Consider the following 57,251-nt stretch of genomic DNA (forward strand, 5'->3'; position numbering starts at 1 on the left):
GCAACGCCGGTGGCCAGGGAGAAGCCCAGTTCCTCGGCGGCCGAACCGCCGGCCTCGTGGTACGGCAACGCGTCCACGGACAGCGCGCGCAGACCGGGATATCCGGCGGCGCAGACCTGCGCCCAGCGCACGGCGTCCTCGAAGTCCGGCTCCGTACCGGTACGGGCCGCGTGGCCCAGCGGGTCCCCGCCGAGGCTGCCGCGCACGGCTTCCCCAGGTACGCCGCCTTCCTCGTGGAGCCGCAGCAGCTCCCGTACGGCAGGGTCGAACTCACCGCTCGCGTCGAGGGCCACGGGCGCCAGGTCGAGCAGGACGCCGTCCAGCGCCCGGGCGAGGCCGGAGGCCGGGATTCCGGCGGGCCCGCCCACGGTCAGCCACAGGGAGGTGGCACCGTTCTCCAGATCGGCGAGCACGGCCTCGTTGAGGCGCGCGGGATCCGTCAGGGTGTGGCGCTGGCGCACGTCCCAGCCGCCCGCGGTGTTCCCTTCGGCCCTGCCGCCCCTGGTGAAGGGCGCGAAACCGGGAAGTCCGGTACCGGGCGCGGTGTCGTTCGAGGTGTAGAGGGGCCGGGTGGTGAGCCCGTCCTCCAGTGCGGTGGAGAGTGCTTGCTCGGCGGCCGTGCCCGTGACTTCCTTGCCCGACTTGCGCAGCACGCCTTCGACGAGGCGCTGCCACTGCTCGTGGGAAGGGTCAGGGAACTCGGCGGCCAGAGGAAGCCCGTCAGCAGGCAGGACCGTCATGCTCAGATGCTAGGGCAGCCGCTCACACCGCAGCGCGGGACCGGCTGTGACCTTGCCCTCTCAGGGTCGCACTTGATCCTTTACGGACCGTGGCGTATCCGGCGGCCGGGGCGTGACCCGGCCGCCGCGTTCGGCAGGGGGAATCGGGCGCACAGTGCCTATTATGTGGAAGTCTCACGAAGTGCTATCGAATGACCAGCAATGTCGGGCTCCGGAGGCGAGTTCCGGCGTTCCCTTCGTCGGAGTCCGCACTGCGAGCAACGTTGATCCTGGCCTGTGCAGTTCGTCGGGAAAGAGGCAGATGACCGTGCAGACCGCCCGGGCCGTCCCGGCCGCCACCGTTTTCAATCTGCGGGATCTGGGGGGCATCACCCTCGCGCGCGGCCGCAGGATGCGGCAGGGCATCCTTCTGCGCTCGGGACAGCTGAGCGACCTCGACACCGAACGCGACATGGCGGTGGCCGCGCTCGGTATTCGTACCGTCGTCGACCTGCGTACCGCCGACGAGAGGCAGTGGGCCCCGGATCGGCTGCCCTCGGGTGCACGGCTGTTCGTCGCCGACGTGCTCAGGGACAGGCCGGGCGTCGCCCCTGCCCGGCTCAAGGCGCTGCTGTCCGACCCGGCGGGGGCCCGCGAGGTGCTGGGTGGCGGAAAGGCTGAGGAACTCTTCGCGGAGACGTACCGGCAGATGGTGCTCTCGCCCGGAGCCGCTGCCGCCTGCCGGGCCTTCCTGGAGACGGCGGCCGATCCGAAGGCCAGGCCGGTTCTCTTCCACTGCACGGCGGGCAAGGACCGCACCGGCTGGGCCGCGGCACTGCTCCTGCTGATCGCCGGTGCGTCGCGGGAGGCCGTGCGGGCGGAGTTCCTGGCCGTCAACCCGGCCGTACGAGCCGCCTTCGCTCCGCATGTCCAGGGCTTCCTCGACGCGGGCGGCTGCCCTGACATCGCCTCCGCGGTCGTCGAGGTCCGCCCCCGGTACCTGGAAGCGGCCCTGGACGCGGTGGATGAGCGGTGGGGTGGGCTCGACGGATATCTGCGGGACGGGCTGCGGCTTCCTCGGCCGGTGGTGGAGCGGCTGCGCGGCGAACTCACCGTGTCCGCCTGATCCACAGTGGATGGATGAGCGGCACATCTGGCTTGACACAATACCCCCAGGGGGTATGTTGGTGGGTGTCGCAAGCAGACCCTTTACCTCTGGGGAGACCGCCGTGAACACCGGACTGAAGATCACCGCATACGCCGCCGCGCTCGCCGCGGCATTCGGCACCGCGTACGGCGTGGGCAAGGGCGCCGACCCCGTGTTCGACCCCGCGCCGCAGCATGCCGGGCAGCACCCCGCGCAGAAGGAGGGGGAGCGGGAGGGGGTCGGCGGCGACGGGCACGGCGGCCATCAGGAAGGAGCGGGGGCCGCGGAGAAGGGTGCGGCCGCCCAAGGGCTGGAGATCTCCGAGGGCGGCTACACCCTGGCGCTGGAAACGCCGGCCGTCACGGCCGGTGACCGCGCCGAGATCCGGTTCGCCATCAAGGACGACCACGGTGACAACGTCACCGGCTACCGCCGCGAGCACGGCAAGGAACTCCACTTCATCCTGGCCTCGCGCGACCTCACCACCTTCCGTCACCTGCATCCGGTCATGGAGGCGGACGGCACCTGGTCGGCCCGCGCCGAACTGCCCGCCGCCGGTGGCTACCGTGCCTTCGCCGACTTCACCCCGGCGGGCAAGGGGAGCACGAACCACACGCTCGGCGCCGATCTCGCCGTGGCCGGAGCCTTTCGCCCAGCCGAGATGCCGCCGGTCCGTACCGTCGCGGAGGTCGACGGCTACCGGGTCGCACTCGACGGTGCCCTTCGCGCCGGCCGGGCCGGCGAACTCGCCCTGACCGTCAGTAAGGGCGGCAGGCCCGTCACCGACCTCCAGCCCTACCTCGGTGCCTACGGGCATCTGGTGGCCCTGCGCTCCGGTGACCTGGCCTACCTGCATGTCCACCCCAACGAGGGCGGCCCCGGCCCGGAGGTCTCGTTCACCGCGACAGCGCCGAGCGCCGGCACGTACCGGCTCTTCCTCGACTTCCAGCACGAGGGCAAGGTGCGCACCGCGTCGTTCACGGTCGAGGTGGCCGCAGCGGACCATTGAGCACGGATACCACCTCCGGGTACCGTGCAGGAGCCGGACGGAGAAGCTGCGAGCAGGTGTCGTCCATCCTGAAAGAGGTCCTCGATGACCGAGCGCAAACCACCGGGCGTCAGTTTCGATTCGTGGGTGGACAGGCAGATCCAGAAAGCCGAAGAACGCTGCGACGTCTCGCAGTTGCCCGGTTTCGGCAAGCCGCTTCCCGGCCTTGAGCGGCCGTACGAGGAGGCCTGGTGGATCACGGCGAAGACGCGGCGTGAGGGCTGTTCGGTACTCCCGCCGACGTCGGCCCTCCGCAAGGAGGCGGAGGATGCCGCCGCGGTGGCGGCCCGGGCGGGGACCGAGGCCGAGGTGCGGCGGGTCCTGGCCGAGGTGAACGAGAAGATCCACAAGGCGCTCCGGATGCCACCGCAAGGTCCGCCGCTGAACCTGAGGCCCTTCGGCGTCGAGGCCGAGGTCCAGGAGTGGCGTGGGGCGCGGGAACGGGGCTGAGAGGGGCGTCCCGAGTATGCGTGATACTCGGTCCATGAGATCAGCTGTTACGGGACCCGGCAGGTCCGTGGAGGTCAGGCGCGCGACCGCCAGGGACGCCAAGCGGCTGACCTTGCTGGTCAGGACCTCACGTGCCTACGAGGGTCCCTACGCGCCCATGGTCGAGGGCTACCGGGTCGGTCCCGACTACATCGAGACCCACCGGGTGTTCGTGGCCGCCGACACCGGGACCGGTCTCGTGCTGGGCTTCTACGCGCTGATCGTCTCGCCCCCCGAACTCGACCTGATGTTCGTCGGCGACGAAGCCCAGGGGCTCGGCATCGGACGCGTACTCATCGGCCATCTGAAGGCGGAGGCGCGGCGGGCCGGCCTGACCGGCGTACGCATCGTCTCGCACCCCCCGTCCGAGGGTTTCTACCGAAGCATGGGTGCCGAACCGGTCGGCACGGTCCTGGCCAGTCCGCCCGCGGTGATGTGGGACCGGCCCGAGCTGACGCTCGGCACCGACTGACCGGCTTCCCTTGGCCCGCGTTCACCGATCCGCGAAAGGGCCCGGGCTGGGTCCAGGGCCCCGGAATCCGCGAAGGGGCCCGGCCGGGCCCTCCATCGGACTCGGCCGGGCCCCCGGTGCCCGCGTTACGACCAGCCGCCGTAGGGGACCGTCAGGATCTCCATACCGTGACCACTCGGATCGGGGAAGTACACGCCCCGTCCGCCGTCGTTGCGGTTGATCTCGCCGGGGAGCTTCTGATGGGGGTCCGCGAAGTACGGGATTCCCAGCTCCTGGATACGGGCGAAGGCCACGTCGAACTCCGCCTCCGAAATCAGGAAGGCGTAGTGCTGCGGAGTGATCGATTCCGCGGGAACGGCCGCGAAGTCCAGGGTGATGTCGTTCGAGAGGGCGAGCGGGATGAACGGACCCCACTGCTCGCCGGTTTCCAGACCCAGAATGTGCGCCAGGAAGTCTGCCGACTCCCGGTTGTCCCGGCAATGAACGATGGTGTGATTGAGCTTGACCGACACTGTGGAATGCCTCCATCGGGCATCTCACGGGCTACCTCCACGCCTCACCCGGCCGGTGACCGACGCGCGATGCCGTGCCCGGGATTGTAGGACATCGATCACCCGCCGTCGAGATCGGGCCACCTCGCCGGGTGGGTGCGAGGGCCGGTGAGTGTCACCATGGAAGGTACGGCCCCAGGGATGGAGGCACTCCGTGGCATCGACATCGAGCGGCGGGGAGGGCGGGCGCCGCGGCAACGGCCAGCGGTTGGTCAGCGGCCGCGAGGAGACCGAGGAGGAGCGGGCGGACCGGCGGTGGAACGATCTGCTCCAGGAGTTGCGGGTCGTGCAGACCGGCGTGCAGATCCTGTTCGGCTTTCTGCTCGCCGTGGTGTTCCAGCCCCGGTTCACCACTCTCTCGGACATCGACCGCGGCATCTACGTGGTGACCGTACTGCTGGGCTCCGCGACGGTGGCCGCGCTGATCGGTCCGGTGTCGTACCACCGGCTGCTGACCGGGCGGCGGGTGAAACCGCAGACCGTCACCTGGGCCTCGCGGGTGACCGTCGTGGGTCTGGTTCTGCTGTTCTTCACCATGTGCTCCGCCCTGCTCCTCATCATGAGAGTGGCGATGCACAATTCCCTGGCCCTGTGGCTGGTGGGGGCCATGGCTCTGTGGTTCCTCGCCTGCTGGTTCATCGTCCCGCTTCGGGCCCGGGCCCGAAGCTCCGACCCGGGTTCACCGGACGGCCCGGGGCCGGCCGGACGGTCCGGACCCAGCGGCTGACCCGGTCGGGTTCAGTCCTCGTAGAGGTCAGGTGTCCGGACGTCCGTGACGGTGAAGAGCCCGCCGTCCGGGTCCCGCAAGGTCGCTTCGCGCCCGTGCGGGACCGGGCGCCGCTCGACGAGACTCCCGCCGTGCTCCACCGCGGCTGCCACGGTCGTCTCCACGTCCGCGACGGGGAACTGGACCTGCCAGTGCGGGCGCACCAGCGGGTCCGGGGCGGACTCGACCGCGCCGGAACTGATCCGGGCGAGCGGCCGCCCTTCGCACCGTACGAGGACCTCGTCCTTCACATAGGCGACCTCGCAGCTCCCCGGGTCCCCGCTGGCCCAGTCGAGCACCTCGCCGTAGAAGATCGCGGCGTCGAAGGCGTTCCGGGTACGCAGCCGGAGCCAGGCGTGGGAGTGGTCGGCGGGGGTCGGGGGAGTAGTACTGGGCGCGGTCCGTTCCCAGACGCCGAACACCGCACCGTCCCGGTCGGACGCCAGCGCCGCACGTCCCTTGCCGAACGACAAAGGGCCGACCGCGACCGTCCCGCTGCGCTCGCGGATGCGGGCGGTGGTCGTGTCGGCGTCGTTGACGGCGAAGTACGGAATCCAGGCCACGGCCACCTGATAGGCCGAGGCCCCCGGCACCATCCCGGCGACCGGCACGTCGTCGCGGCGCGCGACGACGTATTCCCGGCCCATCCGGCTCGGCCGGAACGTCCAGCCCAGCACCGCGCCGTAGAAATACTGTGCGGCGTCCAGGTCGTGGGTCATCAGATTGACCCAGCAGGGCGCGGCGGGCCCGGTCAGAGGCGCCGTCGCCCAGCTCGTCCGCGGTTCGCTTCCGGTCATGGTCCCTCTGCCCTGCCTTCGTCGGTTCTGCGGCACGGCCTGCTCGGTGCCGCTGGGCCAGGACCAGCCTCATCGCACGTGCGCACTCCCGCAACACGCGATGCCGCCGCGCCCGGTTCAGCGGCCGTCGCGCGGCGGGTCGGCCTCGGGCGGGACCGCGTCGCCGCCCCGGTCGCTGAGCTCGTGAGGGGTGAGCCGGTGGCCGTCCGCGGGGAAGTCGTCCGCCCCGTGCCTCCCGGTCTCCTCGATGTGGGTGCGGTGTTCCGGCTTCAGCGGCTGCTCATCGGGGCTCGGCGGCGGCGGCTCCTGCTCCCGGCGGCGTTTGCCCAGCCAGAACGCGCCGATGAGTATGGCCACCAGGGCGATCGCTACCACGGGCAGAGCGATGGCGTAGGGGCCACCCTCGTCGGCGAGGATGGCGGAGAGGGAACTCTGCGCTCCATGCGTAATGTCCATGCCTGCCCCGTACCCCCAAGCTCTTGATCCAGTCGGATATCCATGTGAATTCACATTTTGTGGCGATTTGGAAAGAATTGCGTTTCGTCGCTCGCCCGTCCGGTTCGTGTCGCAGTCGACCGGCTGCGGGGTGAGCCTTGAGGGAAGAGCCCGCCAGGCCCGACCGGAAGGAACCACGGTGAACAGCACGGCAGAGCAGGCACCTGGCCATCAGGAAAGCCGGGACGTAGTGGTGGCGGTCACGGGATGTGCGAAGGGGGACGCGCGCACCGTGTTCGACGTGCTGCGCCGTTCCTTCCTCTCCGACCGCCGGGCGGACGACGAGCCCCAGGAGGCGTCGCAGACGCGCCCGACAGTGTGGTTCGCGACCATTGATGTGAGTGAGACCAGGGCCTCGGACGCCCCCGCGCCGCTGACCGCACCGGTGCTCATGGATGTGCAGGGCGGCTACTGGGCGGTCGACCGCTTCCGCCGGCACCTCGCAGAGTCGTTCGCCGTACGGATGGTCGGAACGGCCGCCGGGGACCAGGAGGAGGAAGTGCGGCTGAAGCTGGCCAACCGGTAGTCCGGTCGGCGTGAGGTGCCGACCGGCCCGCCCCGGTCCCGCGCAGAAGTGTGCGCATCTGGTAGGAACCACGGCAAAGGCTGGATTCGGAAAGTGCTCGCGCATGGACCCATCAGTCCGGGGGAGGGCGGTACCGGCCAGGTCCGGTCGGCAGTCACCCTCCACGTCAACGGGACCGCGCGGACCCTGACGCTCGATCACCGCGCGATCGTGCTGGACGCGTTGCGCCGGCACCTCGGTCTCACCGGCGCCAAGGCGGCCGTAATCCGGCAGCCTGCCTCCGGAGCGGTGCCGGGTATCGGGGATTTCGGCATCGTCGGTGCGGCCGCAGCCATCGGGAACGCCGTGCGCCATGCCACCGGCTCCCGGCTGCGCGCCCTGCCGCTCACCCCCGACAAGTTGCTGCCCTATCTGCCCTATCTGCCCTGAACGCCCGTTCGGCCCCGCTGACCTGCTGGAAACGCTCATCTGTTGCGGTAACGGCTCCACCGGGTCACCCTAATGAGTGACCCAGAAGTGATGACCGCTCACGCTTCGTATTCGGGGGTCGCTGGTTCAACAAGGTGAAGCATGTGGGCCTCGCGGTGAGGAGCCTCGACGATGACCGTTCCACTCGACCGGACATACCGGGTCGAACTGCATGTATCGGCAGAGCGCGTTTCCCAGCTGCGGCGCATCGTCGCCGCGCACCTTCGTCACTGGAGTCTCGATCTGCACGTCCGGCCGGTCTGCCGGGCCGCCGAGGAACTGCTGACGAACGTCCACCGGCATGTCGGCGACGACAACAAGGCCGTCGTCGAACTCCGCTGGACCGGCCGCCACCTCACGGTGTCCGTGGCCGACAACGGCAGTGCGATGCCCAGGCTGCTGAGCGGCGGTGGCGGCGGCCTCAGTCGCGTCATGGCCCTGAGCGACAGCTGGGGCACCTGCCGCACCACTGAGGGCAAGGTCGTCTGGTTCACCCGCTACGCCCAGGCGCCGCGGAGCACCGAACTGGCGCCGCGCCCGCCGCTGCCGGGCGTGCTCGAAGCGCGGGAACTGCAGGTCCCCGTCCTCGTATGACAGCGCTGTCGGTGACGACCCGGCCGGTGCGGATCGCGTGCATCCCGCACGCATGATCCGCGCCGGCCGGGTACGTGTGCCAGGGTGCCGCGTTTGCGCGGGGGAGCGCCGCGCGGCACGGTCGAAGTAACTCACGCAAGGAGGCCACTGCCATGCCCATCGCGACGGTCAACCCCGCGAACGGCGAGACCATCACGTCATTCGACCCGCTGGGACCGGAGGAGACCGAGCGACGGCTCGCCGCCGCCGACAGCGCGTTCCGCGAGTACCGCACCACCGGCTTCGACGTGCGCGCCCGGCTGCTGAACCGCGCGGCCGACCTCCTGGACGAGGACCAGGAGAAGATCGCGCGCACCATGACCACCGAGATGGGCAAGCCGGTCAAGGCCGCCCGCGCGGAGGCCGCCAAGTGTGCCAAGGCCATGCGCTGGTACGCGGCCAACGCCCAGCGGCTGCTTGCCGACGAACACCCCGAGGACGCCGAGGTGCGCGACTCCGGTGCCTCCCGGGCCTACGTCCGCTACCGCCCACTCGGCGTCGTCCTCGCCGTCATGCCCTGGAACTTCCCGCTCTGGCAGGTCGTTCGCTTCGCGGCCCCGGCCCTCATGGCGGGCAACGTCGGCCTGCTCAAGCACGCCTCGAACGTCCCGCAGACCGCCCTCTACCTGGAGGACCTGTTCCGCAGGGCCGGATTCCCCGAGGGCTGCTTCCAGACCCTGCTCGTGGGTTCCGGCGCCATCGAGGCGATCCTGCGCGACCCGCGCGTCGCCGCCGCGACACTCACCGGCAGCGAGCCCGCGGGCCGCTCCGTCGCGTCGATCGCGGGCGACGAGGTCAAGAAGACGGTCATGGAACTCGGCGGCAGTGACCCCTACGTGGTGCTGCCCTCCGCGGACATCGCGAAGGCGGCGGCCACCGCGGTCACCGCCCGGGTGCAGAACAACGGGCAGTCCTGCATCGCGGCCAAACGCTTCATCGTCCACACCGAGGTGTACGACGCGTTCGCCGGACGCTTCACCGAGGGAATGCGTGCCCTGACCGTCGGGGACCCGGCGCGGGAGAGCACCGACGTCGGACCGCTCGCCAGCGAGCAGGGCCGCACGGACCTGGAGGAGCTCGTCGACGACGCGGTACGCCGGGGAGCCACCGCGCTGTGCGGCGGTGCCCGGCCCGAGGGCCTGGGCGGCGGCCTGGACGGCGGCTGGTTCTACACCCCGACCGTCCTGTCCGGCATCACGCCCGAGATGCGCATCCACCGTGAGGAGACCTTCGGACCGGTCGCCACGCTCTATCGTGCCGCCGACCTGGACGAAGCCGTCGCCCTGGCCAACGACACACCGTTCGGCCTGAGTTCGAACGTGTGGACGCAGGACGCCGAGGAGATGGGCCGCTGTGTACGGGACCTTGAGGCCGGCGGTGTCTTCTTCAACGGGATGACGGCCTCGCACCCCGCGCTGCCCTTCGGCGGCATCAAGCGCTCCGGCTACGGGCGTGAACTCTCCGGCCACGGAATCCGCGAGTTCTGCAACGCCACGACTGTCTGGTACGGCGCCTGACGGGTGCTGAGAACCCCGCCCGCACCCCGCCGAGGAGTCTCCCCATGAGCGACGCCCCGCTGTCCGGCCACGAACTCGCGGCACTCGACGCCCACTGGCGCGCCGCCAACTACCTCGCGGTCGGCCAGATCTATCTGGTGGACAACCCACTGCTGGAGGAGCCACTGGCCCCCGAACACATCAAACAGCGCCTCCTGGGCCACTGGGGCACCTCGCCCGGGCTGAACCTCGTGTACACCCATCTCAACCGCCTCATAAAGAAGCGCCGGCAGCAGGCGCTGTGCGTCTGGGGTCCTGGTCACGGCGGACCCGCGATCCTCGCCAACTCCTGGCTGGACGGCAGCTATTCGAAGACGTACCCCGATGTCACCCGGGACGCCGCGGGCATGGGAACCCTGTTCAAGCAGTTCTCCTTCCCGGGCGGTGTGCCCAGCCATGTCGCCCCCGAGGTCCCGGGCTCCATCCACGAGGGCGGCGAACTGGGCTACGCCCTCGCCCACGCCTACGGCGCCGCCTTCGACCACCCGGAGCTGCTCGTCACCTGCGTCATCGGCGACGGGGAGGCGGAGACCGGGCCGCTCGCCGCGTCCTGGCACTCCAACAAGTTCCTCGACCCGGTGCACGACGGTGCGGTCCTGCCGGTCCTGCACCTCAACGGTTACAAGATCGCCAACCCGACGGTCCTCGCACGCATCCCCGAGAGCGAACTCGACGCGCTGCTGCGCGGATACGGCCACGACCCGCTGTACGTCAGCGGCGACGAACCGGCCACCGTCCACCGTGAGCTCGCCGCCGCGATGGACCTCGCCCTGGACCGCATCCACGCCTTCCAGCGGGCCGCGCGCACCGAGGGCGCGACCGTGCGTCCCCGCTGGCCGATGATCGTCCTGCGCACTCCCAAAGGCTGGACGGGCCCGGCGGAGGTCGACGGGCAGCCGGTGGAGGGGACCTGGCGCGCCCACCAGGTTCCGCTGCCCGGGGTCCGCGAAAGCCCGGAACACCTGCGCCAACTGGAGGCGTGGATGCGGTCCTACGGTCCCGAAGAACTCTTCGGCCGCTCCGGGCGGCCCAGCGCGCAGGTCCTCGACTGCGTGCCCGACGGGGATCTCCGGCTCGGCGCGACCCCGTACGCGAACGGCGGCCTGCTCCTGCGGACCCTTCCGGTCCCGGCCCTCGACGACTACGCCGTGCCCGTCGGGAGGCGCGGCGCCACCCTGCACGCGCCCACCAGTGTCCTGGGAGGGCTGCTCGAAGGCGTCATGGCGGCCACGGCCGAACGCCGGGACTTCCGGGTCGTGGGCCCCGACGAGACCGCGTCCAACCGAATCGACGCCCTCTACGAAGCCACCGGCAAGGCGTGGCAGGCGCAGGTCCTCCCGGTCGACGAGCACCTCGCCCGCGACGGCCGTGTCATGGAGGTGCTCTCCGAACACCTTTGCCAGGGCTGGCTGGAGGGCTATCTGCTGACCGGGCGCCACGGACTGTTCTCGTGCTACGAGGCGTTCGCCCACATCGTCGACTCGATGGTCAACCAGCACATCAAGTGGCTGCGCACCTCGCGGCGGCTCGCCTGGCGCCGGCCCATCGCCTCACTGAACTACCTGCTCACCTCACACGTATGGCGTCAGGACCACAACGGCTTCTCCCACCAGGACCCGGGATTCGTCGACCACGTCCTCAACAAGAGCCCCGAGGTCGTGCGCGTCTATCTGCCGCCGGACGCCAACACCCTGCTGTCTGTCGCCGACCACGTCCTGCGCAGCAAGGACTACGTCAACGTGATCGTGGCGGGCAAGCAGCCGGGCTTCGACTGGCTGACCCTCGACGAGGCCCGTGCCCACTGCGCACGCGGGGCCGGGACCTGGGGGTGGGCCGGCACGGAGGACGGCAGCCGGGAGCCCGACGTGGTGCTCGCGTGTGCCGGTGACGTGCCCACACTGGAGACCCTGGCCGCGGCGGGTCTGCTCCGCGCCCACCTGCCGGACCTGGCGGTGCGCGTGGTCAACGTCGTCGACATGACGAGGCTGCTGCCGCGCGAGGAGCATCCGCACGGGATGCCCGACTCCGAGTACGACGCCCTGTTCACCACCGACAAGCCCGTGATCTTCGCCTACCACGGCTATCCGTGGCTGGTCCACCGGCTGGCGTACCGCCGCACCGGCCATGCTCATCTGCATGTGCGCGGGTACAAGGAAGAGGGCGCGACCACCACACCGTTCGACATGGTCGTCCGCAACGACCTCGACCGCTTCCGGCTGGTCATGGACGTCATCGACCGGGTGCCAGGCCTCGGGGTCCGTGCCGTCGCCGTACGCCAGGCGATGGCGGACGCGCGCGCACGCCACCACACCTGGATCCGTGAGCACGGCACGGACCTGCCGGAGGTCACGGACTGGACCTGGGGCGGCTGAGGCCCGCCCGGGTCGCTGACGCCGGAACCCTGCGGCTGGTGCCCTGCTGGTCAGCGCACGGTCACCCGCACGACGGGCGAGACCGCGCCGCCCCCGACCATCCGCAGGGCGTTCTCGCCCTTGACACCGAGCAGCACACGCAGACTGTAGGTGTGGTCGAGGTTGGTGCTCATCGAAGCGGGCAGGGAGACCCATTGGCTGCCCCGCTTCTGCTGAAGGGTGACCTCGGTGCCGGCCGGGATGTTCCGGGCCGGACCGTGGACCCGGAACTCCTGCCAGGCCAGCACGCTGGTAGCCGTCGCCGTCGCGCTCAGTGCGGGAAGTGCCATGTGCTTCCCCGCGCTCGGCGAGACGGGCGGGGCGGGGACATCGGACGAGGCCGCGGCCCCGCCCGCAGCACCCGCGAGTACGGCAACCGCCGTCACGACGGCCGCCGATACGCGCCTGCAGCGATCCATGGATGACTCTCCTTCGTGTGCGAGCCCGATCGGGAGGATCGGACAGGGAGGGTCAAACATAGGCATAAATCGTATGATTTCCTGACAGTGACACGCGAGGATGTGCCGCACCTGACCGCGGCGCGCCCGTCGTTCCTCGCGTTCAGTAGCGCAGCGCCGCCGCGATCCGGCCGTGCGAGGAGAGGGCGTCGTCGGCGAGGAAGACCACATCGGCGCCGCTGTCCAGGGCGGCCTCGACGAGTTCGTCGACGATGTCCTCGCGGACCTGGCCCGTCGTGTCCCGGGCGGCCGCGGGATCCACCGGCTTCAGATGCCCGTCGCTGACCTCGACCGTCCGCTGGAAGTGCTCCTCCACCGCGACCAGTCCGGCCCTGCCCTCCCGTACCGCGGCCCACACTTCGTCGAGGCCGCCGGCGAACGTGCGGCTGCCGCGCGCGGCGTCGAGTCTGGCCTCGATCTCCTCCACGGTGCGCTCGCGGTGGCTGTCGAGTGCCGGGCGCAGCTCCTTGAGGAGCTCGGCCGGTGTGCTGTCGGCGGGTGCGCCCTTGGTGACCCGGCCGACCGCGGACCTGGACGCCTCGCCCACCTCGTCCAGCAGGGAGAGCGCGGGAGCGAGCCCGACCAGATACAGCGGGCGGGGCTCGGTGGCCAGGAGGGTGCGCAGGTGCTCGTTCACGGTGCGCAGGAAGTGCCGGGTGTCCTCGTTGCTGAAGATGCTGGGCGTATCGCCGATCCGTTCCTCGCGTTGCGGGTTCGGCGGCTCGTGCGGAGCCGTCAGCGGAAGTCCGGGCCGCTTCTCCTGGTGTACCGCCTCCGTCGTCCCGCTCCAGAGCGTGGCGTGATGGCCGGACACGGTCAGCGCCCAGAAGGGACGTGCCTGTGCCTTCGCAGCGACCAGGTTCCTGGTGAGGTAGGTGTCGCTGAGGACCACGCGCTGCGGTGCGGTGCGGGGTACCTGCCAGATCTGGTAGTCGTCGGCCGTGGCGAAGACGACGAGGGCGTCCAGGGCCCTGCGCGGGTCCACTTCGGCGACCGCGCGGTCCAACTGCTCCCTCACGGCGGTCCGGACCTCGCGCGTCACGTCCGGGTCCGCCTCCAGCCGGCTCGACGCCTCCGCCACCAGGTTGCGCAGCCGTACGGCGTCCTGCGCGTTGTCGGGCGCGCGGCGGTGGGTCGGCATCGTCAGGGACAGGGCCGGATAGGGCCTCGTCGCACGCAGGTCCTGCAGCAGGTCGGCGGTCAGGGCGTCCGTATCCATCGTTCCCTCCCGGGGGTCGTGGCAGATGCTTCAACGAGTCAATTCATATCGTTTGATCCTAATATGAGCGAATTGGCCGTTCGATGCTTCGGAGGTAGCTGCGATGTCCACGCTCACCGTGTGGAAGTTCCAGTCGGCGGACGCCGCGGAGAGTATCGAGACGACGCTGAAGTCGCTCCAGAAGGAAGGGCTCGGCAAGATCCTGGACGCCGCCGTCGTCAGCTGGCAGGCGGACCGGCCGAAGCCCAGGACGAAGCAGTTGCGCAACCTCGTCGGCGCCGGTGCGCTGAGCGGGACGTTCTGGGGCATGCTCTTCGGCCTCATCTTCCTCATGCCCCTGCTCGGCGCCGCCGTCGGTGCCGCGGCCGGCGCGCTGGGAGGCAAGCTCGCCGACATCGGCATCGACGACGACTTCATCGCCGAAGTGAAACAGCGGGTGACCCCGGGCACGTCAGCGCTGTTCCTGCTCACCAGGGACGAGGTGCCCGACCGGATCAGCGACTTGCTCCCCGGCGGCGGCGCCGAACTGCTGCACAGCAACCTGGACACCGAGCGCGAGGCCAGGCTCCGTGACATCTTCGGTGACGACACGGAATGACCGCCGCCGAACGATCCGGACCCTGCTCACTCACTCCAGCTGAAGCCCCACCCCACCTCGGGCCGCCCTCGGCCCCACCCCCGCCCGGATGAGCGCCGCCGACGCGGTGACCGACGCGCTGGGACAACTGCACAGCCGCTTCGCCGGCGTCCGCGAGGGCCTGCCCGCCGCGTACATCCCCCAGCTGGCCCGGGCCGACCCGGACGCCTTCGGGCTGGCTCTCGTCAGCATGGACGGCCATCGCTACAGCACCGGTGACGCGGACGTGCCCTTCACCCTGCAGTCCATCTCCAAACCCTTCGTCTACGCCCTCGCGCTGTCGGTCCTCGGTCTGGACGAGGTGGGCCGCTGGGTGAACGCCGAACCCAGTGGGGAGGCGTTCAACGCCATCAGCCTGGAGCCTGCGACCGGCCGGCCCGACAACGCCATGGTCAACGCGGGCGCCATCGTGACGACCGCACTGATTCCGGGTACCCCGGACGAGGCGGCCTTCGAGCGCATCCTGCGGTTCCTCGGCCGGTTCGCCGGACGGGAGCTGGACGTGGACGAGGAGGTGTACGCCTCCGAGGCGGCGACCGGCGACCGGAACCGGGCCCTCGCCTATCTGATCCGCAGCGCGGGCCTCCTCCCCTTCGACCCGGTCGCGGCGGTGGAGACGTACTTCAGGCAGTGCGCGGTACGGGCCACCGCCGTCGACCTCGCCACGATGGCGGCGACCCTCGCGCACGGCGGCGTCAACCCGGTCACCGGCGAGACCGTCGTCACGGCGGCCGTCGCGGCGCAGGTCCTCGCGGTGATGGCCACCTGCGGGATGTACAACGGTTCGGGGGACTGGCTGCTCCGCGTGGGACTCCCGGCCAAGAGCGGGGTGTCCGGCGGCCTGATCGCCGCCGGACCGGCGCGCTTCGGCCTGGCTGCGTACAGTCCGCCGCTGGACGCGACCGGCACCTCGGTGCGGGGGTACGGGGCGCTGGTCGCGCTCTCGCAGCGGTTCGGGCTCCACCTCATGAACAATCCGGCGCTGTCCGGATCGACCGTCACACTCGCCACCACCGCGGACGACCTGCCCACCGCACCTGCCGGGGGCCCCGAGCGCGCCCTGCGCGAACGGGTCGGCGTCGTCGCCGCGCAGGGCGCGCTCGACTTCACCGCCGCGGAACGGGTGCTGTTCGCCTTGGACGAGTCGGGGCCGGACCGGACCGGATCCGTGGTGCTCGATCTGCGCGAGGTGACCACCATCGACAGCGTGGCCCTCGCCATGCTGCACGCGGGTCTGGCCCGGCTGGCGCAGGACGGCCGCCGCGCGGCCGTGGTCGACCCGGCGGGCCGCCTCGGACCACTCGGTCCCACGCGGGAGCGCACCGGCCAGGAACTGCCGCGCTTCGCCTCCCGCGAGGAGGCCGTCGAAGAGTGCGCACGGGTCCTCGCGGAGGGCGACTGAGCGGCCGCGGTGAGCCTGCGGACTGCCGCTACCAGATGGCCTCGACCCACTCGGGGTGGTCTATGAACGGGTTCCGGTTGTGCTGGTACCGGTCGAAGACGACGTCGTTGCGGCGCTGCTCGAAACTGTCAGGCGGGTCTTCCTGGTTCCACTGCTTCAGCACGGAGAGCCTGCCGATGTACGGGGCCGAGCCGTTGTCCACGCTCTCGTTCGGTTCGAGGTCGGAGAAGGAGTCGTCGCCCTCGTAGCGCACCGCCATGTAGAGGATCATGCGGGCGACATCGCCCTTGACGGCGTCACGCGGCTCGAAGGAGTCGCTGTCGGTGTAGTTGCCCGGCGCCTCGCCGAGTTGGCTTCCACCGTTGTCGAAGTCCTTGTTGCCGCGCGTGGAGTTGACCGAGACGTCCTCGGGGCGCAGATGGTGGATGTCGGTGCCGGGGCCGGTCGCGGTGCCGAAGTCACCGTGCGACTTGGCCCAGACATGCTCACGGTTCCACTGGTCGGAGTCACCGCCGTTCTCGCTCTTCGCCTGCGAGCGGCCGGTGTAGAGCAGGATCACCTTCGAGGAGTCGGTGGGGTCCTCGTCGGTGTCCTTGAGCGCGTCCCACACCTGGCTGTAGCTGAGCCTGGTCTGGTCGCTGATGATGGTGTGCAGCGCGGACTCGAGCGCGGGGCCGGTCTTGCCGAGCGCGTCCTGGTAGTAGGTGTCGTCGAGGGCGGCGGAAGCCGTTGAGGGCGTCGAGGCCGCTGAGGCCGTTGAGGCCTGAGGTGCGGCGGCCGCGGTGCCGGTGAGCACCGCGACGGTGGCTATGGCGGCCAGCAGCGGACGCGCGTAGACGCGGGGGCGAACGGACATGTGGGGTGTCCTCTCCGGAAACGGGGCACCGCGGATCCGCTTCTGTGGGGTGCGGTCGCGGTGGTCGTGCGAAGGCTTTTCAGGCGGGAGCCTCCCACACGCACGGTGACCGAGGTGTGAACGCTGCGTACCTATCATGTGCAGGTCAAGTGGTCTTCGTCGTGTGGCACCTCGGCGGGCCCCGTGTAGCCTTGCGGGCTTCGTGGGTCCCGGAGGGGCGGGTTCGGTGGCTTCGGATGCGGGGACGCGCGTGCGGCGTGAGAATTGCGGCAAGGACGAGGAGGCGGCATGAGCGAAGATCCCGAATCCATCACCGTGACCGTGCCGGAGGTCCAGGGGGTGACTCCCGACCGTCTGCTGCATACCGGCGGTAGCGACGATCCGAGTGCCGAGGACCTGGTCCTCGCCTCCGGGCGGGACCTGACGCCCGAGAATCTGAAGTGGGCGCGAGGCAGGATCGCCGCGGAGGGGCGGTCGGCGATCGACAAGCGGCTTCCGTAGACGGCGTCCGGCGGGGTCCGGCAGGCGTACGCGTGCCGGACCCCGCTGGCGGAGCCGTCGCCATGGGCGGGGAGTGTGTGGGGTGCTCCCCTCTCCCTCGGTTAGCCTGAGTGCAATATGAATCGTTTGACGACGTCACAGGGCGGATTCGACCTCGCCCGCTTCCCCGAGAGCCCCCGCGACCCCTTCCGCGCGTGGGACGCCGCCGATGAGTACCTGCTGCGGCAGCTGGAGGGGATCGATGACGCCGCACCGGTCGACCTGTCCGGCACCGTCGTGGTGGTGGGCGACCGCTGGGGAGCCCTCACCACCGTGCTCGCGGAGCACGCGCCCGTGCAGATCACCGACTCCCACCTCGCGCAGCGGGCCACCCTGGCGAACCTCGACAGGAACGGAGCCGACGCGGGCTCCGTACGGCTCCTGTCGGCCCTCGACGCCCCTCCGGAGCGGATCGACGTCCTGCTGGTGCGGGTGCCCAAGAGCCTCGCGCTCCTGGAGGACCAGCTGCACCGTCTGGCGTCCGCCGTTCACGCAGGCACCGTCGTCATGGCGACCGGCATGGTCAAGGAGATCCACACCTCCACGCTGAAGCTCTTCGAGCGGATCATCGGCCCCACCCGCACCTCTCTGGCGGTGAAGAAGGCCCGGCTGATCTTCTGCACCCCGGACCCGGAACTGGCCCGTACCCCCAGCCCCTGGCCGCTCCGCTACGACCTCCCCGGCGACGTCGGCATCGCCTCGGGCCGTACCGTCACCAACCACGCCGGCATCTTCTGTGCCGAGCGGCTCGACATCGGCACCCGCTTCCTTCTGAACCACCTCCCCAAGCGGACCGGCCCCGACCGGGTCGTCGACCTGGGCTGCGGAAACGGCGTACTCGGAACCGCGGCCGCACTGGCCAACCCCGAGGCCGTGGTCACCTTCGCCGACGAGTCGTACCTGGCGGTCGCCTCCGCCGAAGCGACCTTCCGGGAGAACCTCGGCCCGGACGCCGAGGCGGCCTTCGTCGTCGGCGACGGGCTGACCGATGTCGAGCGGGGGAGTGCGGACCTGGTCCTCAACAACCCGCCGTTCCACTCCCATCAGGCGACCACGGACGCCACCGCCCGGAACATGTTCGTCGGAGCGCGCACCGCGCTGCGGCAGGGCGGCGAGCTGTGGGTCGTCGGCAACCGGCACCTCAGCTACCACGTCCTGCTGCGCCGGATCTTCGGCAACTGCACCACCATCGCGGGGGACCCGAAGTTCGTCGTCCTGCGCGCCGTCAAGCGCTGACGGCCTTCGGGGTCCATGAGCTCCACGGCCCTTCCGGATTCTTGCAACACGTTCTACTGTGTGCGCCGCCGCACACGGGCGACGCGACCGCGAGACATCTGGAGGGGCCGTGCACCTCGAATACACGCCTGATCAGCAGCGGTTGCGCACCGAGCTGCGCAGCTACTTCGCCGCGCTGGTGCCCGACGACGCGTACGCGCGGTATGCCGAGCCCGCCGCCCAGAAACGCTTCTACCGCGAGACGGTCCGGCGCCTCGGCCGCGACGGCTGGCTCGGCGTAGGCTGGCCGGAGGAGTTCGGCGGACGCGGGCTCTCCCCGGTCGAGCAGTTCATCTTCTTCGACGAGGCCGCCCAGGCCGGGGTACCCCTGCCGCTGATGGCGCTCAACACCGTCGGTCCCACGATCATGCAGTTCGGCACCGAGGAACAGAAGGCGGACTTCCTGCCGAAGATCCTCGCGGGCGAGATCGACTTCGCGATCGGCTACAGCGAACCCGACGCGGGTACCGACCTGGCGGCTCTCAAGACGCGGGCCGTGCGCGACGGCGACGAGTACGTCGTCGATGGCCAGAAGATCTGGACCACCAACGGCGACACGGCCGACTGGGTCTGGCTCGCCGCGCGCACCGACCCGCACGCCCCGCCCCACAAGGGCATCACCATGCTCCTGGTGCCGACGAGCGCCCCCGGCTACTCCTGCACGCTGATCAACACCCTGGCCTCGCACGACACCACCGCCAGCTACTACGAGAACATCCGGGTCCCCGTCTCCCACCGCGTCGGCGAGGAGAACAAGGGCTGGCGGCTCATCACCAACCAGCTCAACCACGAACGCGTGACCCTCGCCGCCCACGGCACCATGGCCGTGCGCGCACTCCACAACGTCCAGCACTGGGCCGCCGAGACGAAGCTGACGGACGGCCGCCGGGTCATCGACCTCGGCTGGGTCCGCGCCCGGCTGGCCCGCACACACACCCGCCTCGACGCCATGAAACTTCTCAACCGGCAGATGGTCTCGGCACTCCAGCACTCCACCCTCACCCCGCACGACGCGTCGGCCGTCAAGGTCTACGGCTCCGAGGCCCGCCGTGACGCCTACGCCTGGCTGATGGAGATCGTCGGCTCCGCGGGCCCGCTCAAGGAGGGCTCGGCGGGCGCGGTCCTGCACGGAGAACTCGAACGCGGCTACCGGTCGGCCGTCATCTTCACCTTCGGCGGCGGCAACAACGAGATCCAGCGGGAGATCATCTCCTGGATCGGCCTGGGGATGCCACGGGTCAGGCGCTGAGGTGCGACCGGCCACCGTTGAGGGCTGTTGTCACCCGCCGGGGGCGGCGGGCACCAGGATTCCCGGGCGTCGTCACCGGCCGGCCGCACCGTCGTCCACCGGATCCAGTGCCTCCGGCAGGGCCTGCGTCTCCGCGGCCCCAGGGGCGGAGGAGGGCTTGCGGCGTCGGCTCAGGCGGGTGGCGACGGGTTCGGTGTAGCGGGCGGTGAGCGGTCCGATGATGACGAGGACCAGTACGTAGGCGGTGGCCAGCGGGCCGAGAGCGGGCTCGATGCCCGCGGTGACGGCGAGGCCTGCGATGACGATGGAGAACTCGCCCCGCGCGACCAGGGTTTTGCCCGCCCGCCAGCGGCCCTTGGCGGAGATACCTTCGGCGACCTCTCCCGACAGGGCGATGCCGACGAGGAACGCGCCGACGGCGGCGGAGACCTGGAGCTGCTGGGCGAGACCGGCGACCAGAAGGGTCAGGCCGAGCACGACGATCAGGAGCTTCTCGGGGTCGTCGCTGGAGACGAAACGGGAGATGATCCCGGCCGAAACGGACGGCGAGGAACAGGACGAGACCCGCGACTCCGAGGGCGATGGCCGGGGTGGCGCTGCCCGCCGCAAGACTCACCGGTTCACTACGGACGGGTGTCGATGGGCCGGACGCCGTGATTCCGGCTCCCGGGTTCGCGCGAAGCGCCGTACCATGGCCGTTCCGCCGAGCGGAAGGTGCCAGCAGATGAAGGACACGGATCCGGGGCTCTTCGGTCCCGAATCGGTCACCTGGCAGATGCATGGCGACCCCATGATGTGGATCGCCGGAGTACGCGCACTCTACCTCCAGGCACTGCATCCGCGCGCCGTGCGCGGAGTCATCCAGAACTCCGACTTCCGCCATGACGCCTGGGGCCGGCTCATGCGCACGGCGAGCTTCGTCGGCACCATCACCTACGGCACCACGGAGGCCGCCGAGCAGGCCGGCGCCCGGGTCCGCAGGATTCACCGCCTGCTCAAGGCGAAGGACCCGGCGACCGGGGAGATCTACGGCGTCGACGAGCCCGGACTGCTCCTGTGGGTGCACTGCGCCGAAGTTGACTCCTACGTCCAGGTCCAGCGCCGGTCGGGCTTCCCCCTCACCGACGCCCAGGCCGACCGTTACGTCGCCGAACACCGGCAGAGCGCGCGCCTGGTCGGGCTCGACCCCGCCGACGTCCCCGCCACCACCGCGCAGCTCGCCGCCTACTTCGAACGGGTGGGGCCCGAACTCGCCGCCGGAGCCGAGGCCGCCGAAGTCGACGACTTCCTGCGCAGCCCGCCGGTCCACGCCCTGCTGGTCCCGGCGCGCGCCCTGCTCTGGCGACGCGTGGCAGCACTCGCCTACCAGTCGCTGCCTCCGTACGCCCACGCGCTGTACGGCAGACCGGCACCCTCCCCGCACACGGTCGACCGCCGTCTGCGGGCCACCGGAGCGGTGCTGCGCGGCGTTCCCGCGCGGCTGCGCTGGCAACTGCCGCCCCAGCACATTCTGAAGGCCATGGACCGGCTCGGTCCCGGCAGCCGCCCCGCCCCGCACAATCTCCGCAGACAGCCCGCCATACTGGACGGGCCGGGGAGGGCGCAGGGGTAGGCGAAGCGACGGGGGCGACAGCACACGATGGCGGAGACCAGGCTGATCCAGAGCCGGTACCGGCTGCTCGATGTCATCGGGCGCGGGGGCATGGGCGAGGTGTGGCGGGCCCGCGACGAATCGCTCGGCCGTCAGGTGGCCGTCAAATGCCTCAAACCCCTGGGCTCCCAGCACGACCAGTCGTTCACCCGGATTCTGCGGGAGCGCTTTCGCCGCGAGGCCCGGGTGGCCGCCGCGCTCCAGCACCGCGGAGTCACCGTCGTCCACGACTTCGGTGAGCACGAAGGCGTCCTCTACCTCGTCATGGAACTCCTCGACGGGCGCAACCTCAGCCAGCTCCTGGAGGACAACAAGCAGCACCCGCTGCCCGTGCCCGAGGTCGTCGACATCGCCGAGCAGGTCGCCGACGCCCTGGGTTACACCCATCAGCAGGGCATCGTGCACCGGGACCTCAAGCCCGCCAACATCATGCGCCTCGCCGACGGCACGGTGAAGATCTGCGACTTCGGCATAGCACGCCTCGGCCACGACATCGGTTTCACCTCACGTCTCACCGGCACCGGCATCGCCATGGGCACCCCGCACTACATGTCGCCGGAACAGATCAGCGGGGGCGACGTCGACCACCGCAGCGACCTGTACTCGCTGGGCTGTGTGCTGTACGAGATCGCCACCGGCGTGCCGCCGTTCGACCTGGACGATGCCTGGGCCGTCCTCGTCGGACACCGGGACACCCAGCCCCAGCCGCTGCGCAGCCACCGCGCGGAACTCCCCGGCTTCTTCGACCAGGTCGTCCTGGACCTGCTGGCCAAGGCTCCGGGTGAACGCCCCGTCGACGCGGGCGACCTGCGCCGACGCATCCTCCACGGACGTACCGGCGAACAGCCACAGGCCTACGGGCACGTCCGCCTCGCACCTCCTGTCCTCGTCGAGCACCCTGCCGGCACCCACCCGCCGAGACTCCCGTCCTGGACCCGCGACATGACCACGGGTCACAAGGCGACCGGCACGGCGGCCGCCGGCTTCCCGCTGCCCGACCACTCGGCGGGCCTGACCGGCGAGTGGACGACCGGCACCGACCTGCGTGCCCTCCCCGGTTCCTTCCCCGCCGTCCGCGGCGAACGGCCCACCCCCTCGCCGGAACTGCTGTCCACCCTCGCCAACCGCCACAGCGCCGGCCTGAACCTGGGACGCCTCGGCCACTGGGAGGAGGCAGGCGAGGTGCACCGCGCGGTCGCCGCCGAACGCGCACACGCGCTGGGCCCCGACCACCCGGACACGCTCGCCAGCCGTTACGAGGTCGGGTTCACCCTCAGCCGGACCGGCCGTGCGGCCGACGCCCTGCGGGAGTTCGGCCGGGTCGCCGACGGCCGCGAACGCGCCCTCGGCCCCGACCATCCGGAGACCCTCGCGGCCAGGCAGGAAACGGCGTACGTCCTGGGTCAGCTCGGCCGGCACTTCGAAGCCCACCAGGTGTACGCCGTCGTGCTCGCGTCCCGCGAGCGCACCATGGGGCGCGACCACCCGGACACCCTGCGCTGCCGTCACAACCTGGCGTTCAACCTGAGCAGGCTCGGGCGCCTGGAGGACTCGTACCGGATGGCGCACGAGGTGGCGGACGCGCGGAGCCGGCTGCTCGGCGCGACCCACCCGGACACGCTCGTCACCCGCTACGAAGTGGCGTACACCCTGGGCCGGCTGGGGCGCTGGGAGGAGGCCCTGCGCGCGTACGGCGAGGTCGCGCAGGCCCGCGCGACCTCGCTCGGCTCCGACCATCCGGAGACGCTCTCCGCGCGCTACGAGGTCGGTGTGAGCCTCGGCCGGCTGGGACGCAGCGCGGAGGCACTGGAGCTGTACCGCGCTCTCGTCGACGACCGCACGCGGGTCAGCGGGCCGGCCGACGCCGAAACGCTGCGCGCCCGCCACGGGCTCGGCGTCAATCTGGGGCGGATGGCCCGCTGGGAGGAGGCCCTGACCACAGCGCGCGAGGTGTGCGCGATCCGCGAGCGGACCCTCGGCCCCGACCACCCCGACACGCTCGTCAGCCGGCGCGAGATCGCCGTCGGCCTCGGCTGGCTCGGCCGCTGGGCCGACGCGCTCACCGTCTACCGCCAGGTCGCCGAGGCCAGGACGCGGGTGCTCGGCGCCGACCACCCGGACGCGCTCGCCAGCCGCAACGACGAGGCGCACTGCCTGGAGCAGCTGGGCCGGGGCACCGAGGCCGTCGAGCTGTACCGGCAGGTCGCCACGTTGCGGCAACAGCGCGGGGCGCCCTCTGGTCAGGGCTGATCGTGGCGTGTTACGAAGGTGCATGCCCGAACAGGACGCGCCCGCGCAGTACCGCTACGACGCCGTGATCGTGGGCGGCGGCCACAACGGTCTGGTCGCCGCCGCCTATCTCGCCCGCGCCGGACAGTCCGTCCTCGTACTGGAGCGCCTGGGGACCACCGGGGGAGCGGCCGTCTCGACCCGCCCCTTCGCCGGGGTCGACGCCCGGTTGTCCCGGTACTCGTACCTGGTCTCCCTGCTGCCCCGGAAGATCGTCCAGGATCTGGGCCTCGCCTTCGCCGTACGCAGACGGACCGTCTCCTCCTACACCCCGGCCGTCCGTAACGGCCGGCCCACCGGGCTGCTCGTCGGCGGCGACGGCACCCGGGACTCCTTCGCCGCCCTCACCGGCGGGGACCGGGAGTACGAGGCGTGGCAGCGCTTCTACGCCATGACGGGCCGGGTCGCCGAGCGGGTGTTCCCGACGCTCACCGAGCCGCTGCCCTCCCGCGAGGCACTACGGGGCCGGATCGGCGATCCGGACGCCTGGCGGATGCTGTTCGAGGAGCCCATCGGCATCGCCGTCGAGGAGAACTTCACCGACGACCTCGTACGCGGAGTGGTGCTCACGGACGCCCTGATCGGCACCTTCGCCGACGCGCACGATTCCTCCTTGGCGCAGAACCGGTGCTTCCTCTACCACGTGATCGGCGGCGGCACCGGCGACTGGGACGTGCCGGTGGGCGGCATGGGTGCGCTGACCGACGCGCTCGCCCGCGCCGCCCGGGAGGCGGGCGCCGAGATCAGGCCGCTGCACGAGGTGACCCGCATCGAGACCGACGGGACACACGCCGAGGTCACCGTGCGGTCGTCCGGCACGCAGCAGGTCATCGGCGCCCGGCGGGTCCTCGTCAACGCCTCGCCGCAGGCCCTCGCCGCGCTCCTCGGCGAGGAGCCGCCCGCCCCGGCGGAGGGTGCGCAGCTGAAGGTCAACATGCTGCTCACGAGGCTGCCCCGGCTGCGGGACCGCACCGTCGACCCGAGGCACGCGTTCGCGGGAACGTTCCACATCGCCGAGGGGTACGGACAGCTCGCCGACGCCTACCGGGACGCCGCGCGGGGCCGGCTGCCCACCGCGCCGCCATCCGAGATCTACTGCCACTCGCTGACCGACCCGTCGATCCTCGCCCCGGACCTGGCGGCCCGCGGCTACCAGACCCTCACGCTCTTCGGTCTGCACACCCCCGCCCGGCTCTTCACCGCCGACAACGACGCGGCACGCGCCGAGCTGCTCCAGGCCACCCTCGCCGAACTCGACACCCATCTGGACGAACCGATCGCCGGCTGTCTCGCCCTGGACGCGCACGGGGCACCCTGCATCGAGGCGAAGACCCCGGTCGATCTCGAACGGGACCTGCGGCTGCCCGGCGGCCACATCTTCCACCGGGACCTGGCCTTCCCCTACGCGACGGAATCCACCGGCCGCTGGGGAGTCGAGACCGCGCACGCCAACGTGCTGCTCTGCGGAGCGGGCGCGGTGCGCGGAGGCGGGGTCAGCGGGGTCCCCGGCCACAACGCCGCGATGGCGGCGCTGGGCCGGTGACCGTCACCCGCCACCGAACCGGGCTACCGGCCGAACACGCCGCGCAGCGCCGCCGTCTTGCGCGGCAGGTCGTACTCCGCCCAGCACCGCGTTGACGGCGACGACGGTGGAGATCCACACCCGGTTGGCGCCGGTCGCGATCTGCGGGTCGGCGCGCCACAGGTTGGGGTCGGGCGTGTAGTGGCGGACGGCGGTGGTGATCCTGGAGAGGCGTTCCGCGCCGAGGGTGTCGTACAGGAGCACCGCGGCGTCGTTGAGCGCGAGCGCCGAGCCGATCTCCCAGTCCCAGTCTTTGTCGAAGCGGGTGTGCGCGGGTCCGTAGCGGTGCGTCAGCATCCAGTCGATGCAGGCCAGCAGGAGATCGCGCAGAGCCGTGTCGGCGTACTGCGGGGTTCCGGGGACGGCCCACGCGGTCGCGATCGTGGCGAGTCGCTTGAACGACGTCGTGACGTGATTCGAGAGTGTGGTGCTGGTCAGGTCGGGGAAGAGCCCGTCGGCGGCGGCCGGGCCGAGGCCCTCCGCGGCGCTGGCCGCGGCCCGGCCGATCCGGGCGGCGGCCGCGGCGATCCGCGGGTCGCTCAGGTCGAGTCCGGGACCGCCGGTGAGCAGCGTGTGCCAGCGGCCGCGCAGCGCCGCGGCATCCCCGGCGGCCGCGTGCGTGGTGCCCGCGGCGAGGGTGACGGCAGGGCGACGGCCGCGCCGAGAGCGGCCGCGGTGGCCAGGACGGTACGCCGGGAGGTGGCTGGATTACTGATGGTGGCCCTCACAGGAGGTGTCGGCGGTTGACGGCCGCGGCGAGCGCGGTATGACCGGAGGGGCTGGGGTGCAGGCCGTCACCGCTGTCGTGTGCGGGCAGCAGGCGCGAAGGCCGCCCGGGATCACGCAGCGCGGTGTCGAAGTCCGCGACGGCGTCGAAGACCCGGCCGGTGCGTACCGTGCGGTTGACCTGCCGCCGGACGGCGTCGAGCTCCGGCGTCCAGCGGACCCAGCCCTCGAACGGGGCGATGGTGGCGCCGACGATCCGCAGCCCGGCGTTGCGGGCCCGCAGCACCAGTTGCCGGTAGCCGGCGAGGTAGAGCGCCGGGTCGGTCTGGCTGGGCGGCTGCTGGAGGTCGTTGACACCCAGGTGGACGAGGACGGTCCGCAGGCCCCGCAGGGAGAGGACGTCCCTGTCGAAGCGGGCCTGCCCGCCGGGCCCGAACCGGGTGTCGTTCAGCAGCAGCCGGTTGCCGCTGATCCCCAGGTTGGCGACGGCCGATCCGGGCAGCCGCCGGGCGAGTTGGTCGGGCCAGCGCAGATCGGCGTCGTCGGGGGTGCCGACGCCCTCGGCGATGGAGTCACCGAGCACGGCCAGGACAGGCCCCTCGGCGCCCGTCGTCTCGACGCCCGTCAGGAGGAACACGGACTTCGTGCGCACCCCGTCGACCGTGTGCGAGGCGTGCGTGTTGCGGTGGAAGGACAGGGGACCCGTGGGGCCCGGCAGCCGGGTCTCCACCGACAGCCGCGCACCTTCGGAGACCCGTAGCCCCTCGACCGGGTCACTTGTCAGGGAGGCGCCCGCGGCCATCCATCCCCGGGGCCGGCCGTCGAAGGTCACGGGGCGCCCGCCCGCCGTCACCGGACCGACCAGAATCGGCACGGCCCCGAAGGCGTTCCCGTACCGCAGCCGGACCTGGCCGCCCGCCGACAGCCGGACCACGGCCGTGTGGACGCCGTCCGTCAGGCCCGCGCTCGCCACCGTGTCGCTCGCCGTCGGCGCGGTCTGCACCGTCGCCCAGGACGTGGTCCAGCGCGAGGCGGGAGCGCCCGTACGTTCCGCCGCCCGGGCACCGGGAGCGGCCACGGCGACCGCCGCCACTCCGGCCATTCCCGCCGCCGCCGTCAGGATCCCGCGTCTCGCGGGGCTCCGGCCGGTCACCGCGGACACGCACCGGTCGGGTCGTACTCGCTCGCGTACGTGCCCACCGCGTCGCCCCCGGTGTTGCCGCTCATCGTGTTGGTGCACACCGGGCCCTGCGGGGTGCGCATGAACTTGACGCCGCCGCCCGCGTTCCCGGTGACGGTGTTTCCGTAGACGCTGGTGCCGATGCCGTCGGTGGCGGTGTCACCACCGAGCCGGACACCCGCGCCGACGTTTCCGTACACCGTGCTGCGGCGGAAGACGTTGCCGCTGCCGCGCGCGTCGAGCCCACCCGAGCCGGCGTCCCTCTGGCCGGTGCAGTCGTTGTACTCGACGTAGTTGTTGGTCGAGTTCTCCTTGACGTCGGCACAGTCGTTGCCTTGTGTGTCGATCGTGTTGTGGTGGATGCGGTTGTTCCGGCTGACGTCGGCCGCCGCGTCCGGGGCCCCGTTGGCGCCCTGCTGTGCGGGCGCCGTACCGAGGTAGACGCCCTCCCCGTATCTGCCGCCCCCGGCGAACTTGAAGTCGGCCACTCCGCAGGTGCTGATCGTGTTGTCGTTCACCTCCGCGCCGGTGACGAGATAGCGCAGCCGCAGACATTCGTCGGCGGCGTTCTTGAGGGTCATACCGGTCACGCGGAGTGCGCCCACACCGTTATCTGGAGTCGTGCTCATGACATGGATGAGCTTGAGGCGGTAGCCCGACACGTCCGTGGACGAACCGTGCGGCCCGTCCACGGTGAAGCCGCTCAGTGTCGTCGAGTCCTGGATGATCCGGGGCCCGCCCGCACCCTTGACCACAGCGTTGGACGGGCCGGTGAGCGTGACCCCGGCCCGCCTGGTCACCACATCCTGCCGGTAGGTGCCCGCCGCGAGATTCACGACCGCGCCCGTCGGGGCCACGTCCATCGCCTTCTGGATCGTGGCGAACGGGGCGCCCGCCGACGTACCCGCGTGGGCGTCGCTGCCGGACGGGGAGACGTAGTACGCCGTCGCCGTCCCGGCAGCGATGGAGGGGACGGGGAAGGCGAGCGGCGCTAGGTCCTGTCTGGAGTTCCCCCGCGGCGTCGCGGCGTCCGGCACCGCCGCCTCCGGCGTTGTCGTCAGTCGCGAGGGCTCCGCCATCGCTCCCTCCTCCGCCTTGGATTCGACGGCACCGGACGCCGCTCCTTCTCCCGCGCTGGAACTCCAGACAGGACCTAGGACGGCGGCCAGCGCGGTGGCGAGCACGGTGAACGGGTGATGCCTCATGGGGGTGTGCCTCCTGGGATCTGCGAAGGACAGAGCGAGCAGTACGGGGATGCTGGGGCCGAGAAGCAGGGGCCCCAGCGGTACGAGGCGTGGGCATCGACGGTCCCGGTACGGATACGGCGTACGACGGGGAGAGCAGCACGGTCTCCTCCCCGCCCTCGAAGGTGACACCGTGACCTTCCCCGCAGCGGACCTGTTCTGTCCGGCATGACGCGCCGGGCGTGATCGCGGTGAGGAAGTGGGCCTCCGATGACCTGGCGGTCGTCGCGCGCAGCGTGTGCAGCGTGCGGGTGAGACGCAGCTCCGGTGTGCTGGACGTCGGGTTGGCCTCCACCTCCGTGACCTCGGAGACGGCCGTTGCGCCGGGCGGCGCGAACTGATGGACCCGGGCGACGGCCGCGCCCGTACGGATCAGCCGGGTGCCGTCGGCCCCGGCCTCGGTGGGCCGGTCGGTCTGGAGCAGGAACGTCCACTCCCGGCCCTCGTCGGCCCCGGCGAGATCCATCAGCACCAGCCGCCCGGACGGGCTGAACACCAGGGACCGGCCGAGACGGCGGACCCCCAGAGCCGGGTCGTACATCGCGGCGATCTCGGCGGTGGAGTGCGCCCACCCGCCCTCGGCGTCGACGAGGACATCGCGCTGCCTGGCCTGCCGCTGGAACGGGATGTCCTTGTAGACGTGGTAGCGGTCCTCGTCCGCGTACCCCGGCCGTCGACCAGCAGCAGATTGTGGTGGGCGGCCCGCTTGCGGTTGCTGTACCCCTCGTCCACCGCGAGGAACGCACCCTGCGACACCAGCACGAACGAGCCCGAATCCGGATGGTGGTGCCCTTGGTTCAAGGTCTCCCAGCCCAGCTCCGCCCGGTGCTTCTCCGCGGTCTCCCAGGCCCGGTGCCCACCACCGGGACTCGCCTTGAACGACACCATCGTGGCGTCGTCGTCCCAGCCGGTCCTGGCCGCCAGCAGCCCCAGGTCCGGGAAGAACGCCCGCGTCTCGGTGGGACGCGCGGCCGGCACCGACGGGTCGTACCAGAGGTACTCCAGATACGCCTGAGGCAGGATTCCCGGCCGCACCCCGCTCTCGGCCGCTTCCTGCCACGGGAGTTCGCCCGAGGCCAGGTCACCCATCCACTGGGCCTCCGCGATGCCGTACTGCGCGGCCAGCCGGTAGTAGAGCCCGGCGCTGTGACCGCTGCGCCGGTCATGACAGTCGCCGTGGTCGATGTTGAAGGCGAAGCCCGGAGCCGTCCGGTGCAGCCGGTAGCGGAACGAGCCCCGGAGCGTGAACGGGTGGCGTGAAGCGCGGGCCCGCCCGGCGAACCGCTCCGGCCTCGGTCGCCGGACGGGCCTGATGGAGGCCTGCCGCGCTCTCAGTCCTTCGACACCGTCCAGCCCACCGCCTCGATCCGCCGCGCGTCGCTCGGCCGGGACTCGTTGAAGACCGTGCGGTCGCCGTCCTCGACGCGGATGGAGTCCACGTACACACCGCGTCCCACGTACAACCGGTCCGTGCTGTACCGCCAGCGCAGCCGTACGTCCCTCCCGCGCCAGGCCGACAGGTCCGCGTCGAGGCGGTGCCAGACGCGGCCCGACCAGCCGGACGCCGAACCCGTGGGGTGCGGCACGGGCCGGGTGTCCTGTGCGCCGTCCGTGCGCAGCGTCGTGAACGGCACCGGCTGCCAGCTCGTCCCCGCGTCCGTCGAGGCCTCCAGGTGCACCCCGTCGGACCCTGGCTCCGTGTCCCACCACAGTGCGCAGGTCAGCCGGGCCCGTCCGGAGGCCGGGTGCAGGGCCGGCAGGGACAGCGTGGCGGTCGTGCTGCTCGCCATCCCCGAGAACCAGGCCGTGCGTCCCGCCGCGGGAGTGACGGCGACGGCCCGCGCCATCTGGTTCGCCGTGGCCACCCGCGGCGCACTGCCGGAGCGCCAACTGCGGACCGGATGGACCGAGTTGCCGAGGACGATCAGGAAGGAGTCCGTCGTCGGGTCCAGGACCAGGCTGGTCCCGGTGAATCCGGTGTGGCCGGCGCTGCGGGGTGTGGCCATCGCGCCCATGTACCAGTGCTGGTAGAGCTCGAAGCCGAGACCGTGCTCATCGCCAGGGAACGCGATGTTGAAGTCGGTGAACAGCAGCCCGACGGAGTCGTCGGACAGGATGCGGGTCCTGCCGTAGACGCCGCCGTTGAGCAGCGTACGGGCGAGGACCGCGAGGTCCCAGGCGCACGAGAAGACACCGGCGTGGCCTGCGACCCCGTCGAAGCTGAAGGCGTTCTCGTCGTGGACCTCGCCCCAGACGAGGCCCCGCTCCAGGCCCGACCACGGGAGCCGGGCGTCCTCGGTGGCGGCGATCTTCGGCTTCCAGGCGGCGGGCGGGTTGTACCGGGTGCGGTGCATCCCGAGCGGAGCGGTGATCTCGTCGCGGAGCAGCACATCCAGAGCGCGACCGGTGATCTCCTCGAGGACCAGCTGCAGTGAGATCAGGTTGAGGTCGGAGTACAGATACGCGCTGCCCGGCGCACTGGCCGGCACCTCCTTCCACAGCAGCCCCAGCCTGCCTTCCCGGGTCGGCTCCTTGTAGAGCGGAATCCAGGAACGGAAACCCGAGGTGTGTGTGAGCAGCTGACGGATCGTGATGTCCTGCTTGCCGCCGCCCGCGAATGCCGGAAGGTACGAGGCGACGGCTGCTTCCAGCTCCAGTTCGCCCCGCTCGATCTGCTGCACCGCCAGCATCGAGGTGAACAGCTTCGAGACCGACGCCAGATCGAAGACCGTGTCCTCGGCCATCGCGATCTGCTGGTCCGCCGGGAACTCCACCCCGGTGTCGGACTTCTCGTCGTACGCCGCATAGCGCACCGCCTTGCCGATCGGCCGGTGCAGTGCCACCGTGCCGTTCCGCCCGGCGAGCAGCACCGCGCCCGCGTACCAGGGGTGCTTGGGGGAGTCGGCAAGGTACCTCTCGGCATCGGCGACGAGCTGGTCCAGGGGCTCCTGGAGCAGTCCGGCGCGCTCGGCCGACCCGCGGCGCAGTGTGGGCCGCCCCGAACCTGATCCCATGCCCGTACCGGCCTCCGCCCCTGTGTCCGACATCTGCCCGCCGGATGCGCCCGCTCTCCGCTGCGCGCCGACCGCCGTCCCCGCGAAGGGAATCGGTGCGAGGGCGAGTGCGCCGCCCAGAGCCAGTATCCCGCCGCCCAGCCTCCGGCGGCTGATTCCCGCGTCCGTCGCGTCCGCCGCGCCTGCTGTGCCCGTCGCGCCCGTCGTGCCCGTCGCGTTCTTTGTGTCCCTCGCGTCCTCGGTCATCCGGAATCCCTCTCCCACCCTGTAGAAGCACGTGCGCGAAAGTAACTTTCGAAATCTCGTCCGGCAGTGAAACTTCCTGCCGCCGCAGAGATTACTGTCACCGCTCGCGCCCCGTACGCCCCTGACGGAACAAAGAATCTGACGTGACGTCAGAAAACCTCTTCCCTCGCCCGCCCGGCTGCGGCATCCTGCCGCCCATGGAGACGGAGCTGAGCAGGAACCTGGGGATCGAGCACGCCATCTTCGGCTTCACGCCGTTCCCCGCAGTGGCCGCGGCCATCAGCAGAGCGGGCGGACTCGGTGTACTCGGAGCGGTGCGCTACACCGCCCCCGACGACCTGGCGCGCGATCTCGACTGGATGACAGACCATGTGGACGGCAAGCCGTACGGCCTCGACGTCGTCATGCCGGCCAGGAAAGTGGAGGGGGTGACGGAGGCCGACGTCGAAGCGATGATCCCCGAGGGGCACCGCCGCTTCGTGCAGGAGACCCTGGCCAGACACGGAGTCCCCGAACTGGCCGAGGGCGAGGCGTCCGGCTGGCGTATCACCGGCTGGATGGAGGAAGTGGCCCGCGGTCAGCTCGACGTGGCCTTCGACCACCCGATCGCACTCCTCGCCAACGCCCTCGGCTCACCTCCCGCCGACGTCATCGCACGTGCCCATGCCCAGGGCGTCCTCGTCGCCGCCCTCGCGGGAAGCGCCAAGCACGCCCGTCGGCACGCCGAGGCGGGCATCGACATCATCGTCGCCCAGGGATACGAGGCGGGCGGCCACACGGGCGAGATCGCCTCCATGGTGCTCGTCCCCGAGGTCGTCGACGCCGTCGGCCCCCTTCCCGTACTCGCCGCCGGAGGCATCGGCAGCGGCGGACAGGTGGCCGCCGGGCTCGCCCTCGGCGCCCAGGGCGTCTGGCTGGGCTCCCTCTGGCTCACCACCGAGGAGGCCGACCTCCACTCCCGCGCACTGACCCGCAAACTCCTCGCAGCCGGCTCCGGCGACACCGTCCGCTCCCGGGCCCTCACCGGAAAACCCGCACGCCAGTTGCGTACCGAATGGACCGACGCCTGGGACGACCAGGCAGGACCCGGCACCCTGCCCATGCCGCTCCAGGGCCTCCTGGTCGCCGACGCCGTGTCGAGAATCCAGAAGTACGAGATCGGCTCACTGCTCGGCACACCGGTCGGCCAGATCGTCGGATCGATGGACACCGAGCGGAGCGTCCAGGCCGTCTTCGACGATCTGACCCGCGGTTTCGAACGCGCCGTGGACCGCGTCAACCGCATCGCCGGAAGGAGCGCCCCGTGAACCAGACCCCCAACGGCTTCTGGGCCCAGGCCACGGACGACCCCGGCCGTACGGTCCTCGTCGCGCCCGGCGGCGAACGGTGGACCGCGGGCCGCCTGCACGCCGCCGCCAACCGGATGGTGCACGGGCTGCGCGCGGCCGGGCTGCGCCGGGGCGACGCCTTCGCCGCGGTGCTGCCCAACGGCGCCGAGTTCTTCACCGCCTACCTGGCCGCCACCCAGGCCGGCTTCTACCTCGTCCCCGTCAACCACCACCTCGTCGGCGCGGAGATCGCCTGGATCGTCTCCGACTCCGGGGCGAAGGTCCTCATCGCCCACGAGCGCTTCGCCGCCGCCGCGTCCGCCGCCGCCGACGAGGCCGGACTCCCGGCGAGCCACCGCTTCGCCGTCGGCGGCCCCGACGGATTCCGCCCGTACGACGAACTGCTCGACGGACAGCCGGACACCCCGCCCGACGACCGCACCCTGGGCTGGGTCATGAACTACACCTCCGGCACCACGGGCCGCCCGCGCGGCATCCGCAGACCGCTCGCCGGCAGGCTCCCCGAGGAGAGCCATCTCGGCGGCTTCCTCGCCATCTTCGGTATCAGGCCCTTCGACGACAACGTCCACCTGGTCTGCTCACCGCTCTACCACACGGCCGTGCTCCAGTTCGCGGGCGCTTCCCTGCACATCGGCCACCCACTCGTCCTGATGGACAAGTGGGCCCCGAAGGAGATGCTGCGCGCCATCGACGCCCACCGCTGCACCCACACCCACATGGTCCCGACCCAGTTCCACCGGCTGCTCGCCCTCCCCGCCGAGGTGCGGGAGCGGTACGACGTGTCGTCGATGCGGCACGCCATCCATGGCGCGGCCCCCTGCCCCGATCACGTCAAGCGCGCCATGATCGGCTGGTGGGGCCGGTGCGTCGAGGAGTACTACGCGGCGAGCGAGGGCGGTGGCGCGTTCGCCACGGCCGAGGAGTGGCTGAAGAAGCCGGGCACGGTAGGCAGGGCCTGGCCCATCAGCGAGCTCGCCGTCTTCGACGACGACGCCAACCGCCTTCCGGCGGGCGAACTCGGCACGGTCTACATGAAGATGAGCACGGGCGGCTTCAGCTACCACAGGGACGAGACCAAGACCGCGAAGAACCGCATCGGCGACTTCTTCACCGTCGGCGACCTCGGCATCCTCGACGAGGACGGCTACCTCTTCCTCCGCGACCGCAAGATCGACATGATCATCTCGGGCGGAGTCAACATCTATCCGGCGGAGATCGAGGCGGCCCTCCTCACCCACCCGGCCGTCGCCGACGCGGCGGCCTTCGGCATCCCGCACACCGACTGGGGCGAGGAGGTCAAGGCGGTCGTCGAGCCGGCCGAGGGACAGGAACCCGGCGACGCACTCGCCGCCGAGATCCTCAGCCACTGCGAAGGGCAGCTCGCCGGATACAAGCGCCCCAGGAGCATCGACTTCATCACGGCGATGCCCCGCGACCCCAACGGGAAGCTCTACAAGCGCCGCCTGCGCGAGCCGTACTGGGAGGGGCACGCACGCGCCATGTGAACTCCTCGTCGGACCGGGTGCCCGCCCGGCGCTCCGGTGCCGGGCGGGCCGCAGGCGAGCACCGGATCCGAAGGGCTACCGGCCCCTCACGCACCCGCACCACCCGCAGGTCGGGCGAGCGTGCGCCACCCGGGCACGCACTGCCGTCCCAGCCGACCGTCTGGATGCAGCTGGAGCCGGCCGACACCTCCGTGTAACCGCCGTTCGCCGGGTTCCACACGGGCTCGATCTTGTTCCAGATGCCCAGCGACTCCGTACCGCCGCCGACCGGAACGCGCTTCCCGTTCCGTACGACAGACTGGTGCCCGCCGAGCGGGGGGTCCAGCGCGATTCCGGCGGCCCGCAGCTCCTTCACCGCGTCGGCGAGGGCCGCGGTGACGCCCGGCGCCGAGGTGTTCAGGGTGTGCGGTGTGCGGACCGGGTCGGCGGCCGAGAAGGGCACGTTCCAGAGCTGGGCCGCGGGTACGGACGCCGCCTTGCGCCAGAGACGGTCGAACAGCAACGCGCCCCGGCTGCGGTGTCCACGCTCCGGTCCCAGTCCCGCGCCAGGTCGTCGGTGATGCGCGGCAGCACCTGCGACTGGGAGAAGAACGAGTGCCCCGAGGAGTCGGCGGCGACCGTGTTCACCCAGGGCAGGCCCTGCGTACGGCGCAACAAGGACTCGATCCCGGCGGTACCGCGCGCCCTGCTGAAGCCGAGGGCCGTGTCGGACGCGCGCAGGTTCGTCGCGTTGGGGTCGTTCAGCGCGTACGCGGATGCGGTCGTCCACGGCAGCGGCAGCCCCGGGCCGAAACGCGGTTGCCCAGGGCGTCCGGGCAGCCATGCGCCACTCAGCCAGCCCATACATGTACCTGTCAACCGTCTGGTCGGTATCCCAGGCATCCCGTTCACTTGACCACCGGCGCGCGGCAGCCCAGGATCACGCCATGACAGGTGTACGCAGCAGCACAGTCGACGGCGTCGTGACCCGCAGTGCACGGCGCACCCCCGAACGCACCGCCGTACGGTACGCGGACCGGAGCTGGACCTATGCGGCACTGGACACGGCGATCAGCACCGCCGCCGCCGTCCTCACCGGCGAACACGGCCTGCGCCCGGGTGACCGCGTCGCCGCGTACGCGCACAACTCCGACCTCTGCCTGATCGGCTACCTCGCCTGTGCGCGGGCCGGGCTCGTACACGTCCCCGTCAACCAGAACCTCACCGGTGACGACCTGACGTACATCCTCGACCAGTCAGGCAGCGCGCTGGTCCTGACCGACCCGGACCTCGCCGAGCGGCTCCCGGCCGCCCGCCCCGTACGCGCGCTGCGCGACGCACCGGACTCGCTCCTGGACCGGCTGAGTACGCCCCTTCCGTTCACGCCCGAGCGGGAGCCCGTCGCCGACGACCTGGTCCAGCTGCTCTACACCTCGGGCACCACCGCCCTGCCCAAGGGGGCGATGATGACGCACGGCGCGCTGGTACACGAGTACATGAGTGCCGTCACCGCTCTCGGACTCGCCGCCACGGACCGGCCGGTGCACTCGCTGCCGCTCTACCACTCGGCGCAGATGCACGTGTTCCTGCTGCCGTACCTCGCCGTCGGCGCCGAGAACATCATCCTCGACGCCCCGGACGCGGGCCGGATCTTCGACCTGGTGGAGGCCGGGCAGGCGGACAGCCTCTTCGCCCCGCCCACCGTCTGGATCGGCCTGGCCAACCGCCCGGACTTCGCCACCCGCGACCTCGGCGCACTCCGCAAGGCGTACTACGGGGCCTCGATCATGCCGGTGCCCGTCCTGGAGCGGCTCAGGGAACGGCTGCCCGGCCTCGCGTTCTACAACTGCTTCGGCCAGAGCGAGATCGGCCCGCTCGCCACCGTCCTCGGCCCCGACGAACACGAGGGGCGGATGGACTCCTGCGGCAGGCCGGTGCTCTTCGTCGAGGCGCGGGTGGTCGACGAGGACGGCAAGGAGGTCCCCGACGGGACGGCGGGCGAGGTCGTCTACCGCTCCCCGCAGCTGTGCCAGGGCTACTGGGACAAGCCGGAGGAGACCGCGGAGGCGTTCCGCGACGGCTGGTTCCACTCCGGCGACCTCGCGGTGCGCGACACCGAGGGCTTTTACACGGTCGTCGACCGGGTGAAGGACGTCATCAACTCCGGCGGGGTGCTGGTCGCCTCCCGACAGGTCGAGGACGCGCTCTACACCCATCCCGCCGTCGCCGAGGCGGCGGTCGTCGGGCTGCCCGACGACCGTTGGATCGAGGCCGTCACCGCCGTCGTCGTCCTGCGGGGCGAGGCGACCGAGGGCGAACTGATCGCCCACGCCCGCGAGAAGCTCGCCCACTTCAAGGCCCCGAAGAAGGTCCTGTTCGTGGACGAGCTCCCGCGCAACGCCAGCGGAAAGATCCTCAAGAGGGCACTGCGCGACCGGTTCACCGGAGAAACCGGAGAAACCGGAGAAACCGGAGAAACCGGCGTCGTCTAGGCCGCGTCCGGCACCGATCCGTTCGCTCCGATCACCCTGCTGGACGTTGCGGCACCGGGAGAACCGGACCTTCTGGGGCGAGCCCCGCCCCGATCACATCACCGCTCGTCCACGATCCGCTTCAGCTTGCCCACGGACCGTTCCAGCGACTCGGGTTCGACGATCTCGACCCCGACGGACACCCCGATGCCGTCCTTCACCGCCGCCGCGATCGCCGCCGCGGCGGCCGTCCGCTGCTCCGGACCCGCGCCGGGCCGCGCCTCCGCACGGACCGTCAGCGCGTCCAGCCGCCCCTCACGGGTCAGCCGCAACTGGAAATGGGGCGCCACCGAAGGCGTACGCAGCACGATCTCCTCGATCTGCGTCGGGAAGAGGTTCACCCCGCGCAGGATCACCATGTCGTCGCTGCGCCCGGTGACCTTCTCCATGCGCCGGAAGACCCGTGCGGTGCCCGGCAGCAAGCGCGTCAGATCCCGCGTCCGGTAGCGGATCACCGGCATGGCCTCCTTGGTGAGCGAGGTGAAGACCAGTTCGCCCTCCTCGCCGTCCGGCAGCACCTCACCGGTGAACGGGTCGACGACCTCCGGGAAGAAGTGGTCCTCCCAGATGTGGAGCCCGTCCTTGGTCTCCACGCACTCCTGAGCGACCCCGGGGCCCATCACCTCGGACAGCCCGTATATGTCGACGGCGTCGATCGCGAAGCGGTCCTCGATCTCGCGGCGCATGGCCTCCGTCCACGGCTCGGCGCCGAAGATACCGATCTTCAGCGACGTCGTACGCGGGTCGACGCCCTGCCGCTCGAACTCGTCGAGGAGCGTCAGCATGTACGACGGCGTGATCATGATGATCTCCGGCCGGAAGTCCTGGATCAGCTGAACCTGGCGGGCCGTCATCCCGCCGGACGCGGGGATCACCGTGCAGCCGAGGCGCTCCGCCCCGTAGTGCGCACCGAGTCCGCCGGTGAACAGGCCGTAGCCGTACGCCACATGCACCTTGTGGCCGGGCCGGCCCCCGGCGGCCCTGATCGAGCGGGCGACCACATCCGCCCAGGTGTCCAGATCCCGTTCGGTGTACCCCACGACCGTGGGCCGTCCGGTGGTTCCGCTGGAGGCGTGGATGCGCCGCACCTGGTTCTCGGGCACGGCGAACATGCCGAAAGGGTAGTGGTCGCGAAGATCGGCCTTGGCGGTGAAGGGGAAGCGGGCGAGGTCGGCGAGCGTACGGCAGTCCTCGGGGCGCAGGCCCGCCCTGTCGAAGGCGTCCCGGTAGAAGCCGACGTTGTCGTACGCATGGCGCAGCGTCGTCCTGAGCCGCTCGAGCTGCAACGCCTCCAGCTCGTCGCGGCCGAGTCGTTCCGAGGCGTCCAGCAGTGCCGACATGCGCGTGATCCTCCCGAACGGGCGACCGATCATTCGGTCGATCTTCCTGGGAGCAGTAATGCAGGCGGCCGCGGGAGATGGCAAGGCCCTGGTGCGGCTCGTCGTCAGAAGCCGAGTGCCGTGAGGCCCGGGTGGCCGTCAGGGCGACGGCCCTGCGGCCAGTGGTAGCGGCGTTCCGATTCCTCGATGCGTACGTCGTTGATGCTCGCGTGGCGCACCCGCATCAGCCCGTTCCCGTCGAACTCCCAGTTCTCGTTGCCGAAGGAACGGTGCCAGTGGCCCGCCCGGTCGTGCCATTCGTACGCGAAGCGCACCGCGATCCGCTCCTCGTCGTACGCCCACAGCTCCTTGATGAGCCGGTAGCCGAGCTCCCGCTTCCACTTCCGGGTGAGCAGGGCGACGATCTCCTCGCGGCCGGTGGCCCATTCGGAGCGGTTGCGCCAGCGGGAATCCACGGTGTAGGCGAGGGCCACCTTCGCCGGGTCCCTCGAATTCCAGCCGTCCTCGGCCAGGCGGACCTTCTCGGCCGCGGATGTCCGGGTGAAGGGAGGGAGGGGCGGTCGTGTGCTCATGAGGGCTCCTGGAGGTCGCCGCCGCCCAGGGCGCCGGATGGGGAGAACGCTCGCACGGGGGAAACGCCGGCACGGGAGAACAGCCGCAAGGAGAACGCTCGTTCTCCCCCGTGGTGCCGTAGCCTAGGAGAACGACCGTTCTCACGCAAGAGGAGTCCACGATGGAGCGCGCCGAGGTCCGGACCGGGCTGCTCGACGCCGCGGAGGCGCTGTTCTACGAACGGGGCGTCCAGGCCGTCCCGATGGACGAGATCCGGGCCGCGGCCGGCCTCCCGCTCAAGCGTCTCTACGGGCTCTACCCATCCAAATCGGCTCTGGTGAAGGCCTGTCTGGAACGAAGGGACACCCGGTGGCGAGGCCGCCTCCGCGCACACGCGGATGCCGCCCCCACCCCGGAAGGCAGGATTCTGGCGGTGTTCGACTGGCTCCATCAGTGGTTCTGCGAGCCGGGCTTCCGCGGCTGCGCCTTCGTCAACGCCTTCGGTGAACTGGGCGCCGTCGACTCGTCCGTCGCCACCGTCGCCCGTGCCCACAAGCTCGCCTTCCGGGACTACGTGGCAGGGCTCGTCATCGCCTCGGGCCGTCCCGCAGCGAGCGCGGACGCCTTCTTCCTGCTCGCTGAGGGCGCCATCACCACCGCCGCGGTCTCCGGTACGCCCGAAGCCGGGCGCCGGGCCCGGGAAGCGGCCGTACTGCTCCTCGCGGCCACCGCCTCCGCCTGATTCGCTAGGAGCGGACGTGCCTGGACAGCGGTCCCGGAACCAGGCATATCGCCCGCTCCGGCAGTTCGGCCGGCTGTGCGGGGAAGGGCCGCCTGTTTGGATGGCACGCATGCCGATCTTCCACGCGTACGACGGGACCGCCCTCGCCTACCACCTCATGGGGGAGGGCAACCCGAAGGACCGCACCCTGATCTGCCTGCCCGGCGGGCCGATGCGGGCGAGCGCCTACCTCGGGGATCTCGGGGGTCTCGCGGCCGGCCGCCGGCTCGTCCTGCTCGATCTGCGGGGCACCGGTGACTCCGTGGCTCCGGCCGACCCGTCGACGTACCGTTGCGACCGGCTCGTCGAAGACATCGAAGCCCTGCGCGAACACCTGGGCCACCAGCGGATCGATCTGCTGGCCCACTCCGCTGCCGGGAACCTCGCCGTGCTCTACGCGGCCAGGCACCCGCAGCGCCTGCGCACCCTCGTGCTCGTCGCTCCCGGCACGCGCGCCGCCGGTGTCGACGTGACCGAGCAGGACCGGATCGAGGCGGCCGGACTGCGGAGCCGCGAGCCCTGGTACGCGGAGGCGCGCGCCGCACTCGACGAGATCGCGGCGGGGCGGCCGGCGGGCGACGTGCGGCCGGCCGTCGAACCGGTCGCGTACGGACGCTGGGACGAGGCGGCCAGGACCCATGCCACGTCGGCCGCGGGGCAGACCAACCGTGCGGCGCAGCGGGCTTTCCACGGGGAGGGAGCCTTCGATCCGGCGTCCACGGTCGCCGCCCTGCGGGAGGTGGCAGCGCCGGTCCTCGTCCTCGCGGGGGAGCACGACGGATGTCCGAGCCCCGACCGGGCCACGGAACTCGCGGCCCTCTTCCCGCACGGTGAGTTCGTCGTGCAGCGGGGCGCCGGCCACTACCCGTGGATCGACGGCCCGGGCGCCTTCATCCGCACCGTCACCGCGTTCCTCGACCCCGGCGTACGCAGTGTGCAGGCCGGTGGCATCCGGCTCGCGTACCGCGTCCTGGGGGACCCGGCCGCCCCGCCGGTCGTGCTCGTCCACGGGCGGGGCGGCAGCAGCCGCGACTGGACCCTCGTCGCCGAACGGCTCGCCGGGGAGCACCGGGTGTACGCGCTCGACTTCCGGGGGCACGGCCTCAGCGACTGGCCGGGCCGGTACTCCTTCGAGCTGTTCCGCGACGACCTCCACGCCTTCCTGGAGGCCCGCAACCTCGCGGGAGCCACCGTCGTCGGACACTCGATGGGCGGCGTGGCGGCCTGCCTGCTCGCCGAGCGCGAACCGGGGCTGATCGGCAGGCTCGTCCTGGAGGACGCCCCGCTGCTCCGTCCGCTGGACCCGCCCCGGCCCGCCGCGGAACGCCCGGACGGGCCAATGGAATTCGACTGGCCCGTCGTGCCGTCCATCGACGCCCAGCTCAACGAACCCGACCCGGCGGGCCGCGAGCGCCTCGGCGAGATCACCGCGCCGACCCTCGTCATCGGCGGCGCCCGAAGTCATATCGACCAGGAGCAGCTCGCCTGGATGGCGGAGCGGATACCCGGCGCCCGTTTCGTCACCATCGACGCCGGGCACCTCGTACACGCCGCCCGGCCGGAGGAATTCCTCTCGGCACTCCGGTCCTTCGGCACGGCGTGAGGGCTCCGGCCGGTCAGTCCCGAGCCGCGACCGCCTTCGCCCACCGGTAGTCGGCCTTGCCGCTCGGAGACCGCCGTATACGGTCGGCGAGCACGACGCTGCGGGGAATCTTGTATCCGGCCAGCCGTGTACGACAGTGGTCCTGCACGGCGTCCAGGCTCAACTCGACCGCTCCCGACCGCAGTTGCAGCACGGCCGCGACACGATTGCCCCACCGGGCATCGGGCACTCCGGCGACGAGTGCGTCGTACACATCCGGATGGGACTTCAGGGCCTGCTCGACCTCCTCCGGATAGACCTTCTCGCCACCGGTGTTGATGCACTGCGACCCGCGCCCGAGGACGGTGACGACGCCCTCCTCGTCGACGGTCGCCATGTCGCCGAGCAGTACCCAGCGTTCCTGGCCCTTCCGGAAGAAGGTCTCGGCCGTCTTGGCCGGATCGTTGTAGTAGCCGAGCGGTACGTGACCACGCTGGGCCATCCGCCCCGGCTCGCCGGGCTCCACCGGCTCGTACGTCACCGGATCGACCACCGCTGTACGGGAGTTGACCTGGACGCGAAAGCCCCGCTCCGGCCCCGAGTCGGCCGTCGCCGTGCCGTTGAAGCCGGACTCCGAGGAACCGAAGTTGTTGAGCAGCAGCACCGTCGGCACGAGTGACTGGAACTCCGCGCGCACCGACTCCGACATGATCGCGCCCGAACTCGAGACGGAGAACATCGACGAGCAGTCGACACCCTTCAGCGGCCCCTTGAGCGCGTCGATCAACGGGCGCAGCATCGCGTCACCGACCAGGGACACGCTCGTGACCTTCTCCTTCTCGATGGTCCTGAGCACCTCCTCCGGTGCGAACTTGCGGTGGATGACGACACGCTGGCCGAAGTTGAAGCCGATGAACGCGGTGAGGGTGGAGGTGCCGTGCATCAGCGGGGGAGCGGGGAAGAAGGTGATGCCGTCACCACCCGCGGCCACCCGCTCGGCCAGCTCCTGCGGGGTCTTCACCGGCTCACCCGTAGGGGCGCCGCCTCCGAGCCCGGAGAAGAAGAGATCCTCCTGGCGCCACATCACCCCCTTCGGCATGCCCGTGGTGCCGCCGGTGTAGATGATGAACAGGTCGTCGGCCGACCGCGGCGCGAAGCCGCGGCCGGGGGAGCCGGCCGCTTCCGCGTCGGTGAACGGCACGGCGCCCCGGGGTCCCGGACTGTCCGCCGCCGGCCCCCCGACCCGAACGAGATGGCGTAGTTTCGGCGCCTGCGGAGCGGCGGCCGTCACCCGCTCGTCGAACTCGGCGTCGAAGACCAGCGCCGCCAGATCGGCGTCACGGTAGAGGTAGACCAGCTCCTCCTCGACGTAGCGGTAGTTCACGTTCACCGGCACGATGCGGGCCTTGAGGCAGGCCAGCACGGTCTGGAGGTACTCGACGCCGTTGTAGAGGTGCAGGCCCAGGTGCTCGCCGGGGCGGATGCCCGCGTCGAGCAGATGGTGGGCGATCCGGTTGGCGGCCGTGTCCAGGCGGGCGTAGCTGAGACGGCGCTCGGCGCCCGTACCGGGATGGTCGAGGTAGACGAGCGCCTCCCGCTCCGGGACGGCGTCGACGACCGACTCGAACAGGTCGGCAAGGTTGTACTCCACCGTTCCTCCTGACCCCGGGGTGACTGACGACTCGGCCGTCATTAGAGCGCCGACCGCCACAACTGGGAAGGGGGGAAGCAAGACAAACTGACTGTCTGTCAGGAAACTATTGAACTGGGGCCCCGCCTGCTGCAACCTGTTCTAGGTCTTGAGACTGGAGGCAGGCAATGGGCGGTACGGAACACCTGGACGTGCGGCGCGAAGGCGCCACGCTGGTGCTCACTCTGAACAGGCCGGAGGCGAAGAACGCGCTCTCGCTGCCGATGCTCGTCGGGCTGTACGACGGCTGGCTCGCGGCCGACGCGGACGACACGGTCCGCTCCGTCGTCCTCACCGGCGCGGGCGGCTCCTTCTGCGCCGGCATGGACCTCAAAGCACTCGCGGGCAAGGGGATGGAGGGCGAGCGGTACCGGGACCGGATGAAGGCCGACCCCGATCTGCACTGGAAGGCGATGCTGCGCCACCACCGCCCCCGCAAACCCGTCATCGCCGCCGTCGAGGGCCACTGCGTCGCTGGCGGCACCGAAATCCTCCAGGGCACCGACATCCGCATCGCCGGAGCGGGAGCCACCTTCGGGCTCTTCGAGGTCAGGCGCGGGCTCTTCCCCATCGGCGGTTCCACCGTGCGCCTGCCTCGCCAGATCGCCCGCACCCACGCCCTCGAGATGCTCCTCACCGGCCGCGCGTACAGCGCAGGGGAAGCCGCCGGCATCGGTCTGATCGGCAGGGTCGTCCCCGACGGCACCGCGCTGGAGCAGGCACTCGGCGTCGCCGAGCAGATCAACGCCTGCGGACCGCTCGCGGTCGAGGCGGTCAAGGCGTCGGTGTACGAGACCGCGGAGATGACCGAGACCGAAGGACTGGCCGCCGAGCTGACACGTGGCCGGCCGGTCTTCGCCACCGACGACGCCAAGGAAGGCGCCCGCGCCTTCGCCGAGAAGCGCCCGCCCCTCTACCGGCGCTCCTGAGCCAAGGAGACAACCGTGACCGACGTCCTCAGCGCCCCGCTGGTCGTCGAATTCCCCTTCACCCGCTCGCTGGGCCCCGTCCAGAGCGCCTTCCTCACCGGGCTGCGCGAACGAACCGTCCTCGGTGTCCGTACCGGCCGGGGCGAGGTCCTCGTCCCACCCGTCGAATACGACCCCGTCACCGCCGAGGAGATCGGCGACCTCGTCGAGGTCGCGGCCACCGGCACCGTGACCACCTGGGCCTGGAATCCGTCCCCCCGCCGGGCCCAGCCGCTCGGCACCCCCTTCGCCTGGGTCCTCGTGCGGCTCGACGGCGCCGACACGGCGCTGCTCCACGTCCTCGACGCACCCGGCCCCGAAGCGGTCCGCACCGGCATGCGCGTCCGGATCCGCTGGGCCCAGGACCGTGTCGGCGCCATCACGGACATCGCCTGCTTCGAACCGTACGAGAGCGACCGCGTCACCACCGACCCCATTCCGCACAGCGGGCAGTTCACGGACCAGGTCACCGGCATCGTCACCCCCGCCCGGCTCGACTACACCTACCATCCGGGCCGCGCGCAGAGCGCCTACCTCGAAGCACTGGCCGGGCAGCACGTCGTCGGTGAACGCTGCCCCGCGTGCCGGAAGGTGTACGTCCCGCCGCGTGGTGCCTGCCCCACCTGCGGGGTCGCCACCGACGAGCGGGTCGAGGTGGGGCCGCGCGGCACCGTCACGACGTTCTGCATCGTCAACATCAAGGCGAAGAACGCCGCCATCGAGGTCCCCTACGTCTACGCCCACATCGCCCTCGACGGAGCCGATCTCGCTCTGCACGCACGGATCGGGGGCCTCCCCTACGACCAGGTGCGCATGGGGCTGCGCGTCGAACCCGTCTGGACGCCGGGCAGCCGCCACCCCGACCACTACCGGCCGACCGGCGAGCCCGATGCCGACTACGACACGTACAAGGAGCTGCTGTAGATGCGAGACGTGGCGATCGTCGCCTTCGCTCAGACCGAACACCGGCGGCGCACCGACGAACTCTCCGAAGTCGAGATGCTGATGCCCGTCCTGCATCAGGTCCTCGACGCGACGGGCCTGGAAGCGAGCAGCATCGGCTTCACCTGCTCCGGCTCCACGGACTATCTCGCGGGGCGGGCGTTCTCCTTCACCATGGCGCTCGACGGAGTCGGGGCCCATCCGCCGATCTCCGAATCGCACGTCGAGACGGACGGCGCCTGGGCCCTCTACGAGGCATGGGTGAAGATCCGGACCGGCGAGGCGGACACCGCGCTCGTCTACGCCTACGGCAAGTCCTCGTCCGGCGAGGTCCGCGACGTCCTCACCCGCCAGCTCGACCCCTACTACCTCGCTCCCCTCTGGCCCGACTCCGTGGCACTCGCCGCACTCCAGGCCCAGGCACTCATCGACGCCGGAGCAACGGACGAACCCGCACTCGCCCGGATCGCCTCCCGGAGCCGCACCGCCGCGACGGCCAACCCGCACGCACAGCTCAGCGGCAGCGTCCCGGCGGGCGGCTATCTCGTACAGCCGCTGCGCACCGGCGACTGCCCGCCCATCGGCGACGGGGCGGCGGCCGTGATCCTCGCGGCCGGAGACACGGCCCGTGCCCTGTGCGCCCGCCCCGCCTGGATCCGCGGTATCGACCACCGCATCGAGGCGCACTCCCTGGGTGTACGCGACCTGACCGACTCACCCTCCACCCGCCTCGCGGCCGAACGCGCCGGAGCCTTCGAACGCCCCGTGGACACCGCCGAGTTGCACGCCCCCTTCACCTCCCAGGAAGTGATCCTGCGCAAGGTGCTCGGCCTGGGCGACGACGTCGATGTGAACCCGTCGGGCGGTGCGCTGGCCGCCAACCCCGTCATGGCCACCGGCCTGGTCCGCCTCGGCGAGGCCGCCGCACGCATCCATCGCGGCGAGTCCGACCGGGCACTCGCCCACGCCACCTCGGGCCCCTGCCTGCAACAGAACCTGGTCGCCGTACTGGAAGGAGAGCGCCCCCATGTCTGAGGAACCCGTGGCCGTCGTCGGCATCGGCCAGACCAAGCACGTCTCCGCCCGGCACGACGTCTCCATCGCAGGCCTGGTCCGCGAGGCCGCCGTCCGCGCACTGGAGGACGCGGGACTGGGCTGGGCGGACATCGACGCCGTCGTCATCGGCAAGGCCCCCGACTTCTTCGAGGGCGTGATGATGCCGGAGCTCTACCTCGCCGACGCGCTCGGCGCCGTCGGGAAACCCATGCTCCGCGTCCACACCGCGGGATCGGTCGGCGGCTCGACGGCACTCGTCGCCGCCAACCTCGTCGCCGCCCGCGTCCACCGCACCGTCCTCACCCTCGCCTTCGAGAAACAGTCCGAGTCGAACGCCATGTGGGGTCTTTCGCTGCCCGTCCCCTTCCAGCAGCCGCTGCTGGCCGGCGCCGGCGGCTTCTTCGCCCCGCACGTTCGCGCCTACATGCGCCGCACCGGAGCCCCCGAAACGGTCGGCTCCCTCGTCGCTTACAAGGACCGGCGCAACGCCCTCCTGAACCCGTACGCGCACATCCGGGACCCCGGCATCACCCTGGCGAAGATCCAGGCGGCTCCCATGCTCTGGGACCCGATCCGGTACTCCGAGACCTGTCCCTCCTCCGACGGCGCCTGCGCCATGATCCTCACCGACCGGAGCGGAGCGGCCCGTTCGCCGCATCCGCCCGCCTGGGTGCACGGCGGAGCCATGCGCAGCGAACCGACACTGTTCGCCGGCAAGGACTTCGTATCGCCGCGGGCCGGCAAGGACTGCGCGGCCGACGTCTACCGGCAGTCGGGCATCACCGACCCGCGCCGTGAGATCGACGCCGTCGAGATGTACGTCCCGTTCTCCTGGTACGAGCCCATGTGGCTGGAGAACCTCGGATTCGCGGTCGAGGGCGAAGGCTGGAAGCTCACCGAGTCCGGTGCCACCGAGCTCGGGGGAGACCTGCCGGTGAACCCTTCGGGTGGAGTCCTGTCCACCAACCCCATCGGGGCCTCCGGCATGATCCGCTTCGCGGAGGCGGCGCTCCAGGTGCGCGGGCAGGCGGGCGAGCACCAGGTGGACGGCGCCCGGAAGGCGCTCGGTCACGCCTATGGAGGAGGGGCGCAGTTCTTCTCGATGTGGCTCGTCGGTTCCCACCCGCCGACGAGCTGAACGGCCCCGGCCACCCAATCGGCCGGCACTGTCGTCATGCGCATGTCCGATTGCCCGCCTCGCTCCGGACCTCGCCCTCACGATCCGCCACGTCGGCCGGGGCGGCGTCGCCGAAGGCCTCGACACCCCCGGGGCCTCACCCAGTGGACCCGGGAGCGCCCCAGCACCCTGCACGGGGCAGGGGCACGGGGCACGGCACGGCGTGCGGCGCGGCAGGGGACGTGGCAGGCCGACGCGCGCCCCCGCCAGGAGTGGTGCGAGCCGTCCTGCGGCAATCGTGCCCGGGTGGCCCGCCACCACGAGCGGCACCGCGCCCCGCAGCCGTAACCTGGCGCCCATGACTGGCGAGCGCGATCTGCGAACCCTGCTGAAGAGCATGCGACCCGAGCTCAACCCCGGCCGCTACGTGTTCACCACCGTGCCGGACGGACCGGTGCCCGAGGGCGTCTCGCCCGTGGTCACGGTCACCGAGCGCGAGGGACTGACTCTGGTCCTGCCGGAGACGGAAGCGGACACGGCAGGTCTGGCCTACGCGTACGTGGCCGGCTGGATCACCCTCAGGGTGCGTTCGGCGCTGGACGCCGTAGGGCTGACCGCGGCGGTGGCCCTGGCCCTGACGGACGCCGGAATCAGCTGCAACGTGGTCGCCGGCTATCACCACGACCACCTCTTCGTCCCTCACCAGCGGGCCGCCGAGGCCGTGAGCGTACTGGAGCGGCTGGCCGCCGAGTCAGCCTGAGGCAGCGGCGGCCGCACCGGCTCCGGGCACCGCCACCCCCGGCTCACCCGGAAAGCGCCGGTCACGGCCGCCCCGGGGCCGGGCCCGGCTCCGCAACGTGAGCCGGGACACGTAACATGTCGGCATGTCCTTCCTCCGCCGCCGTAGCGCCGCCACACCCGCGGGCCCGGACTTCGACGTCCTGGCCATGGACCCGGGGGACTGGCCCGGTAACCTCGGCGCCGGTCTGCTTCCTGCCCCCGACGGGACCTGCCAGGGCGTGTTTCTGCGGTACGACCTGTTCGGCGGGCGCGGCCCGGCGATGATCATCGGAAATCTGCCCGAGGGCTCGCCCGCCCGCGAGACCGAAGAGGGCCAGGTCCCCTTCGAGGTCGCCCAGCTGCTCCTCGCGCTCGAGAACGACGAGCCGGTCGAGGTGACGGGCACCGAGGACTCCCCGGTCATGCAGGGCGACAACCTCCTGATCGTCCGCCGCGTCAAGCTCTCCGAGAGCCGCATCTCCTGCGTTCAGTTCGACCGGAGCGACGGTGTCCTGGTCACCATCGCCAGCTGGGACCGGCCGATCACCGACGATCTGTACGCGCTGCTGAAGCCGCTCCCCGCCGAACTCTTCCAGCAGGGCTGAAACGTCCCGCCAGGGGCCCGCTCACTTCTGTCCAAGCCTGAGCCGCCTCCGTCCAAGAGGCGGCTTTGGCATGCGCCACCGGCCATCCGCGGCAGCCTGTCCGCCGGCGGCGAGCGGACGTCAAGGCCCTCGCGGGCCGACGCTACGTGCCCACGGGCTGAGGCGTCAGCAGGGAGTTCACCACCCTTGCGGCCGATGTGCCGATCCCCGTGGGCCCGTTGAGGTGCCACGGAGACCCGCCCGTACCCGAACGCAGGTCGGCGTCGTAGTAGCGGACGCAGTAGCGGTGCCAGTTCAGAATCCCGGCCATCCAGTTCTGCAGATCGATCACATAGGTGTCGAGAATCTCGCGGGCCTCCACCCCGAGCGCGAAGTCGTCGTACAGCACCGGAAGTTCATGCTCGATGACGTGCTGGAACTGCCGCATCCTGCCCTTCATCAGCTCGTGCACCATGGACACGCCCGTCGGGTAGTCCACTCCGAAGAAGTTCTGCACGACCAGCACGGAGTTGTGCACCTCACCCTCGTACTCGATCTCCTTCTGGTACGAAAAGAGATCGTTGAGAAGTACCGCGTAGTCGACCGCGGCGTTCTCCAGCGAGCGGATCGGCCCACTGCGGTAGACCTCGGCGGGCACCCGGTCGCCGTGTGCGAGCCGGCACAGCCGCATCGTCATGTCCGCGCCGAAGGTGAACCGCCGCATCTCGATGTAGTCGACGGGGTCGGGAATGCGGTTCTGTGCCTGGTTGGACAGCTCCCAGAGCCAGCTGTTGAGCATGTCGTCGACCGCCTTGCGGAACGTACACCGCGAAGCGTCGTCCATCGGCCCGGCCGTCCGCTCCCACAGATCGGCGAGTCCGCGCTCCATCGCGTCGGACGGCTCGGGAACCGGCCCGCCGTCCAGGGGCATGAACAGCCGCAGCCGCTCGTTGGCCGCCCACGCCCCGGCCACATCACGGGTCCGCCCGTAGATCACCGGATAGAGGTCGTCGCCGTACGTCCCCCACGTCAGCCAGTTCGACGAGAGGTCCAGCTCCTCCGGTGTGGCGTCCGGGTCGAGGCCCGCCGAGCAGAGCGGCAGATCGATGTTCCGCGCCCGCCGCTCGTCCCAGATGTGCGAGCCAGGCCGCCCCGGCAGCCCTTCGAGCATGCCCATCCGCCGCGCCCACACGATGTTCCGGTCCCGGGCGGCCGACAGGTGCGGGCTGAGGGCGAGCGCGTACGGGAAGTCGAAGTCGGGCAGCAGGGACGGGCCGACATGCTGGAACGGCACATGCGAGTGGCTGCGCAGCCGGGCCGCCTTCGCCCGCGGGGTGAAGCGGATCGAGGCGGCGGCCATGCCCCAGCCGGGTTCGGCGGGCCCGGCCTGCACTCCGCCGCCGTTCATGTAGCGACTGGACCTCATGTGCCACTCGTGACCGCCGGACTGCCAGTCCTGGAGCCCCTTGGTGTACGCGAAGACCGCGGCGGTCTCCGCGGCGTCGAGCCCCTTCTCCGCGCAGAGCGGCCCCACCTCCGTGAGCGCGGTGTTCTCGAACTGCTGGAGCCGTGACGTCAGCAGGTCGTTGACGGCGTCGGCGGCCTCCTGCGTCGTACACCCGAGGAAGTGCTCGAGGACCAGCACACCGTTGCTGTTCTCCTTCTCGTCCTCCACCTCGCGCTGGTAGGAGAAGAGGTCGTTCCGCAGATGCACCGCGTCCGAGAAGGCGTCCCGCAGCACTCCCAGTGGCCGGGAGCCGGCCACCGAGGCCGGGACCTCCGCGTCCGCCGCGAACTCCACCAGTCCGGCCGACCAGGGCGCCCCACCGACCTTTCGGCGCATCTCGATGTACTCGACGGGGTTGGCGATCCGTCCCTCGTCCATGTTGGAGAGTTCCCACAGGGACTCGTTCAGGAGATGCTCGGTGTTCTCCGCGAACCGTGCCCGCCAGGCCTGCGACATGGACGGCACCGTACGTGCCCACAGGTCGGCGAGCCCCGCCTCGACCGGGTTCTCCGGCTCAGGAGTTCCGTCGGCCGGAACCATCGGCATGAAGGCCGGCAGCCGCTCCAGATACCTCTTCCCGCCCTCCCGGTCCAGTGAGCGCTTGAAGGTCTCCAGGAAGTGGTCGTCGAAGAAGAAGACCCACACGTACCAGTCGGTGACCAGGGAGAGGACGTCGGCGGAGCAGTCGGGGTGGGTGTACGCGCAGAGCAGGGCGTAGTCGTGGGCATCGAGGTCCCTCTCCTCCCAGATTCCGGACCCCTCCAGCATGTTCATCCGGCGCGCCCACTCCTTGGTGTGGCGCCGGGCCTCCTCCACATGAGGGTTGAGCCGTGCCGGATACGGAACATAGAAGTCCGGCAGTGAGAAGGGCTGTGCCATGTGCCTGCGGCCTTTCCGAGTACCTCCGCGCATCCGCGCACTGCTGGCGCGGACCGGTCCTGTCCGCGCCAGCACTACCCCTCGGCCATACGAGGCACGCATGACGCGAACTAGTCACACAAGTGCGGCGGATCGGGGCCGGCCCGTGAAACTCGGGTAACAGGATCCGGCAGCACACCTGGCGGATCTTTCGGACCGCAGGTCAGGACCCCATTCAGTGGTCTCATCCAGTGGCTCGTCACCCCATGCGCGCAACACACTTGACGCACCATCACTCCCCGCCACAGAGTGTGTGCGCCCACCACCGGCTCCCCAGAAGGGTTGTCATGACGTCCAGGAAACGGACCGGACTCGCTCTCGCGTTGACCACGGTGGGGGCGCTCGGCGTCGCACCGCTCGCACCGGTGGCCCACGCGGGGACGGACACGGTGAGACCGGAGTGCCCGCGCGCTCTCGGCTGCGACTGGGTCCCGGCGGCCTACCAGCAGACTGGCGACCCGGCCGACAAGGAGACGTACGGCAATTACGACACGGCGGACCGGCCGAAGACCAACAAGATCAAGTTCATCGTGCTGCACGACACCGAGGTCGACTTCGACACGACGCTCAGGATCTTCCGGAACCCGCTGAACCAGAGCTCCGCCCACTACGTCGTCCGGTCCCACGACGGGCATGTCACGCAGATGGTGAAGAACAAGGACGTCGCCTGGCAGGCGGGCAACTGGTACCTCAACACCCATTCCATCGGCATCGAGCAGGAAGGCGTCGCCGCCGAAGGCGCCAAGTGGTACACACCCGAGATGTACCGGTCGACAGCGAAGCTCGTACGCCATCTCGCCGCGGAGTACGACATCCCACTCGACCGCGAACACATCATCGGACACGACGCGGTGCCGCCCACCAGCACCTCCGGAACACGCAACATGCACTGGGACCCGGGCCCCTACTGGGACTGGAACCGCTTCATGGCGCTGCTGGGCCGACCGAACGCGCCGACCGCGCCGGCCGGGAGTGAACTGGTCACCATCAGCCCTGACTTCCAGAACAACAAACAGGCGTTCCGCGACTGCGAGAAGGGCGTCGACCTGCCGCTCCAGGGCAGCAGCGCCGTCCCGCTGCACACGGAGCCTGACGCCACCTCCCCGCTGTTCTCCGACCCGGGACTGCACCCCGACGGCTCACCCGGCACCAACTGCGCGGCTGACTGGGGCAGCAAGATCACCGCCGCCCAGCGAGCCGTGGTCGCCGGCCGTACCGAAGGCTGGACGGCGATCTGGTGGTCCGGCCAGAAGGCGTGGTTCAGGACCCCGGACGGGGAAGGGGTCACCACCCCCACCGCCGGATACGTCGTGAAGCCCAAGGCCGGAAGGAGCGAGGTACCGGTGTACGGAGTGGCCTACCCTGACAAAGCCGACTACCCGGCCGACTTCACGGGCGGGCGGTCCGGGACGGCGCTGCCGTACACGATCAAGACGGGGCAGACGTTTCCGGGCGGCGGCGAAGCACCCACCGGCTACTACTACGCACCGACGATCGACTCCTCCAAGCCGTACGACCACACGTACTTCAGCGGCAGGGAGACGTACGTGACGGTCCAGATCGGCCACCGGATCGGCTTCGTGAAGACCTCGGACGTGGACGTGGTCCGCGCCCGCTGACAGCGGAGGGCCGCACACAGCGTGCTGCGGAACCGATGTGTCGGCACCGGTCCCGCAGCACGCCCTTCCCCGTCGATGCGGTCAGCGGGTTCCCACCGCGGCACGCACGGCGCGCCGCGCCATCGCGCAGTCGTCGTGCAGCCTGCGCAGCAGCAGCCTCTGCTCCTCGCCCGAGGAGAGCGCACCCGGCCTGTCCTGGCCGCCGCCCACGGACGGCGCCTCGCGCATGGTCCGCTGTACGGCGGTCTCGTACGTACGGATCTCCCGCGTCAGGACGAGCATGAGGTTCACCAGGAACGCATCACGCGCCGCGGGGCCGTTGACCTGGGCCAGCTGACTGATCTGGCGCCGCGCCAGCGGTGCGTCACCGAGCACCGCCCAGAGCGTCGCCAGGTCGTACCCCGGCAGATACCAGCCCGCGTGCTCCCAGTCGACCAGCACGGGGCCGGTGGGCGACAGCAGGATGTTCGACAGGAGCGCGTCTCCGTGACAGAACTGCCCCATGCCCTGCTTGTTGCCCGAGTGGGCGAGACCGTGCAGCAGCTTCTGCAGGTCACCCAGGTCACGGTCGGTGAAGAGCCCCAACTCGTGATAGCGGGCGATCCGCGCAGGGTAGTCCAGGGGTGCCTCGAACAGGCCCGCCGGCGGCCGCCAGCCGTTGACCCGGTTGATCGCTCCGAGAGCCGCCCGCACATCCGCCCTCGGCGGAGCCTCCGCCGGATGCCTCGTCAGCGCCGCGACCCGTCCGGGCATACGCTCGATCACCAGCGTGCAGTTCTCCGGGTCCGCGGCGATGAGCCGGGGTGCCCGCACCGGTGGGCGATGGCGGACGAAGGCGCGGTAGGCCGCTATTTCGTGCCGGAACCTCTCCATCCACGCGGGGGAGTGGTCCAGTAAACACTTGGCCACGGCGGTGGTGCGCCCCGTCGTGCCTACGATGAGGACAGACCGCCCACTGCGCCGCAGCACCTGCACGGGGTTGAACTCGGGACAGATGCGGTGCACCGAGGCGATGGCCATCCGCACCTGCGCGCCCTGAGGCCCGGACAAGTCGATTCTCCCGCTGAGCGGTTGCGTGCCCAGCCCCGCAGGCCGCCTGATCCGACCGAGGCCGGGCGCCGGTGCGGCGTGCGGGTCGAGATACGGTCCGCCACCCGCCCCCATGGGGCGGTACGGGCGGGGCGGGGCGGACACGGAGGACGATGCTGTGTACATGAGCGAGACAGATCCCTTCGTGCGCCGACAAGTTGCGTGCGCCACCCCGGTCGGCGGCCGTCAGGCACCCTGGGGAGTACCTAGGGCTGCCGGGCGGGGTGGCGCTTTCCTACCTGACACCGGCTCACGGGTGGCAGACCATCTGGCGCACCCTGGCGAACCCTGGCGAATAGCCGACCCGCATCTGCCGGCGGGTTAGTGTCAAGTCAGCCGAGAACCTGGGGGCTTGACGTGAGCGGTGAACCCAACACCCGCCTGAACGACCTGTTCGGCCTGGCCGGATGGTCCAAGGGAGAACTCGCGAGAATGGTGAACCGACAGGCGGCGGCCATGGGCCACCTCCAACTGGCGACCGACACCTCGCGGGTCAGGCGCTGGATCGATATGGGGGAGTCCCCACGCGATCCGGTGCCCGATGTGCTGGCAGCGCTGTTCACCGAGCGGCTCGGCCGTGTCGTGACCATCGAGGACCTCGGGTTCGGCCGGCGCGGGCGTGTGGGAAAACGGCAGGACCCAGGGACGGAGAAGAATCCCGACGGTCTCCCGTGGGCGCCCGAACGGACGGCAGCGGTCCTCACCGAATTCACGGGAATGGACCTCATGCTCAACCGACGCGGCTTGGTGGGTGCGAGCGCGGCGCTCGTCGCCGGCTCAGCACTCACTGGCGCCATGTACGACTGGCTGCACACCGACCCCGCTCCGGCGGCCGACGCTCCACGCCTCAACAACGCGATGTACGCCGACAACGCCGGCTTCGACCGGTACGAGGCGGCTCCCATCGGCTCCGAGGAGATCGAGGCACTCGAGCGCTCGGTCGAGGTCTTCCGCGCCTGGGACGCCTCCCGGGGTGGCGGGCTTCAGCGCAAGGCGGTCGTGGGCCAGCTCAACGAAGTGGGCGGTATGCTCGCCTACCGCCACCCCGACCATCTCCAGCGTCGCCTGTGGGGCGTCGCCGCCAACCTCGCCGTGCTCGCGGGCTGGATGTCCCACGACGTGGGCCTCGAACCCACCGCACAGAAGTACTTCGTCATCGCCGCCCACGCGGCGCGCGAGGGCGGCGACCGTCCCCGCGCCGGCGAGGCACTGTCCAGGGCGGCACGCCAGATGGTGCACCTGGGCCGGCCCGACGACGCCCTGGACCTGATGAAGCTCGCCAAGTCCGGTTCCGGCGACGAGACACTGCCCCGTACCAGGGCCATGCTCCACACGATCGAGGCGTGGGCCCAGGCGTCCATGGGCAAGGGCCAGGCCATGCGCCGCACCCTCGGAGAGGCCGAGGAGCTCTTCGTCTCGGACAAGAGTGACGTCCCGCCGCCCAGCTGGATGCAGATGTTCGACGAGGCGGACATGCACGGCATGCAGGCACTCGCGTTCCGTACGCTCGCCGAGCACGATCCATCGGCGGCGACCACCGCGCAGCGCCATGCCAAGAAGGCACTGGACCTGCGCATAAACGGTCGCCAGCGGTCCAAGATCTTCGACTACATCTCGCTCGCCTCGGCCTGCTTCATCGCCGACGATCCCGAGCAGGCCGACCGGTACGCACGGCTCGCCCTGGTGTCGATGGGGGAGACCTCTTCGCACCGCACCTGGGACAGGCTCCGTGAGATGTACCGGCTCACCGGCCAGTTCGCGGGGTACGCGAAGATCGAGGACTTGCGCCAGGAAATCGAACTGGCTCTGCCCCAGAGCACATTCAAGCAGTCCCGCGGCAGCCAGATCTGAAGGCGGACGCGTCGCGTCCTGATAGCCCGGCACCACCGTGGGCCGCCGGCGCGAAACGTCAGCCGAGACGTCAGCGCCTTGATGTCAGCGCGAACGTGTCAGCGCGAACGTGTCAGCGCGGCAACCGTCGCAGCGCGGAAATCGGCACGCCCGTACGTCATACCGAGCCGATTCGTTCCGACCTTCCCGTTCCGACCGCCCCTCCTCATGCTCCGATGCGGGCAACCAGCACACACGCGTCGTCCGGGCGCTCGGCCCCGCCGAATTCCTCGACGACGGCCCGTACACAGTCCTGCGCCGTGCGGGCCTGTGCGAAGCGCGGCGCAATCGCGAGCAGTGACTCCGGGCCCGCACCCCGGTTCTCCCTGCGACGTGTCAGGCCGTCCGTGTGCAGAAGCAGCACGTCTCCGGGCAGCAGCCGCACCTGGTCCTGCTCATAGGTGACCCCGGAGGCGGCACCGAGGAGTACGCCGTCGGGCCGGGGCAGGGGACGCCCCGCTCCGCCGCGGAACAGCAAGGGCGCGGGGTGACCGGCCTGCGCCCAGGCGAGGCTGCCCGTCTCGGGGTCGAAGCGGCAGTACACGGCGCTGCCCAGAGCCGGCTGCACCGTCGATTCGAGCAGCTGGTTCAGGTGGCCCATCAGGGCGCCGGGCTCGATCCCGGCCATGGCCATGCCGCGCAGTGCGCCGAGGAGCATCGCCATGGCGGAGGTGGCCGGGATGCCGTGGCCGGTGAGATCGCCGGCCGTGAGCATCGTCCTGCCATCCGGCAGCTCCATGGCGTCGTACCAGTCGCCACCGATCAGATCGCTCGACTCCGACGGCAGGTAGTGACCCGCGATGTCGAGAGCAGTCGCCCCCTGCTTCGGGAGACGCAGGGAACCGCGCCACGGAGGGAGCACGGCCTCCTGGAGCTCGACGGCCATGCGGTGTTCGGTGCGCGCCATATGGTGCTCGCGGCTTGCCGATTCCCGGGTCCGGCCGACGGCACGCTCGCTGCGCCGCAGCTCGCTGACGTCACGCAGGACCGCCCACATGGACGCGGTGCAGCCGTCCGCGTCGAGTACGGGCTCGCCCATCATGTGCAGCGTGCGCATATGGCCGCCGTTCCGCAGGATGCGGAACTCGCCGTCTATCGGTTTGCCGTCGACCAGGCAGGCCGTCACCATCGACGTCAGCAGCGGCTGGTCCTCGGGGATGAGGACGGACGGCAGTTCGTCGAGCGACAGGGCTCCTGATGCCGGGGTCCTGCCGAAGATCTCGTACAGCTCGTCCGACCAGCTGACCTCGTCGGTCAGCAGATTCCATTCGGCGCTGCCGACCCTGCTGAGCAGGGAGCCGGGCTGTGAGCCGGCGGCGGGCGCCCCGGCGCTCGCCACCGGCTCAGGCTCGCCGGCGGCCTGTACGGGCAGCCCTTCCCTGAGCTGTCCCAGGTGTCCGTCGAGATCGTCGAGGTGGTGGACCGCGAGGTCGCAGAGCGCGCGCTGCCAGCGCAGCTGCGGATCGTCCTCGTCGATCACGACTGCGTCGCGCCGCACGGCGTCCACATCTCCACGCAGTCGACGGGTCCGGTGGATCAACGCGTCGACGGCATCTCGCTCGGGAGGCTGTGGTGCGGGGCGGTCCGCGAACAGATGGGACGGCATGTCGTACTCCGATACAGGCGCGGCGGCCAGTTCTCAAGGGTGGACCGAGACGACTGTCGCACAGGCCGGGGAAGCCCGTAAGGGATTTGGCAACACTCGATGCGTTCTTGCATCTGGCATATGTCATGGGCCCTGGAGTTCCGAACGCCCCTTCTTTTTAAGGGCGTTGGGGCAGCCTTGCCGCCGCCTCGACGCTCCCGGCGCGCGCCCGCGCGAGATC

The 57,251-nt window shown here is 70.8% G+C and carries 49 protein-coding genes and 3 pseudogenes (1 of these 52 running past the window's edge); 32 read left to right on the forward strand and 20 right to left on the reverse strand.

The window, feature by feature from the left end:
- Positions 1–740: the beginning of a methylmalonyl-CoA mutase family protein gene (locus tag F0344_RS33345; RefSeq protein ID WP_185302314.1), read on the reverse strand. It extends 1,123 nt beyond the left edge of the window; 740 of the gene's 1,863 nt are visible here — the first part of the coding sequence; its start codon is at positions 738–740; its stop codon lies off the left edge, out of view.
- 307 nt (positions 741–1,047) lie between these two features.
- Here F0344_RS33345 and F0344_RS33350 point away from each other — a divergent pair, with 307 nt between their 5' ends.
- From F0344_RS33350 to F0344_RS33365, 4 genes are all read left to right on the forward strand, one after another.
- Positions 1,048–1,845: a tyrosine-protein phosphatase gene (locus tag F0344_RS33350; RefSeq protein ID WP_185303003.1), complete on the forward strand. Its 798-nt coding sequence runs from the start codon at positions 1,048–1,050 to the stop codon at positions 1,843–1,845.
- Between the two features lie 103 nt (positions 1,846–1,948).
- Positions 1,949–2,875, forward strand: coding sequence for a DUF748 domain-containing protein (locus F0344_RS33355; RefSeq protein WP_258050201.1), 927 nt, complete (start codon positions 1,949–1,951; stop codon positions 2,873–2,875).
- 84 nt (positions 2,876–2,959) lie between these two features.
- Positions 2,960–3,364, forward strand: coding sequence for a DnaJ family domain-containing protein (locus F0344_RS33360; RefSeq protein WP_185302316.1), 405 nt, complete (start codon positions 2,960–2,962; stop codon positions 3,362–3,364).
- Between the two features lie 34 nt (positions 3,365–3,398).
- Positions 3,399–3,875 carry a GNAT family N-acetyltransferase gene (locus F0344_RS33365; protein WP_185302317.1) on the forward strand — a complete coding sequence of 159 codons (477 nt, stop codon included), beginning with the start codon at positions 3,399–3,401 and terminating at the stop codon, positions 3,873–3,875.
- Between the two features lie 125 nt (positions 3,876–4,000).
- On the opposite strand, the gene F0344_RS33370 is transcribed toward F0344_RS33365, so the two are convergent.
- Positions 4,001–4,387 (reverse strand): VOC family protein, encoded by a 387-nt coding sequence (locus tag F0344_RS33370; RefSeq protein WP_185302318.1) that lies wholly within the window; start codon positions 4,385–4,387, stop codon positions 4,001–4,003.
- A gap of 247 nt (positions 4,388–4,634) precedes the next feature.
- Here F0344_RS33370 and F0344_RS33375 point away from each other — a divergent pair, with 247 nt between their 5' ends.
- Positions 4,635–5,153: a DUF6328 family protein gene (locus F0344_RS33375; RefSeq protein ID WP_185303004.1), complete on the forward strand. Its 519-nt coding sequence runs from the start codon at positions 4,635–4,637 to the stop codon at positions 5,151–5,153.
- A gap of 11 nt (positions 5,154–5,164) precedes the next feature.
- On the opposite strand, the gene F0344_RS33380 is transcribed toward F0344_RS33375, so the two are convergent.
- Both F0344_RS33380 and F0344_RS33385 read right to left on the reverse strand, forming a co-directional pair.
- Positions 5,165–5,989: a VOC family protein gene (locus F0344_RS33380; RefSeq protein ID WP_185302319.1), complete on the reverse strand. Its 825-nt coding sequence runs from the start codon at positions 5,987–5,989 to the stop codon at positions 5,165–5,167.
- A 117-nt stretch (positions 5,990–6,106) separates the two neighbouring features.
- Positions 6,107–6,445 carry a DUF6479 family protein gene (locus tag F0344_RS33385; RefSeq protein ID WP_185302320.1) on the reverse strand — a complete coding sequence of 113 codons (339 nt, stop codon included), beginning with the start codon at positions 6,443–6,445 and terminating at the stop codon, positions 6,107–6,109.
- Positions 6,446–6,623: 178 nt separating this feature from the next.
- Between F0344_RS33385 and F0344_RS33390 the strand changes: the two genes are divergently transcribed.
- From F0344_RS33390 to F0344_RS33410, 5 genes are all read left to right on the forward strand, one after another.
- Positions 6,624–7,010, forward strand: a complete 387-nt coding sequence (locus tag F0344_RS33390) for a hypothetical protein (protein WP_185302321.1) — start codon at positions 6,624–6,626, stop codon at positions 7,008–7,010.
- 93 nt (positions 7,011–7,103) lie between these two features.
- The gene (locus F0344_RS36315) at positions 7,104–7,439 is read left to right on the forward strand and encodes a hypothetical protein (RefSeq protein ID WP_258050334.1); all 336 of its coding nucleotides are present in this window, start codon (positions 7,104–7,106) and stop codon (positions 7,437–7,439) included.
- A 171-nt stretch (positions 7,440–7,610) separates the two neighbouring features.
- A complete protein-coding gene (locus tag F0344_RS33400) occupies positions 7,611–8,072 on the forward strand; it encodes an ATP-binding protein (RefSeq protein ID WP_185302322.1) in 462 nt (153 codons plus the stop codon).
- A 152-nt stretch (positions 8,073–8,224) separates the two neighbouring features.
- The gene (locus tag F0344_RS33405) at positions 8,225–9,628 is read left to right on the forward strand and encodes an NADP-dependent succinic semialdehyde dehydrogenase (protein ID WP_185302323.1); all 1,404 of its coding nucleotides are present in this window, start codon (positions 8,225–8,227) and stop codon (positions 9,626–9,628) included.
- Positions 9,629–9,672: 44 nt separating this feature from the next.
- Complete coding sequence (locus F0344_RS33410) at positions 9,673–12,039, forward strand: phosphoketolase family protein (protein ID WP_185302324.1); 2,367 nt, start codon at positions 9,673–9,675, stop codon at positions 12,037–12,039.
- A gap of 50 nt (positions 12,040–12,089) precedes the next feature.
- On the opposite strand, the gene F0344_RS33415 is transcribed toward F0344_RS33410, so the two are convergent.
- Both F0344_RS33415 and F0344_RS33420 read right to left on the reverse strand, forming a co-directional pair.
- Positions 12,090–12,497 carry a hypothetical protein gene (locus F0344_RS33415; protein WP_185302325.1) on the reverse strand — a complete coding sequence of 136 codons (408 nt, stop codon included), beginning with the start codon at positions 12,495–12,497 and terminating at the stop codon, positions 12,090–12,092.
- 142 nt (positions 12,498–12,639) lie between these two features.
- A complete protein-coding gene (locus tag F0344_RS33420) occupies positions 12,640–13,755 on the reverse strand; it encodes a baeRF3 domain-containing protein (protein ID WP_185302326.1) in 1,116 nt (371 codons plus the stop codon).
- A gap of 103 nt (positions 13,756–13,858) precedes the next feature.
- Between F0344_RS33420 and F0344_RS33425 the strand changes: the two genes are divergently transcribed.
- Both F0344_RS33425 and glsA read left to right on the forward strand, forming a co-directional pair.
- Entirely contained in the window at positions 13,859–14,353 is a 495-nt protein-coding gene (locus F0344_RS33425) for a DUF1269 domain-containing protein (protein WP_185302327.1), read from the forward strand.
- 88 nt (positions 14,354–14,441) lie between these two features.
- The gene (gene glsA / locus F0344_RS33430; RefSeq protein WP_185302328.1) at positions 14,442–15,794 is read left to right on the forward strand and encodes a glutaminase A; all 1,353 of its coding nucleotides are present in this window, start codon (positions 14,442–14,444) and stop codon (positions 15,792–15,794) included.
- Between the two features lie 28 nt (positions 15,795–15,822).
- Here the strand turns inward: glsA and F0344_RS33435 are convergent, their stop codons facing one another.
- Positions 15,823–16,650, reverse strand: a complete 828-nt coding sequence (locus tag F0344_RS33435) for an endonuclease I family protein (protein WP_185302329.1) — start codon at positions 16,648–16,650, stop codon at positions 15,823–15,825.
- Positions 16,651–16,938: 288 nt separating this feature from the next.
- Between F0344_RS33435 and F0344_RS33440 the strand changes: the two genes are divergently transcribed.
- The 3 genes from F0344_RS33440 (at position 16,939) to F0344_RS33450 (ending at position 19,714) form a co-directional block, all read left to right on the forward strand.
- The gene (locus tag F0344_RS33440) at positions 16,939–17,151 is read left to right on the forward strand and encodes a hypothetical protein (protein WP_185302330.1); all 213 of its coding nucleotides are present in this window, start codon (positions 16,939–16,941) and stop codon (positions 17,149–17,151) included.
- A 117-nt stretch (positions 17,152–17,268) separates the two neighbouring features.
- Complete coding sequence (locus tag F0344_RS33445; RefSeq protein ID WP_185302331.1) at positions 17,269–18,426, forward strand: methyltransferase; 1,158 nt, start codon at positions 17,269–17,271, stop codon at positions 18,424–18,426.
- A gap of 109 nt (positions 18,427–18,535) precedes the next feature.
- On the forward strand, positions 18,536–19,714 hold the full coding sequence (locus F0344_RS33450; RefSeq protein WP_185302332.1) for an acyl-CoA dehydrogenase family protein: 1,179 nt from the start codon (positions 18,536–18,538) through the stop codon (positions 19,712–19,714).
- Between the two features lie 72 nt (positions 19,715–19,786).
- Here F0344_RS33450 and F0344_RS33455 read toward each other — a convergent pair.
- Positions 19,787–20,330, reverse strand: a pseudogene (locus F0344_RS33455) (cation:proton antiporter domain-containing protein); the annotation flags it as partial.
- Between the two features lie 108 nt (positions 20,331–20,438).
- On the opposite strand from F0344_RS33455, the gene F0344_RS33460 reads away from it, so the two are divergent.
- From F0344_RS33460 to F0344_RS33470, 3 genes are read left to right on the forward strand one after another with little or no spacing between them, the layout of a single operon-like run.
- A complete protein-coding gene (locus tag F0344_RS33460; RefSeq protein ID WP_185302333.1) occupies positions 20,439–21,326 on the forward strand; it encodes an oxygenase MpaB family protein in 888 nt (295 codons plus the stop codon).
- A 27-nt stretch (positions 21,327–21,353) separates the two neighbouring features.
- A complete protein-coding gene (locus tag F0344_RS33465; RefSeq protein ID WP_185302334.1) occupies positions 21,354–23,615 on the forward strand; it encodes a serine/threonine-protein kinase in 2,262 nt (753 codons plus the stop codon).
- Between the two features lie 22 nt (positions 23,616–23,637).
- Positions 23,638–25,197 carry a phytoene desaturase family protein gene (locus tag F0344_RS33470; RefSeq protein ID WP_185302335.1) on the forward strand — a complete coding sequence of 520 codons (1,560 nt, stop codon included), beginning with the start codon at positions 23,638–23,640 and terminating at the stop codon, positions 25,195–25,197.
- 3 nt (positions 25,198–25,200) lie between these two features.
- Here the strand turns inward: F0344_RS33470 and F0344_RS33475 are convergent, their stop codons facing one another.
- The 5 genes from F0344_RS33475 to F0344_RS33495 form a co-directional block, all read right to left on the reverse strand.
- The gene (locus F0344_RS33475; protein WP_308461016.1) at positions 25,201–25,827 is read right to left on the reverse strand and encodes a hypothetical protein; all 627 of its coding nucleotides are present in this window, start codon (positions 25,825–25,827) and stop codon (positions 25,201–25,203) included.
- Between the two features lie 133 nt (positions 25,828–25,960).
- The gene (locus tag F0344_RS33480) at positions 25,961–27,115 is read right to left on the reverse strand and encodes a GDSL-type esterase/lipase family protein (RefSeq protein WP_185303005.1); all 1,155 of its coding nucleotides are present in this window, start codon (positions 27,113–27,115) and stop codon (positions 25,961–25,963) included.
- Positions 27,112–28,347, reverse strand: a complete 1,236-nt coding sequence (locus F0344_RS33485; protein WP_258050204.1) for a DUF1565 domain-containing protein — start codon at positions 28,345–28,347, stop codon at positions 27,112–27,114. The genes F0344_RS33480 and F0344_RS33485 overlap by 4 nt, the downstream gene beginning before the upstream one ends.
- A gap of 504 nt (positions 28,348–28,851) precedes the next feature.
- Positions 28,852–29,475, reverse strand: coding sequence for a hypothetical protein (locus tag F0344_RS33490; protein ID WP_185302336.1), 624 nt, complete (start codon positions 29,473–29,475; stop codon positions 28,852–28,854).
- A gap of 242 nt (positions 29,476–29,717) precedes the next feature.
- Positions 29,718–31,646 carry a serine hydrolase domain-containing protein gene (locus F0344_RS33495; protein ID WP_185302337.1) on the reverse strand — a complete coding sequence of 643 codons (1,929 nt, stop codon included), beginning with the start codon at positions 31,644–31,646 and terminating at the stop codon, positions 29,718–29,720.
- Between the two features lie 197 nt (positions 31,647–31,843).
- On the opposite strand from F0344_RS33495, the gene F0344_RS33500 reads away from it, so the two are divergent.
- Positions 31,844–32,953 (forward strand): NAD(P)H-dependent flavin oxidoreductase, encoded by a 1,110-nt coding sequence (locus tag F0344_RS33500; protein ID WP_185303007.1) that lies wholly within the window; start codon positions 31,844–31,846, stop codon positions 32,951–32,953.
- Entirely contained in the window at positions 32,950–34,500 is a 1,551-nt protein-coding gene (locus F0344_RS33505) for an acyl-CoA synthetase (protein ID WP_185302338.1), read from the forward strand. The genes F0344_RS33500 and F0344_RS33505 overlap by 4 nt, the downstream gene beginning before the upstream one ends.
- On the opposite strand, the pseudogene F0344_RS33510 reads toward F0344_RS33505, so the two are convergent.
- Positions 34,412–35,322 (reverse strand): annotated as a pseudogene (locus F0344_RS33510) (penicillin acylase family protein); the annotation flags it as partial. The gene F0344_RS33505 and the pseudogene F0344_RS33510 overlap by 89 nt on opposite strands.
- Positions 35,323–35,426: 104 nt before the next feature.
- Here F0344_RS33510 and F0344_RS33515 point away from each other — a divergent pair.
- Positions 35,427–36,971, forward strand: coding sequence for an acyl-CoA synthetase (locus tag F0344_RS33515; RefSeq protein ID WP_185302339.1), 1,545 nt, complete (start codon positions 35,427–35,429; stop codon positions 36,969–36,971).
- Between the two features lie 98 nt (positions 36,972–37,069).
- On the opposite strand, the gene paaK is transcribed toward F0344_RS33515, so the two are convergent.
- Together paaK and F0344_RS33525 are read right to left on the reverse strand one after the other, a co-directional pair.
- Positions 37,070–38,350: a phenylacetate--CoA ligase PaaK gene (paaK, locus tag F0344_RS33520; protein WP_185302340.1), complete on the reverse strand. Its 1,281-nt coding sequence runs from the start codon at positions 38,348–38,350 to the stop codon at positions 37,070–37,072.
- Positions 38,351–38,454: 104 nt separating this feature from the next.
- Positions 38,455–38,922 carry a nuclear transport factor 2 family protein gene (locus F0344_RS33525; RefSeq protein ID WP_185302341.1) on the reverse strand — a complete coding sequence of 156 codons (468 nt, stop codon included), beginning with the start codon at positions 38,920–38,922 and terminating at the stop codon, positions 38,455–38,457.
- Between the two features lie 161 nt (positions 38,923–39,083).
- Between F0344_RS33525 and F0344_RS33530 the strand changes: the two genes are divergently transcribed.
- On the forward strand, positions 39,084–39,644 hold the full coding sequence (locus F0344_RS33530) for a TetR/AcrR family transcriptional regulator (RefSeq protein ID WP_185302342.1): 561 nt from the start codon (positions 39,084–39,086) through the stop codon (positions 39,642–39,644).
- A gap of 109 nt (positions 39,645–39,753) precedes the next feature.
- On the forward strand, positions 39,754–41,286 hold the full coding sequence (locus F0344_RS33535; RefSeq protein ID WP_185302343.1) for an alpha/beta fold hydrolase: 1,533 nt from the start codon (positions 39,754–39,756) through the stop codon (positions 41,284–41,286).
- A gap of 13 nt (positions 41,287–41,299) precedes the next feature.
- Here F0344_RS33535 and F0344_RS33540 read toward each other — a convergent pair whose 3' ends face one another.
- Entirely contained in the window at positions 41,300–42,916 is a 1,617-nt protein-coding gene (locus F0344_RS33540) for an acyl-CoA synthetase (RefSeq protein ID WP_185302344.1), read from the reverse strand.
- A 167-nt stretch (positions 42,917–43,083) separates the two neighbouring features.
- On the opposite strand from F0344_RS33540, the gene F0344_RS33545 reads away from it, so the two are divergent.
- The 7 genes and pseudogenes from F0344_RS33545 to F0344_RS33575 all read left to right on the forward strand — a co-directional run bounded on the left by F0344_RS33545 (position 43,084) and on the right by F0344_RS33575 (position 48,423).
- A complete protein-coding gene (locus tag F0344_RS33545; protein WP_185302345.1) occupies positions 43,084–43,884 on the forward strand; it encodes a crotonase/enoyl-CoA hydratase family protein in 801 nt (266 codons plus the stop codon).
- Between the two features lie 15 nt (positions 43,885–43,899).
- Positions 43,900–44,847, forward strand: a complete 948-nt coding sequence (locus tag F0344_RS33550; protein ID WP_185302346.1) for a Zn-ribbon domain-containing OB-fold protein — start codon at positions 43,900–43,902, stop codon at positions 44,845–44,847.
- The gene (locus F0344_RS33555; protein WP_185302347.1) at positions 44,848–45,900 is read left to right on the forward strand and encodes a thiolase domain-containing protein; all 1,053 of its coding nucleotides are present in this window, start codon (positions 44,848–44,850) and stop codon (positions 45,898–45,900) included.
- Positions 45,893–47,059 (forward strand): thiolase domain-containing protein, encoded by a 1,167-nt coding sequence (locus F0344_RS33560; protein ID WP_185302348.1) that lies wholly within the window; start codon positions 45,893–45,895, stop codon positions 47,057–47,059. Before F0344_RS33555 ends, F0344_RS33560 begins: the two co-directional genes overlap by 8 nt.
- A 240-nt stretch (positions 47,060–47,299) precedes the next feature.
- Positions 47,300–47,386: pseudogene (locus F0344_RS33565) on the forward strand (CGNR zinc finger domain-containing protein); the annotation flags it as partial.
- A 10-nt stretch (positions 47,387–47,396) separates the two neighbouring features.
- Positions 47,397–47,798 (forward strand): ACT domain-containing protein, encoded by a 402-nt coding sequence (locus tag F0344_RS33570; protein ID WP_185302349.1) that lies wholly within the window; start codon positions 47,397–47,399, stop codon positions 47,796–47,798.
- 124 nt (positions 47,799–47,922) lie between these two features.
- Entirely contained in the window at positions 47,923–48,423 is a 501-nt protein-coding gene (locus F0344_RS33575) for a hypothetical protein (RefSeq protein ID WP_173310419.1), read from the forward strand.
- A gap of 142 nt (positions 48,424–48,565) precedes the next feature.
- Here F0344_RS33575 and F0344_RS33580 read toward each other — a convergent pair whose 3' ends face one another.
- Positions 48,566–50,788: a terpene synthase family protein gene (locus F0344_RS33580; RefSeq protein ID WP_185302350.1), complete on the reverse strand. Its 2,223-nt coding sequence runs from the start codon at positions 50,786–50,788 to the stop codon at positions 48,566–48,568.
- Positions 50,789–51,114: 326 nt separating this feature from the next.
- Here F0344_RS33580 and F0344_RS33585 point away from each other — a divergent pair, with 326 nt between their 5' ends.
- On the forward strand, positions 51,115–52,446 hold the full coding sequence (locus tag F0344_RS33585) for an N-acetylmuramoyl-L-alanine amidase (RefSeq protein WP_185302351.1): 1,332 nt from the start codon (positions 51,115–51,117) through the stop codon (positions 52,444–52,446).
- 81 nt (positions 52,447–52,527) lie between these two features.
- Here the strand turns inward: F0344_RS33585 and F0344_RS33590 are convergent, their stop codons facing one another.
- Positions 52,528–53,661, reverse strand: a complete 1,134-nt coding sequence (locus F0344_RS33590) for an aminoglycoside phosphotransferase family protein (RefSeq protein WP_185302352.1) — start codon at positions 53,659–53,661, stop codon at positions 52,528–52,530.
- Between the two features lie 231 nt (positions 53,662–53,892).
- Here F0344_RS33590 and F0344_RS33595 point away from each other — a divergent pair, with 231 nt between their 5' ends.
- Positions 53,893–55,386, forward strand: a complete 1,494-nt coding sequence (locus tag F0344_RS33595) for a DNA-binding protein NsdB (RefSeq protein WP_185302353.1) — start codon at positions 53,893–53,895, stop codon at positions 55,384–55,386.
- 205 nt (positions 55,387–55,591) lie between these two features.
- Here F0344_RS33595 and F0344_RS33600 read toward each other — a convergent pair whose 3' ends face one another.
- Positions 55,592–57,031: a PP2C family protein-serine/threonine phosphatase gene (locus tag F0344_RS33600; protein ID WP_185302354.1), complete on the reverse strand. Its 1,440-nt coding sequence runs from the start codon at positions 57,029–57,031 to the stop codon at positions 55,592–55,594.
- Positions 57,032–57,251: the final 220 nt, after the last annotated feature.

Source organism: Streptomyces finlayi (assembly GCF_014216315.1).
Lineage (GTDB): Bacteria > Actinomycetota > Actinomycetes > Streptomycetales > Streptomycetaceae > Streptomyces > Streptomyces finlayi_A.

Bases quoted from the DNA above. Each gene is read 5' to 3' on its own strand.
- F0344_RS33580 (WP_185302350.1), bottom strand. From the start codon at position 50,788: ATGGCACAGCCCTTCTCACTGCCGGACTTCTATGTTCCGTATCCGGCA.
- F0344_RS33535 (WP_185302343.1), top strand. From the start codon at position 39,754: ATGCCGATCTTCCACGCGTACGACGGGACCGCCCTCGCCTACCACCTC.
- F0344_RS33530 (WP_185302342.1), top strand. From the start codon at position 39,084: ATGGAGCGCGCCGAGGTCCGGACCGGGCTGCTCGACGCCGCGGAGGCG.
- F0344_RS33445 (WP_185302331.1), top strand. From the start codon at position 17,269: ATGAATCGTTTGACGACGTCACAGGGCGGATTCGACCTCGCCCGCTTC.
- F0344_RS33365 (WP_185302317.1), top strand. From the start codon at position 3,399: ATGAGATCAGCTGTTACGGGACCCGGCAGGTCCGTGGAGGTCAGGCGC.
- F0344_RS33490 (WP_185302336.1), bottom strand. From the start codon at position 29,475: ATGGGTGACCTGGCCTCGGGCGAACTCCCGTGGCAGGAAGCGGCCGAG.
- F0344_RS33525 (WP_185302341.1), bottom strand. From the start codon at position 38,922: ATGAGCACACGACCGCCCCTCCCTCCCTTCACCCGGACATCCGCGGCC.
- F0344_RS33555 (WP_185302347.1), top strand. From the start codon at position 44,848: ATGCGAGACGTGGCGATCGTCGCCTTCGCTCAGACCGAACACCGGCGG.
- F0344_RS33470 (WP_185302335.1), top strand. From the start codon at position 23,638: ATGCCCGAACAGGACGCGCCCGCGCAGTACCGCTACGACGCCGTGATC.
- F0344_RS33440 (WP_185302330.1), top strand. From the start codon at position 16,939: ATGAGCGAAGATCCCGAATCCATCACCGTGACCGTGCCGGAGGTCCAG.
- glsA (WP_185302328.1), top strand. From the start codon at position 14,442: ATGAGCGCCGCCGACGCGGTGACCGACGCGCTGGGACAACTGCACAGC.
- F0344_RS33465 (WP_185302334.1), top strand. From the start codon at position 21,354: ATGGCGGAGACCAGGCTGATCCAGAGCCGGTACCGGCTGCTCGATGTC.
- F0344_RS33410 (WP_185302324.1), top strand. From the start codon at position 9,673: ATGAGCGACGCCCCGCTGTCCGGCCACGAACTCGCGGCACTCGACGCC.
- F0344_RS33485 (WP_258050204.1), bottom strand. From the start codon at position 28,347: ATGAGGCATCACCCGTTCACCGTGCTCGCCACCGCGCTGGCCGCCGTC.
- F0344_RS33575 (WP_173310419.1), top strand. From the start codon at position 47,923: ATGTCCTTCCTCCGCCGCCGTAGCGCCGCCACACCCGCGGGCCCGGAC.
- F0344_RS33435 (WP_185302329.1), bottom strand. From the start codon at position 16,650: ATGTCCGTTCGCCCCCGCGTCTACGCGCGTCCGCTGCTGGCCGCCATA.
- F0344_RS33600 (WP_185302354.1), bottom strand. From the start codon at position 57,031: ATGCCGTCCCATCTGTTCGCGGACCGCCCCGCACCACAGCCTCCCGAG.
- F0344_RS33400 (WP_185302322.1), top strand. From the start codon at position 7,611: ATGACCGTTCCACTCGACCGGACATACCGGGTCGAACTGCATGTATCG.
- F0344_RS33585 (WP_185302351.1), top strand. From the start codon at position 51,115: ATGACGTCCAGGAAACGGACCGGACTCGCTCTCGCGTTGACCACGGTG.
- F0344_RS33560 (WP_185302348.1), top strand. From the start codon at position 45,893: ATGTCTGAGGAACCCGTGGCCGTCGTCGGCATCGGCCAGACCAAGCAC.
- F0344_RS33590 (WP_185302352.1), bottom strand. From the start codon at position 53,661: ATGTACACAGCATCGTCCTCCGTGTCCGCCCCGCCCCGCCCGTACCGC.
- F0344_RS33425 (WP_185302327.1), top strand. From the start codon at position 13,859: ATGTCCACGCTCACCGTGTGGAAGTTCCAGTCGGCGGACGCCGCGGAG.
- F0344_RS33405 (WP_185302323.1), top strand. From the start codon at position 8,225: ATGCCCATCGCGACGGTCAACCCCGCGAACGGCGAGACCATCACGTCA.
- F0344_RS33495 (WP_185302337.1), bottom strand. From the start codon at position 31,646: ATGACCGAGGACGCGAGGGACACAAAGAACGCGACGGGCACGACGGGC.
- F0344_RS33460 (WP_185302333.1), top strand. From the start codon at position 20,439: ATGAAGGACACGGATCCGGGGCTCTTCGGTCCCGAATCGGTCACCTGG.
- F0344_RS33385 (WP_185302320.1), bottom strand. From the start codon at position 6,445: ATGGACATTACGCATGGAGCGCAGAGTTCCCTCTCCGCCATCCTCGCC.
- F0344_RS33500 (WP_185303007.1), top strand. From the start codon at position 31,844: ATGGAGACGGAGCTGAGCAGGAACCTGGGGATCGAGCACGCCATCTTC.
- F0344_RS33420 (WP_185302326.1), bottom strand. From the start codon at position 13,755: ATGGATACGGACGCCCTGACCGCCGACCTGCTGCAGGACCTGCGTGCG.
- F0344_RS33360 (WP_185302316.1), top strand. From the start codon at position 2,960: ATGACCGAGCGCAAACCACCGGGCGTCAGTTTCGATTCGTGGGTGGAC.
- F0344_RS33415 (WP_185302325.1), bottom strand. From the start codon at position 12,497: ATGGATCGCTGCAGGCGCGTATCGGCGGCCGTCGTGACGGCGGTTGCC.
- F0344_RS33545 (WP_185302345.1), top strand. From the start codon at position 43,084: ATGGGCGGTACGGAACACCTGGACGTGCGGCGCGAAGGCGCCACGCTG.
- F0344_RS33570 (WP_185302349.1), top strand. From the start codon at position 47,397: ATGACTGGCGAGCGCGATCTGCGAACCCTGCTGAAGAGCATGCGACCC.
- F0344_RS33515 (WP_185302339.1), top strand. From the start codon at position 35,427: ATGACAGGTGTACGCAGCAGCACAGTCGACGGCGTCGTGACCCGCAGT.
- F0344_RS33380 (WP_185302319.1), bottom strand. From the start codon at position 5,989: ATGACCGGAAGCGAACCGCGGACGAGCTGGGCGACGGCGCCTCTGACC.
- paaK (WP_185302340.1), bottom strand. From the start codon at position 38,350: ATGTCGGCACTGCTGGACGCCTCGGAACGACTCGGCCGCGACGAGCTG.